The sequence below is a fragment of the Crenobacter oryzisoli genome (assembly GCF_030385785.1).
GTDB classification, from domain to species: Bacteria; Pseudomonadota; Gammaproteobacteria; order Burkholderiales; family Chromobacteriaceae; genus Crenobacter_A; species Crenobacter_A oryzisoli.
Genome location: NZ_JAUEDK010000032.1, coordinates 1 through 52,284 on the forward strand (window position 1 = coordinate 1; position 52,284 = coordinate 52,284).

The following is a 52,284-nucleotide window of genomic DNA, read 5'->3' on the forward strand; positions in this document are numbered from 1 at the left end:
CCGAGCGCGCGCAACAGCCCGCGCACCTTGTGGCGGGTCTCCTGCAGTTCCCGTTCCGGATCGGAGTCGGCGACGATGCCGCCGCCGGTGCGGAAGCGCAGCCGGCTGCCCTCCTGCATGAAGGTGCGGATCAGGATATTGCTGTCCATTGTGCCGTCACGGTTGAGGTAGCCAAGCGTGCCGGTGTAGGCGCGCCGCGCGCTGTTCTCCAGCTCGCGGATGATCTGCATGGTGCGCACCTTCGGGCAGCCGGTGATGGTGCCGCCGGGGAACAGCGCGCGGAACACCTGGACGGTGTCGACGTCGTCTCGCAGGCGCCCTCGCACATTCGACTCGATGTGGTGCACGTAGGCATAGCTCGCCACTGCCATCAGCTCGTTCACCTCCACCGTGCCCGGCTGCGAGATGCGGCCCAGGTCGTTGCGCTCCAGGTCGATCAGCATCACGTGCTCGGCACGCTCCTTGATGCTGCTGATCAGCCGCTGTTTCAGCGCGGCGTCCTCGTCCGGATCGGTCGAGCGCGGATGGGTGCCGGCGATCGGCCGGGTATCGGCCCAGCCGTCGCGCACTCGCACCAGTCGCTCCGGCGAGGAGCTGACGATCTGCGCGTCGCCCAGGTCTGCCAAGGCCGAGAACGGTGCCGGGTTGGCGCGGCGCAGCGCGGCGAACAGGTCCGGCGCGGCGATGCCGTCGGCCAAGGTCGCACGCCAGCCGCGCGATATATTCACCTGGAACACATCGCCCTCGTAGATGTAGCGCTTGAGCCGCACCACCGCGTCGGTGTACCACTCCGGCGGATCCTCCTCGAGCGCGGCCAGTGCCACCGGCTGCGGCTGGAACGGCGGGACATGCTCGACGCTGCGCGCCAGTTCGACCCGTTCCGCCTCGCTCTCGGCCATCAGCCAGGCCTGCTGCTTCTCGCGGTCGACCAGCACGGCGGCCGGCACCCTGGAGAGGGCGGCGATCGGGAAGCTGTCCGGCAGCGCCGCCGGCACGGTTGGCTCGAAGGCCGACAGCAGGTCGTAGCCGAGGTAGACGAACCAGCCGCCGGTGAACGGCAAACCGTGCGGATTGGCGACGTCCTCGCGCGGCAGCGCGGCCAGATCGGCGAGAAACGCCGCTTCGTCACCGGCCTGGTAGACGCGGCGCTCGCGCGGCAGGGCCAGCAGCAGGTCCCAGCCGGTATCGCCGGACGACTGCAGCAGGTAGGGGAAACGGACGCGGTCGGCGGCATGGAGCGCCAACAGGTCGGGAATCGAGGCGAGAGGCTGACAGTGCATGATGGAATTGAGCGGAAAATTATTCGGCTAAAAGATATAAATCGCGGCGCAGAAATTTTATTTGGATCCGGTGTCGGAGAAAGCCGGTCATGCGATAAGCCATCTTATCCGGAATAAACGACTTTAGGTCTAATTCTGATAAGAACCGCAATACAGGAAATTGCCAGATTCCCGGTGGTAAGTCGTGCAAAACGGCATTGCCGGCTTCCAATGTCGGCACTCTGTATGTCGGTCTAACAACGACGTCGTTGCATGTGGTCGCGCTGCCTTACTGTCGAACAATAACGGCAGTGAAATTGATGCTACTTATGATGACTTACGGTACCGATCATGTCGCAAGACCAACCGTCTCGACAGCGGTCGGCCCGATCCCAGTTTGCCGCCCCCCACTGGAAGCAGTTCAGCCTGTTGATTTAATTGATATTTACGGTTTTCCATTCGTGTCGTCGACCTGCTCTGTTCCCGGAAGTCCTGACCGACGCGTGGCCGGACGGACCATCTCGACCGCTGGGATGCCGGGCATCGGGACGCATCACGTCATCAGATCTGCCCCATTGGCATGGTGCAGCGCAATAAATGTACGCTGTTCGACAATGTCGGATTTGGAAAGTGGTTTGTCGAATTAAGAAATTTCGTAATTTCCAGTCCACCTAGTATTTACCTCACCAGCCGCGACAACGGCATTACAAAGGAGAGCGTAAATGGCACTGGAAAGTCTGATTCGCATCGAAAACGGCGAGAAGGTAAAACACACCTTTTCGGATGCCGAATATGAGAACCGTCAGCGCAAGCTGCGTGAATTGATGGCCAGTCAGAATATCGACGCCGTGTTATTCACCTCTTATCACAACATCAATTACTACTCCGATTTCCTTTACTGCTCATTCGGCCGCAAGTATGGCCTCGTCGTTACGCCGCAGAAAGTGGTATCGATCTCGGCCAACATCGATGGTGGTCAGCCGTGGCGCCGTACCGTCGGCGACTACAACGTGGTCTACACCGACTGGCAGCGCGACAACTTCTTCCGCGCCGTGCAGCAGGAAATCGAGAACAAGGGCCGCATCGGCATCGAATACGACCACGTGCCGGTCGAGGTACTGAACAAGCTGCGCGCGGCGCTGCCGTCGGTTGACTTCGTCGACATCGGCGCAGCGACGATGCGGATGCGCATGATCAAGTCGGATGAGGAGATCGCGCTGATCAAGCATGGCGCACAGGTGTGTGACGTGGGCGGCGCGGCGCTGGCCGCGGCGGTGCACGAGGGCGTGCCGGAGCACGAAGTGGCGCTGGCGTCGACGCAGGCGATGATCCGCGAGATCGCCAAGCGCTTCCCGGATTCCGAACTGATGGACACCTGGACCTGGTTCCAGTCCGGCATCAACACCGACGGCGCGCACAACCCGGTCACCACCCGCAAGGTGCAGAAGGGCGACATCCTCAGCCTGAACTGCTTCTCGATGATCTCGGGCTACTACACCGCGCTCGAACGCACCATGTTCTTCGACCACTGCTCGCCCGAGCATCTGCGCCTGTGGCAGGTCAACGTCGAGGTGCACGAGGCCGGCCTCGAGCTGATCAAGCCGGGCGCGGTCTGCGGCGACATCGCGAAGGAGCTGAACAAGATCTACGAGAAGTACGACCTGCTCAAGTACCGCACCTTCGGCTACGGCCACTCGTTCGGCGTGCTGTCGCACTACTACGGTCGTGAGGCGGGCCTGGAACTGCGCGAAGACATCGATACCGTGCTCGAGCCGAACATGGTGGTGTCGATGGAGCCGATGATCATGCTGCCGGAAGGTCTGCCGGGCGCCGGCGGCTACCGCGAGCACGACATCCTCGTCGTGCACGAGAACGGTGCCGAGAACATCACCGGCTTCAAGTACGGCCCTGAGCACAACATCATCCGCGCCTGATCGCCGTCAGCGTGATGACGCCCGGCGGCGCGAGCCGCCGGGCCCGATAACCCGAATCCAAGGAGACAGCATCATGTTCACGGCAGACCAGACGATCGCCTCGTTCGATCCCGAGCTGTGGGGGGCGATGGGCGACGAGCGCCAGCGGCAGGAAGACCATATCGAGCTGATCGCCTCGGAGAACTACACGAGCCCGCGCGTACTTGAGGCGCAGGGCAGCGTTCTGACCAACAAGTACGCCGAGGGCTACCCCGGCAAGCGCTACTACGGCGGCTGTGAGCATGTCGATGTGGTCGAGCAGCTGGCGATCGACCGCGCCAAGGCGCTGTTCGGCGCCGACTACGCGAACGTACAGCCGCACTCGGGCTCGCAGGCCAACGCGGCGGTCTACATGGCGCTCTTGCAGCCGGGCGACACGGTGCTTGGCATGAGTCTTGCGCACGGCGGTCACCTCACGCACGGTGCCAAGGTGTCGTTCTCGGGCAAGCTCTACAACGCGGTCCAGTACGGCCTGAACGATGAGGGCCTGATCGACTACGACGAGGTCGCCCGCCTCGCGTTCGAACACAAGCCAAAGATGATCATCGCCGGCTTCTCTGCCTACTCGCGCCAACTCGACTTCGCGCGTTTCCGCGCGATCGCCGACGCGGTCGGGGCTTATCTCTTCGTCGACATGGCGCACGTGGCGGGCCTTGTGGCCGCCGACCTGTACCCGAACCCGGTGCCGTTCGCCGATGTGGTGACGACAACGACGCACAAGACGCTGCGCGGTCCGCGCGGCGGCCTGATCCTCGCGAAGGCCAACCCGGACATCGAGAAGAAGCTCAACGCGATGGTGTTCCCGGGCAGCCAGGGCGGACCGCTGATGCATGTGATCGCGGCGAAGGCGGTCGCATTCAAGGAGGCGCTGCAGCCTAGCTTCAAGGCGTATCAGCAGCAGGTGATCGACAATGCGCGCGCGATGGTCGCGGTATTCCTCGAGCGCGGCTACGACATCGTTTCGGGTGGCACCGATGACCACCTGTTCCTCGTCAGCCTGATCAAGAAGGGCATCACCGGCAAGGACGCCGATGCGGCACTGGGCCGGGCGCACATCACCGTCAACAAGAACGCGGTGCCGAACGATCCGCAGTCGCCATTCGTGACCAGCGGCATCCGCATCGGCTCGCCGGCGATCACCAGCCGCGGCTTTACCGAGCGCGAAGCGGCGCTGACTGCGACGCTGATCTGCGACGTGCTCGACGACCTCGGCAACGAGACGACGATCGTCGCGGTGCGCGACAAGGTCGCCGCGCTGTGTCGCGATTTCCCGGTCTACCAGGGACTATGATGCCATGAACGTCAGCACTTTCGACCTCTTCAAGATCGGTATCGGGCCGTCGAGTTCGCACACGGTCGGCCCGATGATCGCCGCGCAGCGCTTCGCCCGGCACCTGGCCGACACGGGGCGGCTCGCTCAGGTCCAGTTGGTGCAGGTGCGCCTCTACGGCTCGCTCGCCGCGACCGGCCGCGGCCACGGCACCGACAAGGCGGTGCTGCTCGGCCTCGAGGACCATCTGCCCGATGTCATCGACCCGGATTATGCCGAGACGCGGCTGGCCGAGATCCGCGCGTCGCGCACGCTCATGCTGCTCGGCGAACGTCCCCTCCCCTTCGTCGAGAAACAGCACCTGCAGTTCGCCGCGCGCGAAACGCTGCCTCGCCACACCAACGGCATGCGTTTCGTCGCCAGCGACGAGACCGGGCAGGCGGTGCTCGACGAGACCTACTACTCGGTCGGCGGCGGCTTCGTCGTCGACGCCGACGGTGCACGCATCAACGGCCTGCTGCCGGCGCGCGATGTACCGCATCCGTTCAAGTCTGGGCTCGATCTGCTGCGCTTCGCCGGCGAGAGCGGTCTGTCGATCGCAGAACTGATGTTCGAGAACGAGCAGGCGTGGCGCACGCCGGATGAGATCCGCAGTCAGCTGTTGGCGATCGCCAACGTGATGGCCGCCGCGGTGAAGCACGGCTGCCAGGCCGAAGGCCTGCTGCCGGGGCCGTTGAAGGTGAAGCGTCGCGCGCCGGAGCTCTACCAGACACTCAAGTCGCAGTCGGAGGCCGCCTTGCGCGACCCCTTGTCGATGATCGACTGGGTCAACCTGTACGCGATGGCGGTGAACGAGGAGAACGCCGCCGGCGGACGCATCGTCACCGCGCCGACCAATGGCGCGGCCGGCATCATCCCCGCGGTGCTGCACTACTACACCAAGTTCGTGCCCGGCGCGAACGAGCAGGGAGTGATCGACTTTCTGCTGACCGCGGCGGCGATCGGGGTGCTCTACAAGGAGAACGCGTCGATCTCCGGCGCCGAGGTTGGCTGCCAGGGTGAGGTCGGCGTCGCGTGCTCGATGGCCGCCGGCGCGCTCGCCGCAGTGCTCGGCGGCAGTCCCGAGCAGGTGGAGAACGCCGCCGAGATCGGCATGGAACACAACCTCGGCATGACCTGCGACCCGGTCGGTGGCCAAGTGCAGATCCCGTGCATCGAGCGCAATGCGATGGGCGCGATCAAGGCGGTCAACGCGGCGCGGATGGCGCTCAAGGGCAACGGCAAGCACTACGTGTCGCTCGACAAGGTGATCAAGACGATGCGCGAAACTGGGGCCGACATGAAGGCCAAGTACAAGGAAACCTCCCGCGGGGGGTTGGCCGTCAACGTCATCGAATGTTGAGGTGGAATCATGAAACGCTATTCGATTTTTAGCTTGGTGCGTAACGGGCTCTCCTATCACGAGAACTGGCAGCAGGCCTGGCGCAGCCCTGAACCGAAGCGCGAGTACGACGTGGTGATCGTCGGCGGCGGCGGCCACGGTCTTGCGACCGCGTACTACCTCGCGAAGGAGCACGGCATTACCAACGTCGCGGTGCTCGAGAAGGGCTATCTGGGCGGCGGCAACACCGCGCGCAATACCACCATCGTGCGCTCGAACTATCTGTGGGACGAGGCGGCCCAGCTGTACGAGCATGCGCTGAAGCTGTGGGAGGGCCTGTCGCAGGACCTCAACTACAACGTGATGTTCAGCCAGCGCGGCGTGATGAACCTCGGCCACACGCTGCAGGACATGCGCGACATCGAGCGCCGCGTCGGCGCCAACCGCCTGAACGGTGTCGACGCCGAGGTGCTGACGCCAGCACAGATCAAGGAGATCGTGCCGTGCATCAACCTCAACAGCCGCTACCCGGTGCTTGGCGCGTCGTTCCAGCGCCGCGCCGGCGTGGCGCGCCACGACGCGGTCGCCTGGGGCTTCGCCCGCGGCGCCGACAGCCGCGGCGTGGACATCATCCAGAACTGTGAGGTAACCGCGATTCGCCGCGACAACGGCGCGGTGACCGGGGTCGAGACCACGCGCGGCTTCATCAAGGCGAAGAAGGTGGCGGTGGTTGCCGCCGGCAATTCGAGCGTGCTGGCCGAGATGGCCGGCATCCGCCTGCCGCTGGAGAGTCACCCACTGCAGGCCCTGGTGTCCGAGCCGATCAAGCCCATCATCAACACGGTCATCATGTCGAACGCGGTGCACGCATACATCAGCCAGTCCGACAAGGGCGACCTGGTGATCGGCGCCGGCATCGACCAGTACACCGGTTATGGCCAGCGCGGCAGCTTCCACACCATTGAGGGCACGCTGCAGGCCATCGTCGAGATGTTCCCGGTGTTCAGCCGCGTGCGGATGAACCGCCAGTGGGGCGGCATCGTCGACGTGTCGCCGGACGCCTGCCCGATCATCAGCAAGACGCCGGTGAAGGGCCTCTATTTCAACTGCGGCTGGGGCACCGGCGGCTTCAAGGCCACGCCGGGCTCGGGCCACGTGTTTGCCCACACCATCGCCCACGACAACCCGCATCCGCTGAACGCGGCGTTCGCGCTCGACCGCTTCTACTCCGGTCATCTGATTGACGAGCACGGCGCCGCCGCGGTCGCCCACTAGGAGAACGAGATGCTACAGATCACTTGTCCGTGGTGCGGCCTACGCGCCGAGAGCGAGTTCAGCTACGGCGGCGAGGCCGACATTGCCCGCCCGTCGGACAGCGAGGCGCTGTCCGACGAGGCGTGGGGCGACTACCTGTTCATGCGCAAGAACACCAAAGGCGTGCACAAGGAACAGTGGTTGCACGCGTCCGGCTGCCGCCGCTGGTTCAACGCCGAGCGCGACACCGTCACCTACCAATTCATCCGTACCTACCCTGTCGGGGCCAGCGGCTCGGGAGACACTCATGGCGCAGACTAACCGCATTGCCAAGGGCGGCCGCATCAACCGTGGTGCACCGCTGACCTTCCAGTTCAACGGCAAGAACTACCAGGGCTACGAAGGTGACACGCTCGCGTCGGCCTTGCTGGCGAACGACGTTCATTTCGTCGCGCGCAGCTGGAAGTACCACCGCCCGCGCGGCATCATCACCGCCGGCGTCGAGGAACCGAACGCGTTGGTGCAGCTCGAATCCGGCGAATACGAGGTGCCTAACGCGCGCTCGACCGAGATCGAACTCTATGCCGGGCTCAAGGCGAAGAGCGTCAACGCGGAGCCGAGCATCGAGAACGACCGCCTGGCGGTCAACCAGAAGATCTCCCGCTTCATCCCGGCCGGCTTCTACTACAAGACCTTCATGTGGCCGCAGAAGATGTGGCCGAAGTACGAGGAGTTCATCCGCGACGCCGCCGGCCTCGGCGTGGCGCCGACCGAGCTCGACGCCGATCGCTACGACAAGGCCTTCGCACACTGCGACGTGCTCGTCGTCGGCGGCGGCCCGGCCGGCCTCGCCGCGGCATGGGTCGCCGGCCGCGCCGGCGCCCGCGTCATCCTCGCCGACAACCAGCCGGAGCTCGGTGGCAGCCTGCTGACGTCCACCGAGGCCATCGATAGCAAGCCGGCGCTCGAGTGGGTCGCGAAGCTGGAGGCGGAGCTCGCCACGATGCCCGAGGTGCGCATCCTGCGCCGCAGCACCGTGTTCGGCTACCAGGACCACAACCTGTTGACGATCTGCGAGCGTAAGACCGACCACCTGCCGCCGCGGCAGCGTTCCGGCATCCGCGAGCGTGTCTGGAAGGTGCGTGCCCGCAAGGTGATCCTCGCCACCGGGGCGCACGAGCGGCCGCTCGTGTTTGCCAACAACGACTTGCCGGGCGTGATGACCGCATCGGCGGTGACGACCTATGTGCGCCGCTATGGCGTGCGGCCGGGCAAGAAGGTGGTGCTGTTCACCAATAACGACGCCGCCTACCAGACCGCGGTCGACCTCTCCGAGGCCGGTGCCAGGGTCGTCGTGGTCGACCCGCGTCCATCCGGCCGCGGCACCTTGCCCGAGCTGGCGCGCCGGCTCGGCATCGAGGTGCGCAACCAGACCGTCGTCGTGCGCTGCGGCGGCAAGCTGCGGGTCGACAAGGTCGAACTCGCGCGCTATCAGAACGGTAAGCTGGCCGGCTCGGCGGGTACGCTCGACTGCGACCTCGTGGCGATGTCCGGCGGCTACAACCCGGTGGTGCACCTGTTCGCGCAGTCCGGCGGCAAGGCGCGCTGGGACGACGAGAAGGTCTGCTTCGTGCCCGGCAAGTCGGTGCAGGCCGAGGCCAGTGTCGGCGCCTGCAACGGCACCTTCGCGCTCGACGCGACGCTGGCTGAGGCGGTCGGGGTAGCGAACGCGACGCTGGAGCAACTGGGCTTCACCCGAGGCGCCGCGCCGGTATGGAAGACCGCCCACGTCGACGAGAGCGCGATCCTGCCGTTGTGGCTGGTCGGCGAGCGCGACCAGGTCGGCCGCGGTGACAAGCAGTTCGTCGACTTCCAGAACGACGTGTCGGCCGCCGACATTTATCTTGCGGCGCGTGAGGGTTACCACTCGGTCGAGCATGTGAAGCGCTACACCGCAATGGGCTTCGGCACCGACCAGGGCAAGCTCGGCAACATCAACGGCATGGGGATTCTCGCCGAGGCGCTGAATCAGAGCATCCCGAAGACCGGTACCACCACGTTCCGGCCGAACTTCACGCCGGTCACCTTCGGCGCCATCGCCGGGCGCGAATTGGGCGACTTTCTCGACCCGATCCGCAAGACCTGCATCCACGAATGGCACCGCGAACAGGGTGCACTGTTCGAGGACGTCGGCCAGTGGAAGCGGCCGTGGTACTACCCGAAGCCCGGCGAGTATCTGCATGCGGCGGTGGCGCGCGAGTGCCTCGCGGTGCGCAACAGCGTCGGCATGCTCGACGCGTCGACGCTCGGCAAGATCGACATCCAGGGACCGGACGCCGCCATCCTGCTCAACTGGCTGTACACCAACCCGTGGAGCAAGCTCGAGGTCGGCAAGTGCCGCTACGGCCTGATGCTCGACGAGAACGGCATGGTGTTCGACGACGGCGTGACCACCCGGTTGGCCGACCAGCACTACCTGATGACGACCACGTCGGGCGGCGCCGCGCGCGTCATGAACTGGATGGAGCGCTGGCTGCAGACTGAGTGGCCGCACCTGAAGGTGCATCTGACCTCGGTCACCGACCACTGGGCGACCTTTGCCGTCGCCGGCCCGAACAGCCGCCGCGTGCTGCAGAAGGTCTGCGCCGATATCGACTTCGCTGCGGAAGCGTTCCCGTTCATGACCTTCCGCGCGGGCACCGTCGCCGGCGTCGCCGCCCGCGTGATGCGCATCAGCTTCTCGGGCGAGCTCGCCTACGAGGTGAACGTGCCGGCCAACTTCGGCCGCAAGGTGTGGGAAGCGCTGATGGCTGCCGGCGCCGAGTTCGACATCACCCCGTACGGCACCGAGACCATGCACGTGCTGCGTGCCGAGAAGGGCTACATCATCGTCGGCCAGGACACCGACGGCTCGGTCAGCCCGATCGACCTGGGCATGGAGGGCATGGTGTCCAAGACCAAGGACTTCCTCGGCAAGCGCTCGCTGTTCCGCTCCGACACGCGGCGCAACGACCGCAAGCAGCTGGTCGGTCTCAAGCCGGTCGACCCGACGGTCGTGCTGCCCGAGGGCGGCCAGATCGTCGCCGCGCCAACCAGTGGCGGTATCACGCCAATGCTCGGCCACGTCACGTCGAGCTATTACAGCCCGATCCTGGCGCGCTCGATCGCGATGGCGGTGATGAAGGGAGGGCAGTCGCGCCTCGGTGAGCGCGCCTATGTCGCGCTGCGCGACGGGCAGTGCGTGCCAGTCGAGGTCTGCAGCCCGGTGTTCTACGACGTGGAAGGGAAACGCCAGCATGTCTAATCAACTGATCCAGGAAGCCCCATTGGTGGGGATCGAGTCGAAATTGGCGCGGGTTTTTGTCAAGGCGCCGACCAGCTTCGGCCTCGTCGAGCGTTCCTTCATGACGCACGTGACGCTGCGCGGTGACCCGCGTTCGAAGACTTTCGTCGACGTGGTCGAGCGCACCTTGCAGTTGACACTGCCGGCTGGCCAGGCGATGACGCATTCGCCCCACGGCTGCAGCGCGGTGTGGATGGGGCCGGACGAGTGGCTGATCGAGTCGACTGAGGAGACCGGCCCGGAGCTCGAGACGGCGCTTCGCAACGCGCTCGCCGGCGAGCACCACGCGGTAGTCGACGTCAGTAGCGGCTTCACCGTGTTCGAGCTGACCGGCCCCAAGGTGCGTGACGTGCTCGCCAAGGGCTGCCCGCTCGACCTGCACCCGCGGGTGTTTCCGGTCGGACACAGCGTGCAGAGCCACTACTTCAAGGCGGGCATCACGCTGTTGCGCATCGACGAGGAGTGTTACCGGCTGGTGGTTCGGCGCAGTTTCGCCGAGTACTGCTGCCTGATGTTGCTCGACGCCGCCGACGAATTCCTCCGCTAACGACGACGGTGGGGTTCGGTCAACGTTGGCCGAATCCCTGCTCGCAGTCCAGAACCGAGAATGCTGCCATGACGACTGTTCACCATGCCGATGCGACTCGCTGGGAGATCGTGATCGACCAACTTGCCTGTCGCACCGCACTCGGCATCTATCCGCACGAACGCGAGCCGCAGCCGGTATTGATCGATGCTGTGCTGCACTACCGCCAGGGCGGTCTGCTTGACGGCGACACACCGTACCTCGACTACGACCGTTATTGCGCGACGTTGTGCGACTACCTCAAGCAGCAACCGCATACCGACCTAATCGAAGAGCTGTTGATCGATCTCTTGGCACTGTCGTTCCGGCTCTTCCCGCAGCTGGATAGCGCCGAGCTGACGCTGTTCAAGCCCGAGGCGGTTAAGGCCGCGCGTAAGGTTGGTGTACGGGTGCGCTGGCTGCGCGCCGATTTCGAGCACTGGTACGCCAGCCAGGCGCGGCGCACCGTCACATCGCCGGTCACCGAGCGGCTTGTCACCACCGCAGCCTAGGAGACAGAGATGACCCTGCCAAACCACTCTTCCACCGGCAAGTTCAGTATGACGTTCGACTGCCCGAGCGAAGCCGGCGAGGTCGCCGCGATGGTCGAGTTCCTCGACGCGCTCGGCTGCTACATCGATGAGCTCGCGGTGTTCGACGACGAAGCGAGCCGGCGCTTCTTCGTGCGTTGCATCTTCCACCACCGTGCTGGCCTGTCGCTGTCACTCGACACACTGCGCGCCGACTTCGCGCCGATTGCCGAGCGCTTCGCGATGCACTGGGCGATCCACGACCAGTCGGTGCGCCCCAAGGTGCTGATCATGGTCTCCCACTTCGACCACTGCCTCGCCGACCTCTTGTTCCGCTGGCGCATGGACGAACTGAAGATGGACATCGTCGCGATCGTCTCGAATCACCCGACGCTCGAGCCCCTGGCGCTCGCCGATGGTATCGCCTACCACCACCTGCCGGTCACGCCGGACACCAAGGAACAGCAGGAGGCGCAGCTGCGCGAGCTCGTCGAGGCGACCGGCGCCGAGCTGATCGTGCTGGCGCGCTATATGCAGGTGCTGTCACCCGGCTTCAGCGCCGACTTCGCCGGCCGGGTAATCAACATCCACCACTCCTTCTTGCCGGGCTTCAAGGGCGCCAAGCCGTACCACCAGGCGCACGCGCGCGGCGTGAAGCTGATCGGCGCCACCGCCCACTTCGTCACCGACGACCTGGATGAAGGGCCGATTATCGAACAAGTGGTCGAAAGAGTGGACCACAGTTATGATCCTGAGCGACTGCGTGTCACCGGCCGCGACGTCGAGTGCCTGGCGCTCGCTCGCGCGGTGAAGGCGTTCGTTGAGCGACGTGTGTTCATCAACGGCAACCGGACAGTCTTGTTGTAACCGGACTGCTCGGTGCGCGCCCCGCCCGGCCGAACCGACATCATGCAAAAGGAGAAACGAACACCGAACTGGCAAGAGATGGCGTAGCACCTCGTTCCCGTGTCGATGCGCCGCCGCCCACTCAATGGGCAGGATGCGTCGGATGCGTTCCCGCCTTTGGGAGAAGGGCGGGACCGTGTCCGGTGGCGGCGCAGGACAGGGGAATTCCGTCGAGAAGTAAGTAGTGATGCGGGCCGCAGAGCCCGTACAGAGTCATGAACAAACATGCCGTACTACGACTTAAGAGGAGAAACCCAATGCGTGACAAGAACATGAACGCCAGGCAGTCGGCGATGCCGAACCGTGCCTATGGCGCCGTTGCGAGTGCCGGCGACTACAGCGCCGGCGCCGACAACGCTCCGGCTCTGAGGCGGGCCGCCGCCGCCAGCTTTATCGGCAATTTCGTCGAATGGTTCGACTACGCCGCCTATGGCTACCTCGCCACCATCATCGCCGTTGTCTTTTTTCCGCAGAGCAATCCCGCTAGCGGCCTGATGGCCGCCTACGCCGTCTTCGCCATCTCATTCATCATCCGCCCGATCGGTGGCATCGTCTGGGGCCACTTCGGCGACAAGATAGGTCGGCGCAGTGCGCTGTCGCTGTCGATTCTGATCATGTCGGCGTCGACGTTCGTGATCGCGCTCTTGCCGACCTACCAGCAGGTGGGGTTGTGGGCGCCGGCGCTGCTGTTGGTGATCCGCATGGTGCAGGGCTTCTCGGCGGCCGGCGAATACGCCGGCGCGTCGGCCTTCCTCGCCGAGTACGCGCCAGAGGGCAAGCGCGGCTTCTACACCAGTATCGTGCCGGCCAGTACCGCGGCGGGGCTCTTGTTCGGCTCGCTGTTCGTCGCCGGCCTGCACGCCCTCTTGTCGGCCGACGATCTACACAGCTGGGGCTGGCGCCTGCCGTTCCTGCTCGCTGCGCCATTCGGCCTGATCGGTCGCTACATCCGCGTTCGCCTCGAGGACACGCCGAAGTTCAAGGAGCTCGAAGGCAAGCATCACGTCGCCAAGACGCCGGTCGGCGAACTGCTCGGGGTGCACCGTGGCAAGCTGGTGATCGCGTTCGCAGTGACCTGCCTGAACGCAGTCGCGTTCTACCTGGTACTCAGCTATATGCCGACCTACCTGTCGACCGAGATGGGCATGGGTGAGACCGAGTCGTTCATCGCCGCGTCGATCTCACTGGCAGCATACATCGGCCTGATTTTCCTGATGGGCTCGCTGTCCGACCGCTTCGGTCGCAAGACCATGCTGATCCTCGCGTCACTGCTGTTCGTGGTGCTGACGCTGCCGCTGTTCACGCAGCTCTCGACGCTCGGTTTCGTCGGCATCGTGCTGGTCCAGGTCGCGTTCGGCGCGATGCTGACGATGAACGACGGCACGCTGCCATGCTTCCTGTCGGAGATCTTCCCGACCAAGGTGCGCTACAGCGGCTTCGCATTCAGCTTCAACACCGCCAATGCGCTGTTCGGTGGCACCGCGCCGCTGGTTGCGACCTGGCTGATCCAGCAAAGCGGCAACAAGCTGGCACCAGCCTGGTACCTGATTGGTGCGGCCGTCGTGGCGCTCGTCGCCATTCTTGCCAGTCGCGAGACCTCGCGCCAACCGCTGGCGGACGAGTGAGCCGTGGCGAGGGAGGCGGAACGTTTCCCCTGCGGGTTTTTAGAAAGGAGAGTCCAGCCATTTCATCATGTCCCGGCCTGCATCGGGGGTCGGTCAGTCGTCGAGTTGCTCCGTAGTCAATAAGAAAAAGACGTTTACCCAAGTAGAAAGACGTTATCCATACAAAGGACGAGCAAAGGAGATCGCCATGAGTCATGGCAAACAGAATCACGATGCGGTGGTCGCTGATAAGGCGTGGAGCATCGAGCAGCACGGTCTAGACCCGATACCGCTGAAGGACCGGCATGGGACGCCCAAGGATCTTTTCAAGATGTGGATGGGGGCGAACATCAACTATGTCGTGGTGGTCACCGGCGCGATGGCGTACGCGCAGGGGCTGTCGTTCTGGCAGGCCATCGCCGCGATCCTCGCCGGCAACCTGCTCGGCTGCTTGGTGGTGGGATTCTCGACGATCATGGGGCCGAAAACCGGCTCGGCCGGGATCGTGGTGTCCCGAAGTTCTTTTGGGCAGCTGGGATCGTTTCTGCCTAAGGCGGTGAGCCTGCTTTCCGCGCTGAGCTGGTTTTCGATTAACTCGGTGGTGGCGACCGAGGCATTGGAAGCCATTATAAAAATGACCGGCGCTGATAGTCCTCTTGTTGTTTGGCTATCATTAGCCATCATTCTGGCCGCCGAAATCGGTCTGGCCATTTTTGGTCATGCCACGATTATCGCGGCCGAAAAGTGGATTGCGGTGATTTTGGCGACGTTGTTTGCGGGGCTGGTCTATTTTGTTTATCCGCATGCCCATCTCGGTCAGGCGTTGCTGAACGAAACCCACCACGCCACCATCGGGACTTGGCTGGTGGCGATGGGGGTTGTTTGCTCCTTTCCCATCGGTTGGGCCAATTTTGCCTCGGACTATAGTCGGTATTTCCCGGTTGAAACCAGCTGGAAGAAAATTGCCTTATTTGCCGGTGGCGGGCAGTTTGTTGCCTTGACTGTGTGTGAAATTATCGGGGTCGTCTTTGCCATGGCGGTCGGTGGTAATCTTGGCTATGACCCGGTCAGCCAGCTGGCAAAATTTTTGCCGATCTGGTTTATGGTGCCGTTGCTGTTGGCCATTATCGTCGGCGGGATTGCTGCAAACGTCCCCAATGGCTATACGGCCGGCTTGGGTCTGCTGGCGTTGCGAGTCCCCATCAGCCGCGTGGCTTCCCTCGGGATCATCGCACTGTTCACGCTGGGCTTCCGTATCATAACGGTGTATTACGGTTCGTTTTATAGCGTGTATGAAACCTTCCTGGGCTATATGGTGTACTGGACCGCGCCGTGGGCTGCCATTATTGCGGTGGACTACTTTATGCGTAAGGGGAACTACAACCCTGCGGATCTGATGAAGTGGGGCAGTGGTGATTATTGGTACAGCAAAGGGGTTTTCTGGCCTGGCGTGGTGGCCTGGCTGGTGGGGATTGTTGTCTCGATCGCCTTCTCTAATTCCCCCGTTTATGCAAGCCCTTTGATGACCCACTATCTTGGCTGGGGGGATGTGGGTTTTGAACTTGGTTTGTTGGTTCCGGGGCTGCTGTACTATGTCTTGGCCAAAAAACATCTGGCATTTGTCGGTGGCGCTAAGATGGCTGCTGCGGGTAGATCAATCTAATTAACAACGTACTCAGGGAATCGTGGTGCCTTCCGGACCATCCATTTTTGGTGGTCCGGAAGGACGCTACGTCTCATTTCAGGCTTGTTGCTGTCTTTAAATTTGGAGTCATACCATGAGCAGCCCGCATATTTCTGAGCTTACTTGGCCGGTTTACGATGCCAAGGTCAAGGATGGCAAGACCATCGTCATGATCCCGGTTGGGGCGCTCGAGCAGCATGGACACCATATGTCGCTGAATACCGACGTGCTGCTGCCGACGGCGATCGCCGAGCGGGTCGCCAAACGCATCGACGCGCTCGTCGCACCGCCGATCGCCTACGGCTACAAATCGCAGCAGAAGTGCGGAGGCGGCAACCACATGCCCGGGACGACCAGCCTGGATGGCCACACGCTCACTTGTACGATCCGCGACATCCTGAAGGAGCTGGCACGCCACGGCGTTCGCCGCACGGTCCTGGTCAATGGGCATTACGAAAACTCGATGTTCATCGTCGAGGGCGTGGACCTCGCGCAGCGTGAGCTGCGCTGGGAAGGCATCCATGACTTTGCCACGGTGGTGCTGTCGTACTGGGACTTCGTCACCCCAGAGGCGATCGAGAAGATCTATCAGGACGAATTCCCGGGCTGGGCGGTAGAGCACGGCGGCGTGCTCGAAACGTCGCTGATGCTCCACCTCCACCCGAATCTGGTGGACATCGACCAGGTGGTCGACCATCCGCCGGCCACCTTCCCTCCTTACGATTTTTTCCCGGTTAAGCCGGAATGGACCCCCGCCTCCGGTTGTCTTTCCTCGGCGAAGAAGGCCAGCGCGGCACACGGCGAATTGCTGCTCAAGGTGTGTGTCGACGGGATCAGCGACGCGCTGGCAAAAGCCTTTGAGAGCTGACTCGAGTCTGTTGTCCACTTGGCGCAGCCCCCACCCGCAGGGTGGGGCATGCCAAACTGGCTGTTTAAGCCACCATGGACTTTAGGGAAGGAGCGGCCTTGGCGCAGCAGCGAGCTGGTCGAGGTCGCTGATGGGTTCGGTCAACATTTGGCCGTTTCACAATGCTAAGGAGAAGGGGACGGGAAGAATATCAGCCTGTCAGAGGGCGGTGCTGTGCAGTAACATGGCCGTCAGCCGCGCAAGCTTGGTCGGGCTAGCGGTATGGAGAAGGCGGCTGGGAGTGTTCCCAGCCATTAAACTGGGGATTTCAGTGAGGGAGGCCATGAGTACCACGGCAGTCAAGCGCATTCCCGCAGGGATGCACGACCTTCGCATCACGACCTTCGGTTTCTTGCTTGTTAAGGACTTTTCGCTGATCGCGCTGAGCGCAGCGGTCGACCCTCTGCGCATCGCCAACATGGTCGTCGGGCGCAAGGTCTACGAGTTCAAATTGCTGTCGGTCGACGGAGAGTGTGTCGCGTCTAGTGACGGCATCCGCGTGTATACCGATGCGTCGATTGCGGATAAGGAAGTATTTGATATTGCGTTCATCGTCGGCCCCAACCCGGTGCCGAAAGCGGGCAACGGAACGATCACCGACTGGCTACGCTTTCAGGAGCGCAAGGGAGCGGCACTCGGCGGTATCGACACTGGCAGCTACTATCTGGCGCGCGCTGGCCTGCTCAACGGCTATCGCTGCACCATTCACTGGGAAGACCAGGACATACTGCTCGAACGCTTTTCCAAACCCATCGTCTCGAACCGCCTTTATGAAATTGATCGCAACCGCTACACCTCAAGTGGTGGGATTGCACCTCTCGACTTGATGGTGCACCTGATCAGTCAGGCACCGGGTAGCCGTAGCTTAGGCGGACGTGTGCTCGAATTGCTGCTCGCCGAGCGACGCGGCCATGAGCATCGCCAGCGCGCGTCGCTGAGGCAATATCAGGGTGCCGATCATGCCAAGCTTGAGGAGGCACTGCAGATCATGGAGAGTAACGTCGAGGAGACGCTGTCGATCGCTGAGATCGCGTCCTACCTCGGCGTGTCGTCACGCCAGCTCGAACGCTGGTTTCAGGACCGGCTGCACAAGACGCCTGCGCAGGCTTACCTCGAAATCCGGCTGCTCCGTGCACGTCAGTTGTTGTACCGCACATCAAAGCCGCTCGAAGAAGTGTGTGCCAGCACCGGCTTTGTCTCGACCACCCACTTCGCTACCAAGTACAAGGCGCAGTTCCGCCTCTCCCCGATGACTGACCGCAAACGCTACCAGGACGCGATCTAATATAGATATGTGTTCCGACTGCTGTCTGCTGGAATCAGGCTAGCCCAAGTCAGGGCAGCCTGTCGCCGACTGACGGTGCTGAAGCAGGCACCGACCAATCCAGCCCCAACAGCTTCACCAAGCTACTGACCAAGCCACGTGCTTGCCGTAGCGCCAGCTTGAACAAGACTTTCATTATCAGGACCGCCTGGATGGCCGCATCGGTGTAGACCTGCGGGCGACCATTGGCACCAATATGACCATTGCCCAACCAAGGGATGTCTGGCGACATCCACACCGTCAGACTCGCTCGGTTCTGCAGGCTGCAGTTGTATTCAGGCCAGTTGGTGGTGCGGTAATGGGGCTTGTACGGGTTCCTGCGGCGAGTCTACCTATGCACCTCCTGCGTTGGCTTGGCAGAACTTATGCAACAGCTCCCTTCTCGTAGGCCGAATATGCTATGTTCAATTTTTTCATTTCTGTTACAAAATGAATCATTTCACGCGTTATGAGTAAGACATGGAGATGCGCTTGTTTTGCGATGTTGCCGCTCGATAGCTTACTCCTGGTCGAACCGTTGGGGTTCCGGGGCAATGAGAAGTATGGATGGGAAGTTGGCGCCCGGTACGAGCAAGGCACGATAACTTCTATTTATTCAGCGTATTAAGAAATGACTGCCGGCGAACGGGCAAAAAAAATGCGCAGAACCAAGAGGTCTGCGCCAGTCTACAAAGGAGAAATAGAGGAGAAGCGATCAAGGGGCAATTGCTGCATCTCCACAAGAACGGATTATCCACGCCGGCCTTTCCTTTGTCAACAAAGAATGTTCGAAAATTGTGAAAATGCACATCGATACCGCACATCACCGTTTTATGATGTTTTGAAGCGAACACCGAGTCGATCGACAGTCCGGCTTGGGTCGAAGGCCCTCGACCAGCTTAAACTGGCAGACTCACATCCAGGTATCGATCATGCTCAGCGGCTCACGCGCTAGGGTGAGCGCCGAGGCCGGATGCCTGCATACCCCGTTTAGCTTCGTGAATCAGTTGCCCGAGTCCGGCCGCAGAGTTCCCATTAGGGTGGCTCTGGGGGATGGAATACTGCAGTTCTTACAATTTAACAAAAATGGAACCGGCGGCACTGGCGCGCGGGCCTCGGTTCTCTAAACGTTAGGCATGCACTGGAGGCCAGAGGAGTCGGGATGAATAGGATGGAAACACGCTTTTTGGCGCTGTGATCACGCTGCGGCGGCGTCCAGGGCGAAGCGGTCTACGCCGAGCTGGTGCGATATTACGCCGAGCCAACGCGTCGCTATCACAACCTGGACCACATCCACCGCTGCATGCACGATCTGGATATCGCGCGTGCGGTGATCCACGATCCTGATGCAGTGGAACTTGCATTGTGGTGTCATGATGTGATCTACATTCCCGGCGCGCAAGACAATGAACGGCGCAGTTGCGCGCATCGCTGGAATGATCTTGGCGACGACACATGACGTTGTACCGGTCGATGTCGACGGCCGCTTTACCGTCGACATTGATCTGGCGAGTCGATGCGCCGGGCGATACCCAGTCCGAACGTTATTGACCAGCGCCGTATCGTCTCGTCGCTCAGATCGATGGAGCGTGCAGTCATCCCCTCCTCGACCATGCGCAGGCTCAACGGAAAACGGTAGTACCGCTACACCGCCTAGCTGATCACCGCCAGCGGGAATCGGTAACCGGCATACGAGAAGGCGTTGGTGGCGGATGCGTTGTGAGGCAACGTGGCTCGTTTCATGCCCGAGAAGGTCCCCTTGTTTCCGACAACCGGCCAACAACGTGACAGTACCGGCATCATCACTTGGCGGACTACCGGTCTATTGGGATAGGTTCTAAGTCACAACCGGTAATGATGAAGGGCCTCCATCTGCTGGCGTGCCAGCCCGTCCAGCAGCTTGGCATGGCTGGCGGTATGCTCCGCTGCTTGGCTGGCCTCTTCAGCCATCTGGGCAATCCGCTCGACCTGTCCCGCAATATGCTGGCTGGCACTGCCTTGTTCGGCGATTGAACCGGACATCTCACGCACCATCGTCGCCGTGTCGTTGGCTGAGGTCCCGATCTGGCGAATCGCCTGACCCGCATCGTCAGCCTGCTGTTCGCCGTTGGCAACCAGCCGTTCGGCGGTTTGCATCGCCATGGTGGCTTGGGAGGCCTCCTGGTGCATGGTCGCAATGGTGGCGGCGATTTCCTGCGTGGAGACGCTGGTGCGTTCTGCCAGTTTGCGCACTTCGTCGGCCACGACGGCGAAGCCCCGGCCTTGCTCACCGGCCCGCGCCGCCTCGATGGAGGCATTCAACGCTAGCAGGTTGGTCTGCTCGGCCACCTCCTCGATCACCTGTACCACGTTACCGACCCGGGTGCTCTGCTGCTCCAGCAGGCGGATACGCTCGGCGGCGGCGCGCACCGCACCGGCAATCTCGTGCATCGCTTCGATGGTCTGAACAATCGTGGTGGACCCCGACAAGGCAAGCCGCCCGGACTCATTGGCCAAGACATAGGCCTGCCCGCTCTGTTCGGCCACCTGGCCGACTCCGACTGTCATCTGTTCAATGGTGGCCGCCACGGTGGCCGAAGCCTGACTCTGCGTGGCCGCCGCAGTCGAGACATGGCGAGCCGTTTGCGTCATCTGCTCCGCCGCCCCTGCGACTTTCTGCGCACTGTGTGTCAACGCCTGAAGGTTACCCTGCAGGTGAGCAAGCAGGCCGTTGAAGGCGATCGCCATATGGCCGATCTCGTCCATCCGGCGTACCGGCGCACGGAGGGTGAAGTCCAGTGATTGTTCTACGTGATGCAGCGTCCCACGTATCCCCGTGAGGCCATGGACGATCGCCCGGTACAAGTTCACCGCTAGCACGAGGCAGACGAGGACGGTCACCGCGGTGATCGCCACGAAGATCAAAATGGCCTGCTGGTGGGCCGCTTTATTGTTCCGACTGAACGCCTCGGCCAGCCGGTAGTTGTAGCTCAAATGGCTCTCAAGCGTGGTGAACAACTGGTTTGCCTTGCTTACCCCAATGGGAACCAAGGCGCGCACGCCGTCGCTGTCGTTGGCACGCGATCGATCCAGCAGCCGAGTTCGGGCTTCTTGATAGTCGGCAACGGCGGCTTTGTCCGCTTCAAGCATGACCCGATCTGTCGCATTGATGGCGAACGCCTGCCGGTATTGATCGAGTGTGTTTCGTAGCTCGGCATCTTCGCTGGCGATCACGCGTTCGATCTCGGCTTTCTTAGCCGGATCTGCCGCCAGCATGTGCTGATAGACCGAGGTTCTCATGAGCCAGAACAACTGCTTGGCCTGGTTCAGGCTCCGAATACTGGGCAGGATGTTGGTCTCCACTTGGTCAAAGCGTGTCTGAGACTGCGCCAGATACTGCAAGCCAACGGAACTGATCATGACCATCGCCAGCAGTGCTATCGCCAGCGTAAGAAGGAGGCGCTTGGTGATATTCATCGTCTTGGTAGGAATTCCCGAATACGGTTCTGGAGGGGGCGAAGGAAGGATGACGGCGAGTGGTGGGGCCAGCCGGCCAGCATACTGGCCAGCTTGTCCTGCCGATCAGAGCGTGTGGCGCAACCCGAGGGCGATGCCGCGCGGCTTGGCACCATCGGCTACCCCGCCAATGCTGCCGATCCCGAAGTCATAGTTCGCCGAGGCGCCATTGCGCACCTCGACATAGATGGCCTTCAGAATGGTACGTTTGGACAAGGAATACTCGTAGCCGAGTTCGTAATACTGGGCATTGCCATGGCCAGCGGTCGCGGGCGATCCACCGGTGAGTTCGCCAGCGTGGGCATACTGGGCAATCAGCTTGCCGTTGGTGGTGATGCCGAGCGAACCGTTGGCCATCCACACATTCTGGCGAAGCGTCGAGCCGCCGAGGCTTGCCGCACCGGCCGTGGTCAATTGGCCCTCCATACGATCAAACAGCAAGCCCACCCGCGTCTGGGGCGTAAAGCGATAAAACGCCGCCGCCCGCGCGGTGCTCAACGAACGAAACGCGCTCTGGCTCAACGCCGCATTGTCATCCACCCCGGTGTCCAACCGACCATAGGCGGCTGAAGCATAGGTCGCACCATCATCGTATTTGATGCTGGCCTCGGCCTTGTACGCATGCGAGCTGGTACTCGTTTCCCCTGGGGCATACAACGCCGAAGCCGACGTGGAGTGCCAGGTCGGCGAGGTATACATCACCGCGTTGCGGGTACGGGTCTCAAACGGACCCAGCTGCATCTGGGTATTACCCGTCCCATTGGCGGGCGCAAAGGTCGATTGGGCTCTGAGAGCTGGATCGACAAATACCAGGTTGCCCAGCTTGCCCGCGATGGCGCCCCCCATGCCGATCCCGGTGGTGCCCTGATTGAGATCCCAGAGAGCCGGAATCATCCGGGCAGGCCCCGTCAGCAGCCCCATCTGCACGGTGCCGGCCGTCGCACTGGAGAGGCCAACGAACGTATCCCGTGTGGCGAAGTAACCTCCCCCCGTATCCATTGCGATGCCGCTTTCGACTTGCCAGATCGTCTTCAATCCGTCGCCAAGATCCTCGTATCCCTTGAAGCCGATCAGCGAACTGTTGGAGTTCACCCGGCTCGTGCTGGCCACGTTTTTGCCGGGCGAAGTGGCGCCCTTGGCGCTGACGCTCTCCATGGTGGTGTCAAATACCCCGTAGATGGTCACGTCGGCGTGCGCCATCACCGACATGAGCGCAAGCGAAGGGGCCAGCATTATCGTTTTTTTCATGATATTTCTCCTCTAAATGGCTGTAGACGTGCCTGATGAAGCTATTTTTAGTTTTAAAAATTAAGTTGGTTTAATGGCTAACTTGGCCAAGCATTCATTTTTTCTCGCAAAAACTCCCTGGGTATGGCTGCAACAGCCATACCCGTCTTTAAAACCACTAACAACGATTGAACTTAACTTGGCGAGGTAAGGGAGCGTGACTTGATCGGCAGAGAGTTCAAGATAACCACACCGACCAATAGAACAATGGCGGCAAATAACAACCCGGCCGAGAAGCTATGGGTCAAGTCTTTCAAAACGCCGACCACCAGGGAATTGACCGCCGCACCAAAATTGCCGAACGCATTGATCGCGGCAAGGCCGACAGCCTTGGCTTTATTGCTTAATACGCTATCGGGAGTGGTCCAGAAGATACTGGTTGCGGCAAAGGAACCGGTCGATGCCATGGCCAAGCCTAGCAGCCGAATCATGGAATCGCCCGCATACGCCGCGATGAGCCAGCCCGCAGCGGAAAACAGCATAGGCAGTATCATGTGCCACTTGCGTTCCTGCTTGCGATCGGAGCGGCGCCCCAACCAAATCATGCCGAGCACGGTGCACACCTGCGGAAACGCCGCCATCAGGCCGATGGCTACATTACTGCTGTCAGCATTGAAGCTCTTGACGACTTGTGGCACCCAAATGCCAACCATCACGTCCGCATTGACCAGGCAAAAGTAGCCTAGGGCGAACTTGATCACCGTCGGGCTAAAGATTTCATGCACAGTGCTGCGTTGCTGCTTTGGCGCCGCTTGCGGCTTGTGGAGCTCCGCCTCCAGCATTTCCTGCAGACAGGATTTTTCTTCCGCACTCAGCCACTTGGCCTTGGCCGGACCATCGTCCAGGTAAAACCACACCACAATACCGAGTAAGACGGCAGGCAGCCCCTCAAGGCAGAACAGCCATTGCCAGCCAGCGAGACCGAGCTTGCCGTCCATGCCTAACAGGTAGCCTGACACCACGGAGCCGAGGGCAGTGGTCACCGGCATAGCGATCATGAATAGCGCATTGGCACGGGCCCGGTACACACTAGGAAACCAATAGGTCAGATACAACAGCATGCCTGGCAAAAAACCGGCTTCGGTAATGCCAACAAGCGCGCGCAGGATATACAGGGTAGTTGCGTCGCGAGCGAACATCGTGCAGGTGGAGGCGATGCCCCAGGCGACCATGATGGTGGCCATCCAGCGCCGGGCTCCGATGCGGCTGAAGATCAAGTTGCTTGGCACGCCGAAGATTACGTAGACCACGTAGAAAATCGTAGTGGCGAGCCCGAACATGGTGGCAGTCAACCCCAGGCTCTTGGACATGGTCAGTCCGGCAAAGCCGATGTTGATGCGGTCGAGAAAGGAAAATACAAATAAGACGAACAAGAACCAGATCAACCGTCTGGCAATTTTTGAGATGACCTGCTGTTCGAACTGATTTGGTACAGCCGTACGAATATAAATCGACGAAGCGTCACTTGCGGACACCACTACCGAGTCACTTTTCTCAATGCTCATTATTTCTCCTCTATGCAGAACGGCCTTCCCTTGTGGGATTATTTATTCTGTTCTTTATATGACGCGCTTGGACTGGTCTATTTTTAGTGCAGCTTGTATTTATGTGGCGGCGGCAGCAATCCTTTCTTTGAAAACCATTCAAAATTTCAGACTTTTATTAAGAGCCAGCATTGTGCATTTACCTGAGTCGATAGAATTATCCAATGGCAGATAGGCAATCAAAATTTTTTGGGATATGTGCACTTGGTGCACAAGAGGAATACTTCATACAGATAGCGCGCAAGCCGGCTCTGTTGAATGGCGCTGTCGAAGGGCTTCAATGAGGGACGACCTCCCCTCTTTCCTCAGAAGGATGTAGAGCCGCTAACAAAACCCAGCGAAGCTGGCCTTGGCTAGATATGCGGCCGCAGACAATACAAGTGGCCTGGGAAGGCCGCATAACAACGCCAAGGGGGTTTTATTAGCGGCTCTTATTCAGGCCGCAAGCCTACTGGACTTCAACATCCAGCGACTGAGGGCGAAGTCCTCAACAACGCCCTCATAAGCGGCCAAAATTTTAAGAACCCGAGGTTCAATCAGTGGGTCAGGAAATCCAGCACCATCCGGTTGAACTTGTCGGCGTGCTCCCACTGCGCCCAGTGACCACAACGGTTGAACACATGCAGCTCGGCGTTGGGCAGACCGGCCAGCAGGCGCAGGCCGGTGTCCATCGGTACGAAACGGTCGTTGCTGCCCCAGATGATCAGGGTCTGTGCGGTAATCTCGCTCAGGCGCGGACTGAAATCGGGGAACTGCTTCGGATTGGCGGCCAAGCTCTTGACGAAGTTCTCCAGGTGGTCGCGCCGTGCCAACATGTTGTCGAGACGGGCCTGGAACAGCTCTTCGGTCAGGTCCTTGGTGTCATAGACGAAGACGTTCATCATCTTCTTCAGATTTTCAATGGTCGGCTCGCGGTACAGTCCCTGAAGCAGCTTGATGCCTTCGGTCGGCATCGGCGCGAATGGGCTGGCACCGCCGGTGCCGCCTCCCATCAATAACAGCTTGCCGACACGCGCCGGGTTGGTCAGGGCGAAGGCAACGGCGCTATGGCCACCCATCGAGTTGCCGATGAGGTGCGCGCGATCAATGCCGATAGCGTCGAGCAGGCCCTTAAGCGCACGGGCGTTCAGGTCGGAGCGCGAGCCGGTGCAGACGATCGGGTCGCTTTTGCTCCAGCCCGGGCAGTCCATCAGGATCACGCGAAAACCGGCCGCCACCAACGGCTCGACGTTGCGGTTGAAGTTGGCCCAGCCACTGGCGCCGGGGCCGGAGCCATGCAGCATCACCACGGTTTCGGGGCCAGTACCGGCGTCGTTGTAATGCAATTGCAGGTCAAGGTCACCTTCCTGGATGCGCACGAAGCGGCTGGTGGCCTGTTCAGTCAAAAGCGAGGTGCTGGCTGTCATATTCGTATTCCTTATAGTGGACACGGGTGGCACGACAAGCCACCCGCGTCGGTTTACTGGGGAAGGCGGCGGAAGGCGCCGTTGAGATAGATGAGCGCCTCGCCGTCCTGGCGTTCGCGGGTGGCCAGCACCTCGCACAGGAAGGCGTGGTGGGTGCTTTCGTCGAAGACCTTAATTACGCGGCAGTCGAAGTTGGCCAGCGCGCCGGACAGAGTCGGGGCCCCCGTCAACAGTTCGCTCCATGCGCCGTGTCCGAAACGTGCCTCGCCGTGCACACCCTCGATCATGCCGGCGAAGGCCTTGGCGACGTCCTCCTGCTCGCCCTCGAGCACGTTGACGCAGATCGCGCCACTGTTGCGGATGATCTCGCTGGCGACCACGTTCTTATTGACGAACACCACCAGCCGCGGCGGGTCGGCAGTGACCGAACAGACGGCGGTGGCGGTCAGCCCGGCACGGGCCTCACCGTCGCGCGCAGTGATGATCGACACACCGATGGCGAAGTGGCGCATGCCGTAGCGGTGGGCGTCGGCGCTCACCGTCGGCAATTCGGCGAGGCGGGCGTTGGGCGTCCAGTCGAGCAACTGGTTAATTTGCTGGGTCATGACGATCGCTCCTTACACTTTGACGCCGAACGGGTTGCCCTTGGGCAATGGGTTGCCCAGCAGCTGGCCGCCCAACAGGTCGCCGATATTGTCCTGGTTCTGCGTGATGTGGTTGGAGGCCACCAGGATGTCGCGCAGTTGACGCTGCATCGGGTTGTTCAGCCACACCCCGCGGGTCGAGGTCTTTTTGAAAATCATGTGAGCCGCGTCGAAGCACTCGCCGCCGGTGAACTGGTTGGTAGCAAAGTGACGCACGCGGACATCCAGAGGAACCAGCTCGCCGCGCGAGACGTAGCTCCAAGCCTCGTCGGTGTTGTGCAGCACGCGTGCGGCAGCACCCAGGATCTTGGCAGTCGCTTCGCCGAGGCGGCCCTTGATGAACGGGTCATTGACGGCAGCACCGACCGCCTGGTTGAGGTTCTGGCGCGGCACCATGTGTTCGATGTACAGGTCGGCCATGCCGCGTGCCATGCCGATGATCACCGACGACACGGCAGCGTAGAACACATAGAAGAACGGCATCTTGTACAGGTTCTCGACGTGACTGTGCGACTCCTCACCGTAGGCGGCGATCACATGACTGCGGTAAGCCGGGACGAACACGTCCTTGACCATCAAGCTCTTGCTACCGGTGCCTGCGAGGCCCACCACGTACCAGTCGTCGACGATCTCCACGTCGCTGCGCTGTACCCAGAACGAGCGGAACACCATCTCGCCGTTTTCCTCGACGCGACCACCGAGGAAGGTACCGCCCTCGGCATGGTCGCAACCGCTCGAAGTTTTCCACTCGCCGTTGAGCACGTAGCCACCCTCGACGGCCTTAACAGTGCCGAACGGAGCATAGGAAGAGGACACTAGACGGGTATTGTCCTCGTTCCACAGCTCGTCTCCACAGCGCGAATCAAGCAGACCGACCTCGAACGGGTGTACACCCAGTACCATCACGTTCCAGGCGCTGGATGGACAGCCGCGTGCCAGCTCCATCAGGACCTTGTTCAGCACGTTGGGGTTCATTTCATAGCCGCCCCAGCATTTCGGTTGCAGGATCTTGAAGAAGCCAGCGTCCTTGAAAGCTTGAATGGTGTCGTTCGGCACCGTGCGCGCCTTCTCCACCGCATCAGCTTTTTCCCGCAGCCACGGAATCATGGCTTGGGCGCGAGCGATCAGTTCGGACTCGGTCGGAATCTGCATATCGTTCGGTTTCATCCTGGTGTTCTCCTTGCGTATGTTGTGGTTATGTGTGTTACGGAAGCATCGGCTTAGCGCGGTTCAGCGCTCAGCACCCCGTAGCCGGCAATCCATTGGTTGATCGGGCGGTAGTAGTCCTTGCGTGCCTGGTAGGTGCCGCAGGCTGCCGCCAGCGCAGAGAAGGCGGCCACCCAAGTGCGGATTTCATGGGTCGAACGTCCTGCGGCCTTGGAAATGGCATCGACCTTGAAGTCGTCAATCTCGTCGAAGCGGCCGTGCACCAGGGTCTCGATGAAGGCCTGGTCCCACTCGGCGTTGAGGGGGGTCAGCGAGCAGTCAGTGGTGCCAAAGACCTTGCCGGCGGCGACGGTGCGCGCCTGGCGCGCGGCGCGCGCCTCCGTCGTCGGGTTTCGGCCGGCAATCAGGAAATTGGCGATCTCCTGCGGAGCGTCCGCGAGGACCGGCACCGGCGGCTCGTGCGAGAGACCACCCGAACCGAGGATCAGCACGCGCTTGCCGAGACCGGCGATGAAGCGGCCAACCGCGTCGCCAAGCTGGCGGATACGACGGTAGGAGCAGAACGGCGGCGCAACCGAGTTGATGATCACCGGAATAACCGGATAGCGGGTCAGGCTGCCGGTCATTTCTTCCAGCACCTGGGTGCAGCCGTGATCGACCTGCAGACGGTGCGAGATCGCAACGTCGAGATCGTTATCGAGCAGGAAGCGCACCAGGTCGTTGGCTAGTTGCGACGGGATGGACAGCGGTCCGGACAGGGTCTGGTAGTCGGCGACCGATTCGGCGGCAGTCGCAACCACGAACTGCGGCATCAGGTCGTAGAACAGCCCATTGTAGTGGTCAGGCGCGAAGACCACGATCAGTTCCGGGTCGAAGGCCTCCACCTCGGCACGTGAACGAGCGATCACCGCATCGACTTCCGCGACGATGTCGGCACCCGGGTCGTTAAGACCGCGCAACGGGGTGTGCGACAGGCATTTGAGTTTGATGTCCATGAAAACTCCTCGTTGTTGACCGATGCTGAGACAAGCGGTCTCAACAGGGCCATGCATGCGTTGGAACGGCAGGGGTGCCCCCTCGCCTATTGGTTTTGTCAGGGTCATTCTAGGGAGGCTCAACCGGCGGCAAAAATTTATTTCCCCGATGTGCACAATGTGCACTTCATTGTTTTTAAAAGAATTTATTTACTTTCGGCGCAGGCATGCGCAGCAACCGGATGAAGGCGAACCCATTGCAAGCCAAGCCATGCGCCGACACAGCACAACGCCACCACCAAGCACATGGCTCGCGGTGTACCGTCCTGCAACATGGCTACCAGCGAGCTGGCCAGCATGCCCAACCCAAACTGGGCGGAGATGGCCAGCGCCATGGCGGCACCGGCCTGCTCGGCATGCCGCTGCAACAGACGAGCCATGGCGTTGGGGCCAATCGAGCCGGTCAGGCCAATCGGTATCAACAAGGGAAGAAATACGGAAAGCAGATGGCGCGCCCCCAGCAGCCATAGTGCACTGCCGGCCATGGCCACCAGGGCTGTTTGCCCCTGCAGCAGCTGGTCCGGCGCCACTCGCCGGCTCAAGCGCTTGTTCAGCAAGGTCAATGCGATGATGCCGGCCGTATTCAACGCGAACAGGTAGCCATAGCGTTGCGGCGACAGGCCGAAATACTGGATGTAGACGAAGGGCGAACCGGTGATATAGGCAAACATCGCACCAAACGTCAGGCCGTTGGCCAACAAATAACCGATGCTTGGCGGATCGGCGAACAGCCGCCCGTAGGCACGGAAGGCGGCCATAAGGGTCAGATCACCACGGCGATCGGCCGGGTGCGACTCCGGCAAAAACAGCGCCACCACCAGCAGGCAGGCGGCGCCAAACAGCGCCAGCACCAGAAACAAGGCTCGCCATCCGGCATAAAGCAGTAGCCAGCTGCCCAGGATCGGCGCCAGCAACGGAGCGATCATAGTGACCAGGTGCAGCAGCGACAGCGTCTGGGCTGCCTCGTCGAGGGCGAAGACGTCGCGCACCACCGTGCGGCCCATCACCGATCCGGCTCCGCCGCCGATGGCCTGCAGCACCCTGAGCGCGATTAGCTGCTCCGCGTTGTGAGCCAAGGCGCAGGCCAGACTGGCGACCAGATATAACGCGATGCCCGACAGCAGCACCGGACGCCGGCCATAGCGATCCGACAAGGGGCCATACACCAACATGCCGAGGCATAGCCCCGCCAGAAACCCACCCACCGTGAGCTGGATCTGGCTGATCGGCGCGTTCAGCCCCTGCGCGATGGCAGGCAGGCCCGGCAGGTACATATCGATGGACAACGGCCCGAACGCGACCAACGCGCCGAGCAACACGATCAGGTAAGCGTGGGGAGGACAGGAGCGAGGGGAGCACATGACAAAGTTCCGGTCGGTTAAGAAGAAGAGCCCTGCGCATGGCGGGCATGGGCAGGGCTCGGCAAAGAAACGGGAAATACGCCCCCTCAGCTGATGGGGGGCGGCACAGTGCAGATGACGCTTAGGCAGCCTGCTGCTTGAGCATGTCGAGCGCGACGTCGACGATCATGTCTTCCTGACCGCCAACCATGCGGCGGCGGCCCAGTTCGACCAGAATGTCGAAGGCAGACAGGCCGTACTTGGCGGCGGCGGTTTCGGCATGCCGCAGGAAGCTTGAGTAGACGCCAGCGTAGCCGAGCGCCAGCGTTTCACGATCGACGCGCACCGGGCGCTCTTGCAGCGGGCGCACCAGATTCTCGGCAGCGTCGATCAGCTTCTTGACGTCACAGCCGTGGTTGAGCCCCATGCGGTCGACGGCGGCGATGAACACCTCGAGCGGCGCATTGCCGGCACCGGCGCCCATACCGGTCAGGCTGGCGTCGACGCGGTCGCAGCCGTGCTCGAGCGCGACGATGCTGTTGGCCACGCCCAGACTCAGGTTATGGTGGGCGTGCATGCCGGTCTGGGTGGCCGGATCGAGCACGTCCTTGACAGCCTTGAAGCGTTCGGCGATGTCGTACATGTTCAGCGCGCCACCCGAATCGACCACGTAGATGCACTGTGCGCCATAGCTCTCCATCTTCTTCGCCTGCTCGGCCAACCCCGTCGGGGTGGTCATGTGGCTCATCATCAGGAAGCCGACGGTATCCATACCCAGTTCGCGGGCGTATTCGATGTGCTGCCTGGAGATGTCCGCCTCGGTGCAGTGGGTGGCAACACGCACCACGCGCGCGCCGGCATCGTAGGCCGCCTTGAGATCGTGAATGGTACCGATTCCGGGCAGCAGCAGCGTGGCCACCTTGGCGTGAGTGACCACCTCGGCAACCGCTGCGATCCACTCGAGATCGGTATGGGCGCCGAAGCCGTAGTTGAAGCTCGACCCCTGCAGGCCATCGCCATGCGCCACTTCGATGCTATCCACGCGAGCCTCGTCGAGGGAGCGAGCGATAGCCACTGCCTGTTCGAGCGAATACTGGTGGCGCACTGCATGCATGCCATCGCGCAGGGTGACGTCGGAGACGTAGATTTTCTTGCTGGTATCAAACATTGTGAGGTTCCCCGGTCAGATCGTGGCAGCGTGGGCCAGTTTCAGGCTGGCGAAGCGGTCGGCGGCGGCTAGCGCGGCGCTGGTCATGATGTCGAGGTTGCCGGCGTAGGACGGCAGGTAGTGCGCCGCGCCTTCCACCTCGAGGAAAATCGACACCTTCAGGCCCGGCAGGCGGCCGACACCCGGTACGTTGAGCGGCTTGTCGGCCGGGAAGCGGTCGAACTGCACCTCCTGCTTGAGGCGGTAGCCCGGCACGTAGGCAGCAACGGCCTCTGCCATCTCCTTGACCGAGGCGCGAATAGCGTCCTCGTCCGCATTCAGATCGGCCAGGCAGTAAACGGTGTCACGCATCATCAGCGGCGGCTCGGCCGGATTGAGGATGATGATGGCCTTGCCCTTCTTGGCGCCACCGACTTCCTGAATCGCACGCGAGGTGGTTTCGGTGAATTCGTCGATGTTGGCGCGGGTACCTGGGCCAGCGGACTTGCTAGCAATCGAGGCGATGATCTCGGCGTAATGCACGGTTGCCACGCGCGATACGGCCTTCACCATCGGGATGGTGGCCTGGCCACCGCAGGTGACCATATTGATGTTCGGCGAATCGAGATGGCCGTCGAGGTTAACCACCGGCACCACGTACGGGCCGATGGCAGCCGGGGTCAGGTCGATCACCTGGATGCCGTGCTGCTGCAAAACGGCGTTGTGGCGGGCATGGGCGCCGGCCGACGTAGCGTCGAAGGCAATGCGGATGTCCTTGAAGTTGGGCAGGCGGGTGAGGCCATCGACACCTTCGGCGGTCACCGGCACGTCAAGGCGGGCTGCACGCGCCAGACCGTCCGAATTTGGGTCGATGCCGACCATGGCACCCATACAGAGGTGCTTGGACTTGCGCATTACCTTGATCATCAGGTCGGTGCCGATGTTGCCGGAGCCGATGATGGCCACCGGGATTTTCTGTTCACTCATGGATTTGCTCCTCCTTACTCTTTGGCGAAGGCGGCACGCACTGCGCCCAGCCCTTCTATTTCGGCGACAAAGGCATCGCCCGTTTGTACGGCCACCATCGGGCCGAGTGCGCCAGTCATCAGTACGTCGCCGGCCTTCAGCGGAGCCCCGACCTTCACCATCATGTCGGCGAGCCACACCGCCGCATTGAGCGGGTTGCCCAGACACGCAGCACCGTTACCCTGCGACACGATGTCGCCCTGGTTCTGCATACGCATGGCACAACCAGCCAGATCGAGCTGGCTCAACTTGACCGGGCGCGAGCCCAGCACGAAGAGACCGCTGGAGGCGTTGTCGGCAACGGTGTCGATAAGGCGGATGTCCCAGTTGGCAATGCGGCTGCCCACTACCTCGATCGCCGGCAGAGCGTAGGCGGTAGCGCTGATCAGGTCGGCGAAGGTGTGGCGCTCCTGTACTAGGTCGCGCTCCAGTACCAGGGCGATTTCCGCTTCGACCTTGGGCTGCAGCACACGTGACAGCGCGATTTCCTCTCCATCGCCCACAGCCATGGAGGCGAACAGCATGCCGAAATCGGGCTGGTCCACGCCGAGTTGACGCTGTACCACCTTCGAGGTCAGACCGATCTTGCGGCCGACCAGGCGCTCTCCCCGGCCAAGGCGGCGTTCGGTATTCTGCTGCTGGACCGCGTAGGCGGCGGCGATGGAGTCGCCCCCCTGAGCGGCAGCCAAAATATCGTCGCGCAGAGGTAGGCAAGGCGTCCCGCTGTGCTCAGCCTCGGCCAACCTTCGGGCGATCTCGATGATCTGTTCGTGGTTCATGCTCGGTCTCTCTTCTGTGTCGGCACCGGGTTGGCGCTCGATACGTGTCGCGATTCGAAGAAAACGCGCCAATGGCGTGAAATTTCGGTCAATTTTCAGTAAATGAGCAGCAAATTACGGGTTTTTGCAGAGATTTGTACTGAACCCGCTTGACTGCTCCCTGCCGTTTTCGCCCAGTTTATGAAGCACCACTAGCAAGCGGCAAAAATAAAACCCAACTGTGCACTTAGTGCAAAATGCTGAAAATAAAGGGAGTTTCAGATTTTCGTATGGACATGAAACAGTGTGAGGCCTAGTGCATGCAGCCCGCATTTTTTGCAGGCACTCAACGCCAACGAGGACTTCATGCGGCGCAGTGAATCGGAGGGACGTACCGCCTGACTTACTAACCTTTCAGCTTGTAGCGTCATTTTGACCAGCTTTACAACGTGTACAAAATCAGCATGTTACAAAACACTAGAAGTGACATTACTAGTGAAAACCTTAGTAAGATGCGCTCACTCAGCGAGGGCTTTACTGGCGACGAATGGGCGGCGACCGCCGCCGCACCAGCGATGGGCGAACTGTTGTAGAAGGAGGTCTAGCCATAAAAAGCGCCCTCCAGGTAACGGAGGGCAAAAGGAGGAGAACTCACTTGGATAATTGAGAGGGCGTGCGGGTCAGCACACCAGTCTGCGTAGATCCTTTGTGCTGTCTAACAAGAGCGCTCGGTCAGGCGAGGCCTGACTGGCTATCAAGGTCTTGACGCTACGCATGTCCCGCCCATTGTTGACAGTGACGGCGCCCACCACCCGGCCATCGGTCATGCCAATCAATGTAAAGCGCGAGTCGCTGAGTTGGCCGCGCACCAGCCACTCCTGGGCGACACTGGATCCGGCCAACTGGATGTTCATCCCGCACTGATCGCTCCAGAACCAGGGCACCTCGAAACTGCGCGCCACACCGGAGACCATGGACTGAGCAGCTGCGATGGCCTGGTTCTTGGCGTTTTCCCAGGTTTCCAGCCTGACATACTGTTCAAGCGCTGGATTCCACTGGCTCGCCACGTCACCCGCGGCATAGATGGAAGGGTGGGAAGTTCGGCAGTGCTCGTTAATCAGAACGCCCTTATCCACCGCGAGCCCGGCCGCACTAGCCAATTCGGTATTCAACTCGACCCCAATGCCGTAGATCACTGCGTCGCCGCTCAGGCACATACCGTTATCCAGCGTCAGCACGATCTCACCGTCGCCGCGCTCGGCAGAGATCAGCCCCGCACCAAGATGAAAGTGCACGCCGCGTTGCCGATGAGACTCCTGCAGATAATCGGCAACCACCAGCGGCGCGCCTCGCCCCATCAGGCGTGGCGCCTGTTCGATCACTTGCACCTGGGCGCCAAGATCAACGGCACTGGAGGCAAGCTCTAATCCAATCACACCGCCGCCAACGATCAGGATGCGTTTGCCTGGCTGCAACACCGGTTTCAGTGCTTCGGCATCATCAAGCGTGCGCAGGGTGTAAACATCCCGCTCCAGCCGGTCCAGCAACGGATAACGACGCACACGCGAACCGGTAGCTAACAGTAGTTTGTCGAAGGGAGTAACTTCACCGTTGGCCAGCACCACTTGCCGCAGCGTCAGATTCAGGTCGGTGACGCGATGCCCCAGACGTAACTCAATCGCGTTGTCGCTATAAAAGGTATCTGGATAAATCTGGCAACGTGTGTTTGCAGGCTGCAGCAAGACGTCCTTGGAGAGTGGCGGACGCTCGTACGGCAGGTGCGGCTCCTCGCCAATGAGAATGATGCGGCCGCTGAAACCCTGTTGACGCATCTCGGCGGCGGCAGTGGCGCCGGTTTGACCGGCACCGATAATCACAAAAACTTCGGACGCATCTGCGCTGTACGGACGAGTCATAATGGGTGCTCCTTACTACGCCAGCAAAGGCTGGTGCCCCACCCCCTGCTCAGGGAAGGCAGGGCGGTACGCTTACAAAGACATTCCACCGGCCGCGTGACGAATGCCACGGATGCCCAGGCCGGCGTCAGCATTAATCATCACGCCGCTCAATGTGCGGTTGTTGGCGCGCGAGGCGAGCAGCACAAAGGGACCGGTGAAGTCGGCGGGCGATGGGAAGAACTGCAGCGGCAGGATGCTCGCAATCGCCTCTGGTGTGCGCGAATCCATGATGCGCAGATCCTGCTGCCCCAGAGAGGCTGGCCCGCGCAAGTCGCTCGCCATACCGCAGGGGCCGACACCGTTGACACGCACCTTGGGCGCCAGCTCGTATGCCAGCTCGCGGATCAGCCCAACTGCCGCATGCTTGCTGGCGGTGTAGAGCGGCCCTCCGCCCCCCGGGTACCAGGACGCATTCGACAGGCTGAAGATCATGCTGCCTTGCGTGGCGATCAGCTCCTTGGCTGCGGCCTTAGCGCCAAGCAGATAGCCTTTTACGTTAATGGCAAACAGCTCGTCGAAGCCCTGCTCGAGCTGCTCCCCGCTCAGGTCCATCAAGCTGGCAGCGTGGTCCCACACCGCAGCATTGCCGATGAAGCAATCGAGCTTGCCGAAGCGGGCGACAGTTTCTTCCACTGCACACTGGTTGTCTTCGTAGTTCGAGACATCGCCCTGTACCACGACAATGTCCTTGCCAAAGCGGGCGCGCAGCATGTCCACCTTGGCCGGCGAGCGCTGTAGTACGCCAACGTGGGCGCCTTCTTCCAGAAAGCGCTCGACCAGTGCCAGACCCAGGCCCGAACCGCCACCAGTAATTAGGGCCACTTCACCTTGTAACCAACTCATGCTGCTACCTCTTCGGAAATTTCGACATACAGTTCATCGCCGGCCACGGCGACCGGGAAAGTGCGCAGTGGCTCGGTGGCCGGCAGGCACTGGGCGGCGCCGGTCTTGAGGCAGAAGCGCGCAGCGTGAAGTGGGCACTCCACCGTGGCGTCATCCTCGACATAGCCTTCCGACATCGAGGCGTTGCCATGCGAGCAACGGTCAGCCACGGCGTAGAAGACACCGTCGACGTTGAACACGGCCACCGCTGGGTTAACCTCGACCTTGCGCGCCTCGCCGGAGGCCAATTCGCCGGTCTTGCAGACAAAAATGCGTTTCATATCCCACTCCACGACTTCAGAAGAACACGCTCAAGTTGTGCGAGTTGACCACCACCTGGTCGAGTGTGGTCTCGCGGCGGCACAGCACCCAGCCGAGCGGGCTGTCGGCCTTGCGTACACGGTCGAGGCGCATGCCGGCGTAGAACGTTTCGTCGCGCTCCTTCTGTGCGCGGTACAGCAGGTAGTTGAGGCGCACTTCGTATTCGCCTTCGGTGTCGGTCGGGCGTACGCGCAGGTTGGTGATCAGGTGACGGGTGCGCGACGGCGGCTCCTCGGCCCAGGCCATGCCGGTCTCCAGGCGGGCGACGCGGCGTTCGAGGTGGAACTTGCCATCGTTGAAGATCCAGGTAGTTGGCGGCGCCACGCTCTTGCGGCGGTCACGCGTCTGTGCGTTGGTGGTGGTGCGCATCAGGTATTCGACGTCATCGCTCAGTAGGCCGAGCCAGTCACGGAATTTCCAGTCGTCCAGCAGTTCGGCTTCGATGAGCAGGAAGTGTTCGATCTCATCGCGCAACTCGCGCGCTACCATCTGGGTGTGCCGGGTGCTCGTCGGTGCATTCATTTCAAGATCTCCTGTTGATAGGCTTGGGTCCGTTCATCGACTTCCTGCCATGTCTCAGAGATCAGGAGGTCGGCCCAGCGCCGGTACAAGCCGCGTGCCGCGGTTTCGGAGAAGATGTAGTTGGTAATGCCCGGGATGCCGTCTTCACGGATTTCTTCGTTGCCTAGACCCATTTCCATACACAACGGGTTGGCGCGTGCCTTGCTGCCGCGCAGGATCTTCTGGATCTCTACCCAGTTTTCCGAATCGTCCTGTTCGAGGAAACCGGCCAGACCGAAAGCGCGACTGGCGCTACGCTCGAACGCATCCTTCACTTCCTGCGGAGCGTCCTTGTCACAGATGCAGAAGGCCCATACCTCGACCTGATCCGGGCCACGCGGGTGCCACACACGCAATGTGGCGGTGCCGTTGAGCCAGGACAGTGTCGGGAAAATGGTGTTATGGCCGGCCAGGCGCAGGGCACGAACCTCCCCCAGGCGTTCCAGCGCTTCCGGATAGGTGTCGCGGAAATACTTGGCAACCACGCCGTCGACCCATACGTTGACGTCCGGTTTCTCAGTGAAGAAGAAGCCGCTGCCGTGGCCGTTCTGACCGAACTGAATCGCGCCCTTGGCAGTTTCCCACACCGGCTTGGCGGTCTGGTCGGCGCCCAGTGGCTTGTCGCCGGCGGATTGCTGGTTAGCCTGAAGCACTTGTACGGCGGAGGCATGCGAGAACAGCGCGTGGTACTGGTCGCTGGCGAATTGCTCGGCCGGGAACTTCCAGTTGCAGTTGATCACCCACTTTTGTACGCCGCCGACCAACTCGGTGCCGGCTTCGCGGCGGTCGAGTACACCGTCCAGATACCAGGCGATGTCGCCCAGGTACTCCTCGAGCGAGGGGGCGCTTTCATCCCAGTTGCCGAAGATCAGGCCCTTGTAGTGGGCGACGCGAGTGACCTCGGTGAGCCCCCATTTCGATTTGCACAGACCTTGCGGATAAGCCTTTTCTTCCAGCGGCACCTCGATCAGCTCGCCTGCGGTGTTGTACGACCAGCCGTGATAAGGACAGGTGAAGGCACGGGTGTTGCCGGAATCGGCATGGCAGACCTTCATGCCGCGGTGACGACACTGATTGAGAAAGGCCTTGACCGAGCCGTCTTTCTGACGGACCACCACGACCGGGTCTTCGCCCATATAGGTATTGAAGAAATCGCCGGCCTTGGGAATCTGGCTCTCATGCGCGAGAAACAACCAGCAGCGGCCGAAGATACGCTCTAGTTCGAGCTGGTAGATCTCCGGGTCGGAATAGATCTCGGGGGTGACCCGCCCGTTACGGGCATCGATCAGCGCGTCTATCTCAATCTTGCCATTCATCGGGTTTCTCCTCATAAGTGGTGCATCTTCCATGCACACTTGGAATGAACAGGATGCTTTCTTGGCATGTATGATCGATGTGCTTGAAACTGTTGTGAAATAGTTTGTTCGTTGCTATTAATACATTTTTTCTATTACTTGGCCGATCATGGAGCTGAGACATCTGCGCTATTTCGTCATGGTGGCGGAAGAACTGAACTTCACGAGAGCAGCGGAAAGGTTGCATACAGCCCAGCCGTCCCTGAGTCAGCAAATACGTGACCTGGAGAGCTACATCGGCACGCCTTTGTTAGAAAGGACCAAGCGCAAGGTAGAGTTGACGGCGGCAGGTAAGGTGTTTCTGACAGAGGCCCGACTGACCCTGGCACAGGCTGAACGGGCCGTTGCTCAGGCCCGCCGAGTAGCGCAGCAACGGCGCGATACGATAACGATTGGCTTCATACCCGCCGCCGAAGTGAAAATCTTTCCGGCCATCCTGCCATCGCTGCGCCTACGTTTTCCCAACCTGACCGTCAACCTCAAGAGCCTGCCGACACTTCAGCAGCAGGAAGCCCTGCTCGAAGGGGAGATAGACCTGGCCTTCATGCGTCCGCCACTGGAACATCCAGGTCTGGCGTCTCAGGTAGTGATGACCGAACCGATCGTCGTCGTGTTGCCCGCCTCCCACCCTCTGGCAGCCAAGACTCGCATTACGATCGAAGAACTGGTACACGAACCCTATATCCGCACCGACCCGCGTTTTGCCGGTAGTGCGTTCGACGTGGTTGACCGCTACTGCCACGATCATGGCGTGTCGCTGCATCCCGTCCAGGATGCCAGCAACGTATTACTGAACCTGAACCTGGTCAGCGGTGGTTTGGGCTTTGGCTTGCTTCCGGCCTATGTGCAGCAGTTGATGAACCGTTCGGTATGTAGCCGTCCTCTTGCCGATGGCGGCCCGACACTCGATTTGCTGATGGCGTGGCGTAAAGGCGAACAGTCAGAGGCAGTTGACGTTTTCATAAGCCTATTGAAAGAGGCACTGCCAGAAAAAGTGACTGACTAATAGAAATTTACGATAAATAAATCTTCGCCTTACCAAGACTCTAGGCCAGTCCAATCGAGTCTATGAGCCAACTTTATGGACGCCCTACCTAATAGAGCCACAAAAATAAAAACCAACATCTCGCCATGTGCAATTGGTTGGTAAATACAGTTTATGGAGATTGAAATGGAGCAGGAACGGGGAGCGGAGTACAAAACGGTCCGAGGATTGGTGCGCGGGCTTCATCTGCTACAGGCCCTGAATGCAAGCGAGAGCGGCCGAGCCAGCGACCTGGCATTAAGCCGCAGTACCGGGCTGCACCGTACCACGGTGCGCCGCTTAATGGAGACACTGATCGATGAGGGTTTTGTTCGCCGCAGTGAATCCGACGGCAGCTATCGGCTCACACTGCAAGTACGCTCGCTGAGCGAAGGATTCACCGATGACGAGTGGGTAGCCACTGCCGCCGCACCGGCGATGGGTGAACTGCTGCAAAAAGTGGTGTGGCCATCCGACCTCACCATGCCGGATGGTGATGCGATGATCATCCGAGAGACCACACACCGTTTCAGCCCATTGTCCTTTCACCGTTCCATGGTCGGCCGTCGCTTGCCGATCCTGCTAACAGCCGCCGGGCGGGCGTATTTTGCCTACTGCGGTGAAGAGGAGCGTGAAGACATCTTAAGCTTGCTTCGCTCCCAAGATGATGCCCAATCCCTCCTAGCTAAGGACGAAGGCTTCATCAGGAACCTGATCGAACAGGTCCGCAGCACTGGTTACAGCACTAACCAAGGCGACTGGCAAGAACAGAAGAAAATCGGTGCGGTGGCAGTGCCGGTGCTACACGGCGGCAAAGTGCTGGGTAGCCTCAACGTCATCTATTTGAACCGAGCGGTTAGCCAGAGCGACGCCATCCAGCGCTATGTGCCGGCGCTACAGCAAGCCGTCGCCCGGATCTCGGCCGCCCTGGACAACCCCGAATCGGATAACAAGGATTAACAGGGCGTTGAAATAGTCACGGTACTGTCACGTTGTTGGCCGGTTGCCGGAAACACGGGGACAATCTCGGGCATGAAGCGAGCCGCCCTCCTTCACAACGCACCTGCCACCGATGCCTTCCCGTATGCCGGTTACCGAGTCCCGCCGGAGGTGATCAGCTAGGCGGTGTGACGGTGCTACCGTTTTCCCTTTTCTCAGGGGATCACCAGCATGAACGCACCGACCTCTCTTCCGCCGTTTGCCGGCAAGACGTTCGAAGTCAGCTACGACGGCCTCACCGCGATCAACGCCTATGCCGACGACGGCCTTCACATACGCTACGAGACCACCGAAGGGGCGTTCGCCGGCGCGACGGGCGAAGTCGCCTACACGTGCCAGCACGTTGCCGGCGAGATCTACGCGATTTCGTGGCAGGAGGCTGACCGTGCGACGGTGGTGCATATCGACGACTTCGCGACTGGCACTTCGCGTTCGTTCTTCACCGCGCCGTCGCACGACTTCTATCGACTCGAAGGCAGCCTGCGCGCGCTCTGAATTGGATCGGTCCGACCAAGTTCACGTTCAACGACGAACTGGTCAACGCATGGACCGGCATCGACACGCAGCTTAATAGCATCGGCCACATCGGCATCGACAACGTCTACTACAACGGGAACAAGGCTGCCGATTTCATCACCGTCGACGGCGTGAAAAAGCTCGGCGTCCAGAAGGTGCCGCTGATCGGCAAGGGCAACAAGCAGTTCCTGGGAGTGGAGTTCGGCATTGGGATGGAAGCCGCGAAGTGGCTGGCCGACCAGGGCATCGTTGCGTTCGGCAGCTCCACGCAGGTCAACATCAACCCCGTCGCCATCCACTGATGGTCCCTACGCCGCGAAGGGATGGGCGTTTTGCGTCTAACTGCGACAAGGAGATATTGTAATGCCTCACCCCGCTCTGTTTGAGCCCATCCGTATCGGAAATCTCAATCTGGTCAATCGCATCGTGATTGCACCGATGTGCCAGTATTCTGCCGAAGACGGCTGCATGAATGACTGGCATCTGATCCATCTCGGCCAACTTGCGCTATCCGGCGCCGCTTTGTTGACCATCGAAGCGACTGCGGTGCTTCCGGAAGGCCGCATCAGTTATGCCGATGTCGGGTTGTGGAGTGACCAGACCGAGGCTGCGATGGGCTTGACGTTGGAGCGCATTCGGCGCTGGTCGGATATGCCGATCGCCGTTCAGCTCAGCCACGCTGGCCGGAAGGCTTCGGTGGAGGTGCCATGGAAGGGCGGCGCGCAGCTCCCTCCAGAGGACGCGCTGGGCTGGCAGACGGTCGCGCCATCGGCGATTCCGTTTCGCGAGGGACAGGTTGCTCCCCATGCCCTGGATCGTCAGGACCTGAAGCGCATCAGGGATGCCTTCGCGGCGTCCGCAGTGCGCGCTGCCAGTGTTGGCATCGACGCGATCCAGATTCATGCAGCCCATGGATACCTGCTGCACCAATTCCTGTCTCCTCTCTCCAATAGACGCAGCGATGAGTATGGCGGTTCGTTGGAGAACCGTATGCGCTTTCCGTTGGAGGTGTTCGACGCCGTTCGGGACGCTTTTCCTGAAAATCGGCCGGTATCCGTCCGGGTATCGGGCACCGATTGGGTTGCCGGTGGTTGGGACGAGGAGCAGACCTTGGCCTTCGCCCAAGCCCTGGAAGTCCGAGGGTGCGATGTCATTCACGTTTCCAGTGGCGGGCTGCACCCTGACCAAGCGATCCCTGTCGGGCCGAGCTATCAGGTACCGCTGGCACGCGCAGTGAAGAATGCAGTGGGAGTGCCTGTCGTCGCAGTGGGATTGATCACGGGATACGAACAAGCCGAGGCGATTGTCGCGACCGGCGACGCCGATATGGTCGCCCTGGCGCGCACGATGCTCTACGACCCTCGCTGGCCTTGGCACGCTGCGGCCGAGCTGGGAGGCCAGGTCCGTGCACCTAGCCAGTATCTGCGTTCCCAACCCTGGCAGTACAAGGATTTGTTCGAAAGTGAATAGACCGCGGGCTGTTGGGGCGGCGAATGGCAAGGACTGATTCTGTCGCAACTGCGATCGGACTAATCATGCACTTGCCCGATGTCGCTTAGGCGTTGGCGGGGTATTCTCAAATCAAGGATGAGAGGCCGAACAAAAATGCGGCGCTTGAGGAAAGCAGGCTCATGTGGCGAGGCGTCCCAGCATCGGGGCGCCACTTACCCTTTCCCAAGCCTCGAAGGCTCGGGGGCACCCCTCGCGCTGGGGCTGCGCATTCATGTTATAGCGTAGCGGCCATGCATGAACAGGTTGCTGACTTGATCATGGACCAACGTGCATCGTCGTCGATGGCGTGCTGATTTGACACGGCGCATCACTTTCTTGCGCACTCGCGTTGGCGGGTGCGCGTTCTCCGTCCGGCGGTTCAATCCTTTGTGCTGACGGTGCTCAACATTCAGCCCCAGATCCCTGTTTACTGCGGCGTAGTTGCTGAGCTTGTCGATAACCCAGTCACGCGGCACACGCCCGTGCTTCCTGAGCCGCTGGCGGCATGCGAGGCGCGTGACCCGAAAGGCTTGTACCGCAAGGCACGAGATGGACGTCTTACCAACTTGACCGGGATCGACGACCCTTACGAAGCACCACCTGAAGCTCCTGAGGTTGTGGCAGCTTGGCCTGCGCCAAAGTAATGCAGCAACGCCATAATGTCGGCAAGATTGACATTGCATTTTGATAAGTTCATTATTTCTGTTTTAATTAAAATATATAAGAAAACGCGCAAAATGGCCCTCCCAATCCTCGTCGTTGACGACTCAGCTCTTGCTCGAAAAGTATTAATCCGAGCTCTACCAGAAGATTGGGATGTAGAGGTTTCTCAAGCCTCGAGTGGCGAAGAGGCTCTGGCCGCATATCGTGCAGGTCATGCGTCTGTGATGTTCCTTGATCTCACTATGCCAGGCCTCACTGGCTTCGATGTGCTTGAAACGTTGCGTCGTGAAGAGTTGAATACCTTCGTCATCGTTGTCTCGGCAGACGTCCAGCAAGAAGCTAAAGCGCGTGTTAAGGCGAATGGTGCCATCGCCTTTGTAGAAAAACCCGTGTCTCGCGAGAAGCTCGTGCCTATTCTGCGGGAGTACGGCCTCTATGCATGATTTCCCGTTCAGCGATGATCAGCGTGATGCGCTGCAGGAAATTACGAACATTGGTATGGGGCAGGCTGGGGCTAGGCTTGCTGAATTGCTTGATACGTTCGTTTCCCTCTCAGTGCCGCGCGTTCGATTAGTAGACGTCAATTGCTTGTCTGAAGCTGTGCGGAGCATGCTCGGCTTTTCCGAATCGATCACAGCATTCCGGCAAGGATTCCGTTGCAATATTTCCGGCGAAGCCATCACCCTCTTGAATGACAATGGTGCCGACTACCTGTACGAGGCATTGTACGGTGAGACGCTGAATGGCAGCAGCGACGGACAAGGTGTTCCTGTCAACAAAACTGGTGAGCTGCTTGCCGAAGTTTCAAATCTCCTTACCGGTGCATGCTTGACTAGCTTGTTTGAGCAGATCGGCCTCATCCCGTCGTTCTCAGCGCCGCGTCTAATCGGTATGCAACTGAAGCTAGATGACCTGCTCATGGTGCCAGCGAAACTGACTTGGGAGCGCGCATTGTTAATAGAAGTGCATCTGCACATCGCAGAGCGCGACTTCAAGGCGCACTTACTCACATTGATGACTGCCGATTCTGTTCAAAAGCTGTGCAATGCACTTGATGCATTTCTAGCGAATTTGTAAACGAGGTAGCCGTGAGCGAATCGATCACTTCGCGCTTGTGCGAGCTTGCGATGGAGCGCGTGAGTATTGGACTATTTGCCGTTGACCGTGACTATCGATTGCTGCTTTGGAATGACTTTATGCAGCAGCGAAGTGGTCTGGCTAGCTCAAAGGTCATTGGTCAGAATCTCTTCGACTGCTTCCCAAGCCTTCCTCAAGTATGGCTAAAGAAGAAATTCAATTCAGTATTCCTGCTGAAAAACAGCACGTTCACTTCTTGGGAGCATCGCCCTTATCTATTTCGCTTCGAGCATGACCGTCCCATCACGGGTGGTGTGGAGTGGATGCAGCAGGATTGCGCATTTGTACCGCTTATTGAAGACGGTCATGTTGTTGCTGTATGTGTCACTATCACAGATGTGACTGATATTGCGATCGCATGGCGAGAAAAAGAAGCTGCTGTCGAAGCATTGCGAGAGGCATCGGTACGTGACCCCCTGACAGGGCTGTTCAACAGACGTTATGTAAATGAGCGACTCACTGAAGAATATCGGCGTTGGCAGCGAAATGGTGCCGATTTCTCAGTCATCATGTTCGACATTGATCATTTCAAGCGTACCAATGACACTTATGGACACGCAGTGGGTGATTTGGCCATTCAAAGTGTTGCAAATGCGGCCAGCTCTCAACTGCGGGAAGTTGATGTGCTAGGTCGCTTCGGCGGTGAAGAGTTCATCGTTTTGCTTCCTCAATGCTCGCTCGAAAATGCATATCATGTTGGCGAAAGAATTCGCGAGAAAGTTGCACAACAAGTCGTCCCATTATCGAGTGGGCATCTGGTAATAACCATTAGTGTTGGCGTTGCCAGCGCCGAAGCATCGCAAGATGTTGCAGACATGCTGGTAAAGAACGCCGATGCTGCTTTGTACAAAGCAAAGGCAGGTGGGCGTAACCAGGTGGCCTTGCATAAAACGGGCCAGGGTGAGGCGTTGTTGCAAAACTCCACAACTCATCCGCTGGGCGCTGTAGTCCGGTAGGCTTGTGGCATGAGTAAGCCACCACCCGCCAAGTACCGCACAACGAACTGGAAGATCTACAACGCTGCCTTGAAGTGACGAGGTTCCCTGATGATTTGGCTAGACAAGGATCTGGCGTGGCACGGACCGGCGACGGGTACACCGGGACGGCCCAAGGCTTTCAGCGACGCAGCGATCCCCTTCTGGCTCACGATCAAGTGCCTCTTTGGGCTGGCCCTACGGCAGGCAATGGGCTTTGTCGAAAGTCTGTTCAAGTTGGCTGGGCTCAATTGGTCGGTACCGGACTACAGCACGCTATGCCGACGTCAGAAGAGGCTGCCGGTGACGATCTGTGCCCGCCCGCCGGATATAAAACTGCAGCTTATCTGTCTACCAACACACCCAAATCGTTCTTGGCAAACGGGAGGCGCCCATATAAACCAAGATGGGTTGCTTCAAACGGCTCGGGGAGCGTGTGATGGCTAAGGACTTCGATCGTCAGGTTGCCGAACAGCAGGTGCGGGCGGCCATCTTGAACCGATTTACCGCGCTCGGCACGCCAAAGACGGTGCGCGTGGCATAAATCCGTCTGGGGAAAGGGGACGTTCGTCCCTCATTGAAGTTGTGCAACAGCGCCGGTAACCGGCATACGAGCAGGCATCCAGCGCCTGACCGTCTCTCCATGCAACGTGTGCCGAGCGCAGCGCCGATCTGCCGATCGAACAGCGCCAAGAACTAACCTGCCGGCAGATCGTTCAATTCAGGATCAGGTAGCTTTGCGCTTTTTCGGTCCAAGGTTGTCAGACGTGGACACATACAGATAGGACAACACGCTTTCAGTCAGCTCGGCCGATAGTCGCACCGCTTCCTTGTTACGCGCCATCACCGCAGCGACCAGGCCTTCGATGATCGCCAGCGCGGCGCTGTTGGAACTGGTCAGAACAGGGTGTTCGACCGGCGCATACAGTACGAAGTTGGCCATCTCACACAACGGCGAAACCGGTGAATCGGTAATGGCCACCACCTTGGCGCCGCGCTGCATGGCGAAGCGTGCCAGTCGCACGGTATCCAGCGAATAGCGCGGCAGTGAGATGGCCAGCAGTACATCGGCTTCGCCGATGGCGGCCAGGCGGTAGGCCGCGTTCTCGTTGCCGCCTTCCATGCTGATTGCAATCGCATCGGCGCAGAACGGCACCAGGTTGGCCGCCGCTAGGCCGGCAAGATAGGCGCTGTTGCCAAACCCGAGCACATAAATGCGCCTGGCAGCAGCCAGGGTAGCTACCGTGCCCTCAAATACCGCTTCTTGATTGACATCGCCGGCGGCTGACAGGTTAGCGGCGCTTGTCTTGAGCTGTTCCTGCAAACCGAAAACGCCCGATGGCCGCTGTTCCAGCTCGACTCGCAGCTTGTCGACCGGCGACACCAACTCGTGCAGCGTTTCCAGCAGGGCGGCTTTGAGCCCCGAATAGCCGCCGTAGTTTAGTGCCCGCGCCAGACGGTTGACCGCAGCTGGCGAGGTCTTGGTCTCGGCCGCCAGTTCCTCGATGGTAAGCGTGGCCGATTTGAGTGGGTGGCGCAGCAGGTAATCCGCCACCTTGCTCAGCGCGGGGGCCAGGTTGGGGCGGGTCAGGGCGATGTGGCGCATCACGGTCGACTCGTACAGCGCCGGCGAACTCTTCGACATTTTGTCGTTTCAGATGGGCGAAAACTGAAAATTTATATATCAGCGATCGGCTGTCGGCAAGCGGTCGATCGACCACTGGTCTGAAATATATCAAAAACAACAATTGTGAAAATTTTTGTGTCAGACTTCTTGCATCGGACCGCGCCGCGCTTGTACAACCCTGTTTAGCCGCACTGCACGCCGGCGCGCCCGAAGCGCTACCCAGGCCAACCTGGGCCCGCGACGGGTTCGACTGTCTACTAGGAGAAACGAGATGAAGAAAACGCTAACTGTCCTGTCGATCGCCCTGTTGGCCACCTCGATGGGGGCCGCCGCCAAGGACTGGAAACAAGTGCGCTTCGGCGTCGATCCCACCTATCAGCCGTTCGAATATAAGGCGGCGGATGGCAAGGTGGTGGGCTTTGACATCGATCTGGGCAATGAGATCTGCCGGCGCATGAATGCCAAGTGTGTCTGGGTGGAGAGTTCCTTTGACGGCATGATCCCAGCGTTGAAGGCCAGGAAGTTCGATGGTGTGCTGTCGTCCATGTCCAAGACCGAGAAGCGCATGAAGGAAATCGACTTCTCGGCCAAGCTGTTCCACGGGCCGACCAACCTGGTGGCCAAAGTCGGCAGCGGCCTGCAGCCGACCGCCGCCTCGCTGAAGGGCAAGCGGGTGGGCGTCGAGCAAGGCTCCACGCAGGAAGCGTTCGCCAAGACCTACTGGGAGCCCAAAGGGGTGAACGTGGTGGCCTACCAGAACCAGGACCAGGTTTACCAGGATCTGGTGAGCGGGCGCTTGGACGCCACGCTGCAGGACACGGTGACCGCCAAGAACGGTTTCCTGAAGACCCCGGCAGGACGCGGCTACAACCTGGCCGGGGCCGGGCTCGACGACGAGAAAACGCTGGGCTACGGCACGGCGGTGGGGCTGCGCAAGGAAGATACCGACTTGAAAGCCGCCATCAATGGGGCGATTGCGGCGATGTTGAAGGACGGCACCTACCAGAAGATTGCGGCGAAATACTTCGACTTCGATGTCTACGGCCATTGATGCCCCGAGCGGGAGACGAGCGCCGACGGGCGCGCGCTCCCGTCCGACTCTTTTACCTAACTAGCGCTTGCCCCGGGGTGGACCTTTGGGGCGCCCCAAGCGGATTGCCAACATGAAACGAATCGAACACGCCTTGCTATCGCCCAGCCTCGGGGCGGGACGCCAACTGACCAGCCTACATTTCGGCCAAGCCGGTAGCGGGCCGAAGGCCTATATCCAAGCCGCGCTGCACGCCGACGAACTGCCCGGCATGCTGGTCGCCTGGCACCTGAAGGCCGCCTTCACGCAGCTGGAGGCCGCCGGCCACCTGCACGGCGAAATTGTCCTAGTGCCGCAGGCCAACCCGATCGGGAACGACCAGACCCTGCTCGGCCAACAATTGGGGCGCTTTGACTTGGCCTCCGGCGAGAACTTCAACCGTCACTACCCTCAACTAGCACAAACCATCTACCCGCGGGTCAAGGCACGGCTCGGCCGCGACGGCGCGCACAATACCCGCATCATTCGCGACGCCTTGCGCGCGGCCATCGAACAGACCCCGGTGCGCACCGAGCTGCACAGTCTGCGCCAGCATCTGATGCGATTGGCCGTCGATGCCGACATCGTGCTTGATCTGCATTGCGACTACGATGCAGCCCTGCACGTGTATACCGGCACGCCGCTGTGGGGACAGTGCGAACCTCTGGCTCGCTACCTCGGCTCATCCGCCCAGTTCCTGTCTACCGAGGCGGGTGGCGACCCGTTCGACGAGGCTTGCTGCCGGGTGTGGTGGGAGCTACAAGCATTGGCTGCCAACGATAGATTGGAGGCGCCGATCGAATTGGCTTGCCTAGCCGTCACCGTCGAGCTGCGCGGGCAGGGGGATGTGAAGCACTCGCAGGCAAAACAGGACGCGGCCGCGATCATCGACTTTCTCCGCCATCGCGGCTTGGTGACCGACCGGCCGGCGCCGGAGATGCCGGCGCTCAAGCAACCCGCCACACCGCTGGCTGGTTCGGAAAACCTCTACGCACCACACCCCGGCGTCGTGGCCTTCTTGGTTGCCCCCGGCAGCCGGGTCGAGGCCGGCCAGCCTGTGGCCGAGGTGATTGACCCCTTGAACGACCGGGTCGCTGTATTGGCTTCGCAATATGGCGGGGTGGTGTATGCGTTGGAGAATCGTCATTACGCCAGCGCCGGCATGTGGGTGGCTAAGGTCGCGACCGCCACCGCGTTCAAGACGGGCTCATTGTTGTCGGCCTGAGAACTACATGTCGAGAGGCCATCTCAGCCATCGCCAGTCGGAATCTGTCACCGGGGTACTGTCACGTTGGCAGCAGGGTTGCGGGGCAAGATGAGGGATGAAGAAGTAAACTTCCCGTTGCTGCTGGCCTGAAACCGCCAGCCCGATCTCATACAAGGGCTACAGTTTTCCAGCGGAGGTGATCCGCTACGCAGTGTGGCTGTATTACTGCTTTCCCTGAGCCTGTGCATGGTCGAGTAAAGGCTGGCCGCACGCGGCATCGAGGCGATGTATGAAACCGAGCGGCGCTGGTCGGTAACCTTTGGCCTGGCGATCGCCAAACACATTTGCAACACGACGCTGAGCCGGGGCGACAAGTGGCACCTCGATGAAGTCGTGTGACGATCAACGGCAAGAAGGCCCAGTGGGAGCGAAGCTGCAACTTGGGGCCATATGACGTGTTGGCGCTCATTGAAAACTGACCAGGGTGACTAACCATCCCAGCGTCTTCAACGAGCAGGGAAACCTAAGGTGATCACCATGACCACGTTTGCCAAAGTCAGGCGGTTGCTGGGCAGTTCAGACTTCGGTGGGCTTGGGGTTATCCCTGCCGGCTGGGACATGCTGGCAGTCGCAGTCTCAGCGCTCGGTTTCTATCACTGGGGGCGTAGCGGTCCTCGATGCCGACCATTGCCATAATCGCCTCACTTGTGAAGTTCTACGACGTAGAAAACTGGAGTCCGCGAAGACGGTCAAGTAAGTGTGAAATCTAGTCCCAAGGTAGATCGATTTCAGGCGTGCTCCGATCATTTTTCAATGGCGGGTAGTCCAGCTTCACTCTAGGTGGTCGTGGCTGTCGTGGCTTCCGTTCTGGTTTTTCGGTCTTTGGCATTTCCTTGCCAGCCGTAGCCTCGTAAGCAGCCCGCAAATCGTCTGGCCACCATTTTATGAACAGGTTAAGGTCCAGCTCATGTGGGACGTACCACTTTTTCATCGCGGGGAACCATCTAGCACCAAGCGCCTTCGCACTATCTTTTTCAGCAAAGGGAACGTTCAGGTAGAGCTTGGAATCTTTGTTAGCCATTTCTTTTTTTCTAATAAGATCACTGTTAAAACGTGGTAAATGACACTACCCGAGTGTGTCGGGTTGGTCACTGGGGGCGTCCTTTTTCTTGTGGTAACGGTTTGAAGGCCCCTTTCACCGCATCGGCAATAATTTTTGGGTCACTTGATATACTCGTACAGCGAGGCGCGGGAGATCTTGAGCCCCTTGGCGATCTCGGATTTGTTCCCGCCAGCCTGCACCCTCTCCTTGAGTTCCTCGATCCGAGAGGCACTCAGCTTGGGCCTACGACCAGCGTATTTCATCGCTCGTTGATCTGAGTCAGCCAGAATCTTGGCGATCCCTTCTTTCTGGCGCTCCAACATCAATTGCCGCTCGAACTCAGCAACAGCCCCCATGATGTTGAGCATGAGGTTAGCCATCGGTGAATCTTCTCCAGTGAACGTCAGGCTCTCTTTGACGAAAGTAACCTTCACGCCATTGTTGGTGAGTTGCTTAACGATGTTTCGGAGATCAGCGAGGTTTCGAGCCAGTCGATCCATGGAATGAACAAGGGCTTCATCACCATTGCAGGCGAAGTCGAGCATGTCCTTCAGGGCAGGACGGTTCGCTCCCTTACCGCTTACCCCATCCTCAAATACTCGATCCAGTGCTAGCCCATCAAGTTGACGCTTGGTGTTCTGGTCTACCGTGCTGACCCGGGTGTAGCCGATACGCTGCCCACCCATGTCCCCCCGAGTTCGACAGTTAAACGCGCAAACCATTGATTCTTATAGGGTGAGTTTTGAAACGCTACCCTACAGAAGGGGCAACTGCTTGCTGGCGGTCGGTTTCTTGACCTGCAAAGCAGACAGGATGCTGGTTTGTTCCTGGCTAATCGATGAGATCCCCGAGATTGGCTGAGTGTTGTTCAAGGTCACGCGGTGGTGTTGAATCCGACGCAGCAGTGATAGCGCCCGTTCGGGCGACAGGCTACTTTCACTGGCAGCAAGGCGCTGGCGCATTACTCGATACAGAACCAAAGCCATGAAGCAGATCATGGCGTGGGCACGGATACGGTCCGGCAGCCGGTGGTAGACCGGTCCGATTTCGATTTCCGACTTCAGCACGCGGAAGCCGCGTTCGATATCCGCGAGTGACTTATAGCGCTCGATGACTTCGTCGGGCTTCAGATCAGCGGTATTGGTCACCAGCAGGAGTTTGCCGTCCATCAGCCGTGCATGCGCCAGCGCCTGTGCGTCGATGTCGTAGCTGAACAGCTCACTCTTGAGATTGACGCGGACGATGCGCGCCAAGTGTGCTTCGCATACCTCATGGTAGAAACGCGCCCGCGCGCCACCATCCGATAGCTTACGGCCTCGGCTACGTTTGCCGGCATCTTGCGCATCGAGTTTGCCGGTCCATTCGGCTGCCTTCCGCTCCAGCTCGGCGATCAGACGGTCGCGCTGTGCGCCTTGCTCAGCGGCGGTTTCCGGGTTATGCGCGATGATCAGGCGCAAGCCTTCCCATTCAAGCTCACCGGTGACTTCCTGGGTTGCATTCAGGCAATCCGCCTGCTGAAACGGTGTCAGTAACTCGACGAAGTCGGAGTAGCGGCGCCCCGGCACCGCCAGGATGAATTCGAGCGGCTGACCGCTCGGCAGGCTGATCGCCTGCAATTCGGCCAGGTTGTCGGTGGACAGCAGCCCACGGTCGGCGACGGCGATCACACGCCGGATCGGGAAACGCTGGATCACCTTCTCGATGGTCGGCTTGAGCGTCGTGACTTCGGCGGTATTACCATCGAACACTTCGTGGTAGAGCGGAATGCCGTCGGCAGTCTGCACCACGCCGAGCATGAACTGGCGGGCGATCACGCCTTCCTTGGCCATGCCGAATTTGCGCACATCGCCATCCTGCTGCGACAGGCCTTCGGCACGGATGGTGGTCATGTCATAGAACACCACTGCCAGTTCCTGATCGAGCAGCGGACGTAGCAACGCAGACACGACCTGGTCGACGGCGTCTTGATGCACGATCAAGGCATCCATCGCACGCAGCAGGTGCTGGTGCTCGATGGCTTCGGCAACGATGCCAGGCAGGCTGACGGTTTCCAGCCAGCGCAGCACACCGAGCTTGGAGTCGGGGTCGCACAGTCGATTAAGCACCATCACCCGAACCAAGGCTTCTATGTCGATGCTGTGGCGGGTACGGCGGAAGGCTTTGCGCAGCTGACCAAAGCCCAGTTCTTCCCAAAGCTCGGTCAACGCCCAAACGTCACCCAGTGCACGGGCCGATTCGAAGGTCGGTGCGACATGGTCAGGCATGGAACGACCGGTCAGGCGCAGTAAGCCGGAAATGACGGACTCGAGCTCCGAGCCAATCTGGTCAAGCCGTCCGAGGGTGGCGACGGTGCGTTTTTTGACGCGCCCATCCTCCCCCCGGTAAGACTCGACCAGTTGAACGTAACGGCGGCTGCCGGACTTGGTGACTTTGACAAACATGCCGTCACTTTATCAGGCATATAGTGCATGTCAAATAACGGTTTTATGGTCAAAAACGTGCCACCACAAGAGTTTTGGCGAAATCGACACTGAAACCCGCATGGTTATTAGAGGTCAGCAGCGAAAACAG

At 60.4% G+C, this 52,284-nt stretch carries 48 protein-coding genes and 2 pseudogenes; 27 read left to right on the top strand and 23 right to left on the bottom strand.

Annotated elements, in window-relative coordinates; genetic code table 11:
- Positions 1–1,280: aminodeoxychorismate synthase component I (locus tag QU481_RS16005; protein ID WP_289831035.1), on the bottom strand; the 1,280-nt coding region annotated here is incomplete at its 3' end.
- A 701-nt stretch (positions 1,281–1,981) separates the two neighbouring features.
- Between QU481_RS16005 and QU481_RS16010 the strand changes: the two genes are divergently transcribed.
- From QU481_RS16010 to QU481_RS16070, 13 genes are all read left to right on the top strand, one after another.
- Positions 1,982–3,193, top strand: a complete 1,212-nt coding sequence (locus tag QU481_RS16010) for a M24 family metallopeptidase (protein ID WP_289831036.1) — start codon at positions 1,982–1,984, stop codon at positions 3,191–3,193.
- A gap of 73 nt (positions 3,194–3,266) precedes the next feature.
- Positions 3,267–4,523, top strand: a complete 1,257-nt coding sequence (gene glyA / locus QU481_RS16015) for a serine hydroxymethyltransferase (RefSeq protein WP_289831037.1) — start codon at positions 3,267–3,269, stop codon at positions 4,521–4,523.
- 4 nt (positions 4,524–4,527) lie between these two features.
- Positions 4,528–5,904, top strand: coding sequence for an L-serine ammonia-lyase (locus QU481_RS16020; protein ID WP_289831038.1), 1,377 nt, complete (start codon positions 4,528–4,530; stop codon positions 5,902–5,904).
- A gap of 9 nt (positions 5,905–5,913) precedes the next feature.
- Entirely contained in the window at positions 5,914–7,158 is a 1,245-nt protein-coding gene (locus QU481_RS16025; protein WP_289831039.1) for a sarcosine oxidase subunit beta family protein, read from the top strand.
- A gap of 9 nt (positions 7,159–7,167) precedes the next feature.
- A complete protein-coding gene (locus QU481_RS16030) occupies positions 7,168–7,458 on the top strand; it encodes a sarcosine oxidase subunit delta (protein WP_289831040.1) in 291 nt (96 codons plus the stop codon).
- The gene (locus QU481_RS16035) at positions 7,445–10,441 is read left to right on the top strand and encodes a sarcosine oxidase subunit alpha family protein (protein ID WP_289831041.1); all 2,997 of its coding nucleotides are present in this window, start codon (positions 7,445–7,447) and stop codon (positions 10,439–10,441) included. The genes QU481_RS16030 and QU481_RS16035 overlap by 14 nt, the downstream gene beginning before the upstream one ends.
- Complete coding sequence (locus tag QU481_RS16040; protein ID WP_289831042.1) at positions 10,434–11,027, top strand: sarcosine oxidase subunit gamma; 594 nt, start codon at positions 10,434–10,436, stop codon at positions 11,025–11,027. Before QU481_RS16035 ends, QU481_RS16040 begins: the two co-directional genes overlap by 8 nt.
- Positions 11,028–11,095: 68 nt before the next feature.
- Positions 11,096–11,557, top strand: a complete 462-nt coding sequence (locus QU481_RS16045) for a dihydroneopterin aldolase (protein WP_289831043.1) — start codon at positions 11,096–11,098, stop codon at positions 11,555–11,557.
- A gap of 9 nt (positions 11,558–11,566) precedes the next feature.
- A complete protein-coding gene (purU, locus tag QU481_RS16050) occupies positions 11,567–12,442 on the top strand; it encodes a formyltetrahydrofolate deformylase (protein WP_289831044.1) in 876 nt (291 codons plus the stop codon).
- 296 nt (positions 12,443–12,738) lie between these two features.
- Positions 12,739–14,106 carry an MFS transporter gene (locus tag QU481_RS16055; protein WP_289831045.1) on the top strand — a complete coding sequence of 456 codons (1,368 nt, stop codon included), beginning with the start codon at positions 12,739–12,741 and terminating at the stop codon, positions 14,104–14,106.
- Between the two features lie 187 nt (positions 14,107–14,293).
- Positions 14,294–15,748 (top strand): purine-cytosine permease family protein, encoded by a 1,455-nt coding sequence (locus QU481_RS16060; protein WP_289831046.1) that lies wholly within the window; start codon positions 14,294–14,296, stop codon positions 15,746–15,748.
- A 115-nt stretch (positions 15,749–15,863) separates the two neighbouring features.
- The gene (locus tag QU481_RS16065; protein ID WP_289831047.1) at positions 15,864–16,637 is read left to right on the top strand and encodes a creatininase; all 774 of its coding nucleotides are present in this window, start codon (positions 15,864–15,866) and stop codon (positions 16,635–16,637) included.
- Positions 16,638–16,959: 322 nt separating this feature from the next.
- The gene (locus tag QU481_RS16070) at positions 16,960–17,961 is read left to right on the top strand and encodes a GlxA family transcriptional regulator (protein ID WP_289831048.1); all 1,002 of its coding nucleotides are present in this window, start codon (positions 16,960–16,962) and stop codon (positions 17,959–17,961) included.
- A gap of 49 nt (positions 17,962–18,010) precedes the next feature.
- On the opposite strand, the gene QU481_RS23895 is transcribed toward QU481_RS16070, so the two are convergent.
- Positions 18,011–18,262, bottom strand: a complete 252-nt coding sequence (locus QU481_RS23895; RefSeq protein ID WP_353962191.1) for a transposase — start codon at positions 18,260–18,262, stop codon at positions 18,011–18,013.
- A gap of 1,020 nt (positions 18,263–19,282) precedes the next feature.
- On the opposite strand from QU481_RS23895, the gene QU481_RS16075 reads away from it, so the two are divergent.
- Positions 19,283–19,438 (top strand): hypothetical protein, encoded by a 156-nt coding sequence (locus QU481_RS16075; RefSeq protein ID WP_289831049.1) that lies wholly within the window; start codon positions 19,283–19,285, stop codon positions 19,436–19,438.
- Positions 19,439–19,821: 383 nt separating this feature from the next.
- Here the strand turns inward: QU481_RS16075 and QU481_RS16085 are convergent, their stop codons facing one another.
- From QU481_RS16085 to hcaE, 16 genes are all read right to left on the bottom strand, one after another.
- Positions 19,822–21,435: a methyl-accepting chemotaxis protein gene (locus tag QU481_RS16085; RefSeq protein WP_289831050.1), complete on the bottom strand. Its 1,614-nt coding sequence runs from the start codon at positions 21,433–21,435 to the stop codon at positions 19,822–19,824.
- Positions 21,436–21,540: 105 nt separating this feature from the next.
- A complete protein-coding gene (locus QU481_RS16090) occupies positions 21,541–22,722 on the bottom strand; it encodes a porin (protein ID WP_289831051.1) in 1,182 nt (393 codons plus the stop codon).
- A 173-nt stretch (positions 22,723–22,895) separates the two neighbouring features.
- Entirely contained in the window at positions 22,896–24,266 is a 1,371-nt protein-coding gene (gene hpaX / locus QU481_RS16095; RefSeq protein ID WP_289831052.1) for a 4-hydroxyphenylacetate permease, read from the bottom strand.
- A gap of 575 nt (positions 24,267–24,841) precedes the next feature.
- Complete coding sequence (locus tag QU481_RS16100; protein WP_289831053.1) at positions 24,842–25,711, bottom strand: alpha/beta fold hydrolase; 870 nt, start codon at positions 25,709–25,711, stop codon at positions 24,842–24,844.
- Positions 25,712–25,764: 53 nt separating this feature from the next.
- On the bottom strand, positions 25,765–26,316 hold the full coding sequence (locus QU481_RS16105; protein WP_289831054.1) for a flavin reductase family protein: 552 nt from the start codon (positions 26,314–26,316) through the stop codon (positions 25,765–25,767).
- A 12-nt stretch (positions 26,317–26,328) separates the two neighbouring features.
- Positions 26,329–27,522, bottom strand: coding sequence for an acyl-CoA dehydrogenase family protein (locus tag QU481_RS16110; RefSeq protein WP_289831055.1), 1,194 nt, complete (start codon positions 27,520–27,522; stop codon positions 26,329–26,331).
- 53 nt (positions 27,523–27,575) lie between these two features.
- Positions 27,576–28,517 (bottom strand): 3-carboxyethylcatechol 2,3-dioxygenase, encoded by a 942-nt coding sequence (locus tag QU481_RS16115; RefSeq protein ID WP_289831056.1) that lies wholly within the window; start codon positions 28,515–28,517, stop codon positions 27,576–27,578.
- Positions 28,518–28,702: 185 nt separating this feature from the next.
- On the bottom strand, positions 28,703–29,917 hold the full coding sequence (locus QU481_RS16120) for a Bcr/CflA family multidrug efflux MFS transporter (protein ID WP_289831057.1): 1,215 nt from the start codon (positions 29,915–29,917) through the stop codon (positions 28,703–28,705).
- 121 nt (positions 29,918–30,038) lie between these two features.
- A complete protein-coding gene (gene dmpG, locus QU481_RS16125) occupies positions 30,039–31,064 on the bottom strand; it encodes a 4-hydroxy-2-oxovalerate aldolase (RefSeq protein WP_289831058.1) in 1,026 nt (341 codons plus the stop codon).
- Between the two features lie 15 nt (positions 31,065–31,079).
- Positions 31,080–32,030 (bottom strand): acetaldehyde dehydrogenase (acetylating), encoded by a 951-nt coding sequence (locus QU481_RS16130; RefSeq protein WP_289831059.1) that lies wholly within the window; start codon positions 32,028–32,030, stop codon positions 31,080–31,082.
- Positions 32,031–32,044: 14 nt separating this feature from the next.
- A complete protein-coding gene (locus tag QU481_RS16135; protein ID WP_289831060.1) occupies positions 32,045–32,848 on the bottom strand; it encodes a fumarylacetoacetate hydrolase family protein in 804 nt (267 codons plus the stop codon).
- Positions 32,849–33,507: 659 nt separating this feature from the next.
- Positions 33,508–34,743, bottom strand: a complete 1,236-nt coding sequence (gene hcaD / locus QU481_RS16140; protein WP_289831061.1) for a 3-phenylpropionate/cinnamic acid dioxygenase ferredoxin--NAD(+) reductase subunit — start codon at positions 34,741–34,743, stop codon at positions 33,508–33,510.
- Between the two features lie 72 nt (positions 34,744–34,815).
- A complete protein-coding gene (gene hcaB, locus QU481_RS16145; RefSeq protein ID WP_289831062.1) occupies positions 34,816–35,628 on the bottom strand; it encodes a 3-phenylpropionate-dihydrodiol/cinnamic acid-dihydrodiol dehydrogenase in 813 nt (270 codons plus the stop codon).
- On the bottom strand, positions 35,625–35,948 hold the full coding sequence (gene hcaC / locus QU481_RS16150) for a 3-phenylpropionate/cinnamic acid dioxygenase ferredoxin subunit (RefSeq protein ID WP_289831063.1): 324 nt from the start codon (positions 35,946–35,948) through the stop codon (positions 35,625–35,627). Before hcaC ends, hcaB begins: the two co-directional genes overlap by 4 nt.
- Positions 35,949–35,964: 16 nt before the next feature.
- Positions 35,965–36,510: a 3-phenylpropionate/cinnamic acid dioxygenase subunit beta gene (hcaF, locus tag QU481_RS16155; protein ID WP_289831064.1), complete on the bottom strand. Its 546-nt coding sequence runs from the start codon at positions 36,508–36,510 to the stop codon at positions 35,965–35,967.
- Positions 36,507–37,865 carry a 3-phenylpropionate/cinnamic acid dioxygenase subunit alpha gene (gene hcaE / locus QU481_RS16160; protein ID WP_289831065.1) on the bottom strand — a complete coding sequence of 453 codons (1,359 nt, stop codon included), beginning with the start codon at positions 37,863–37,865 and terminating at the stop codon, positions 36,507–36,509. Before hcaE ends, hcaF begins: the two co-directional genes overlap by 4 nt.
- A gap of 148 nt (positions 37,866–38,013) precedes the next feature.
- Between hcaE and hcaR the strand changes: the two genes are divergently transcribed.
- The 5 genes from hcaR to QU481_RS16185 all read left to right on the top strand — a co-directional run bounded on the left by hcaR (position 38,014) and on the right by QU481_RS16185 (position 41,913).
- Complete coding sequence (hcaR, locus tag QU481_RS16165; RefSeq protein WP_289831066.1) at positions 38,014–38,910, top strand: DNA-binding transcriptional regulator HcaR; 897 nt, start codon at positions 38,014–38,016, stop codon at positions 38,908–38,910.
- Positions 38,911–39,075: 165 nt separating this feature from the next.
- The gene (locus tag QU481_RS16170) at positions 39,076–39,888 is read left to right on the top strand and encodes a DNA-binding transcriptional regulator (protein ID WP_289831067.1); all 813 of its coding nucleotides are present in this window, start codon (positions 39,076–39,078) and stop codon (positions 39,886–39,888) included.
- Between the two features lie 210 nt (positions 39,889–40,098).
- Positions 40,099–40,422 carry a MoaF-related domain-containing protein gene (locus QU481_RS16175; RefSeq protein ID WP_289831068.1) on the top strand — a complete coding sequence of 108 codons (324 nt, stop codon included), beginning with the start codon at positions 40,099–40,101 and terminating at the stop codon, positions 40,420–40,422.
- A gap of 152 nt (positions 40,423–40,574) precedes the next feature.
- Positions 40,575–40,745 carry a hypothetical protein gene (locus tag QU481_RS16180; RefSeq protein WP_289831069.1) on the top strand — a complete coding sequence of 57 codons (171 nt, stop codon included), beginning with the start codon at positions 40,575–40,577 and terminating at the stop codon, positions 40,743–40,745.
- A 61-nt stretch (positions 40,746–40,806) separates the two neighbouring features.
- Positions 40,807–41,913, top strand: a complete 1,107-nt coding sequence (locus QU481_RS16185) for an NADH:flavin oxidoreductase/NADH oxidase (RefSeq protein ID WP_289831070.1) — start codon at positions 40,807–40,809, stop codon at positions 41,911–41,913.
- A gap of 251 nt (positions 41,914–42,164) precedes the next feature.
- Here QU481_RS16185 and QU481_RS23900 read toward each other — a convergent pair whose 3' ends face one another.
- Entirely contained in the window at positions 42,165–42,410 is a 246-nt protein-coding gene (locus QU481_RS23900) for a DDE-type integrase/transposase/recombinase (RefSeq protein WP_353962190.1), read from the bottom strand.
- 6 nt (positions 42,411–42,416) lie between these two features.
- On the opposite strand from QU481_RS23900, the gene QU481_RS16190 reads away from it, so the two are divergent.
- The 6 genes and pseudogenes from QU481_RS16190 to QU481_RS24000 all read left to right on the top strand — a co-directional run.
- Positions 42,417–42,578, top strand: coding sequence for an adenylyl-sulfate kinase (locus QU481_RS16190; RefSeq protein ID WP_289831080.1), 162 nt, complete (start codon positions 42,417–42,419; stop codon positions 42,576–42,578).
- 15 nt (positions 42,579–42,593) lie between these two features.
- Positions 42,594–43,040 carry a response regulator gene (locus QU481_RS16195; RefSeq protein ID WP_289831071.1) on the top strand — a complete coding sequence of 149 codons (447 nt, stop codon included), beginning with the start codon at positions 42,594–42,596 and terminating at the stop codon, positions 43,038–43,040.
- A complete protein-coding gene (locus tag QU481_RS16200) occupies positions 43,033–43,674 on the top strand; it encodes a chemotaxis protein CheC (protein WP_289831072.1) in 642 nt (213 codons plus the stop codon). The genes QU481_RS16195 and QU481_RS16200 overlap by 8 nt, the downstream gene beginning before the upstream one ends.
- Positions 43,675–43,685: 11 nt before the next feature.
- Positions 43,686–44,690 (top strand): diguanylate cyclase, encoded by a 1,005-nt coding sequence (locus QU481_RS16205; RefSeq protein WP_289831073.1) that lies wholly within the window; start codon positions 43,686–43,688, stop codon positions 44,688–44,690.
- A gap of 9 nt (positions 44,691–44,699) precedes the next feature.
- A pseudogene (locus tag QU481_RS23995) lies at positions 44,700–45,056 on the top strand (transposase); the annotation flags it as partial.
- Between the two features lie 52 nt (positions 45,057–45,108).
- Positions 45,109–45,252, top strand: a pseudogene (locus QU481_RS24000) (IS5/IS1182 family transposase); the annotation flags it as partial.
- Positions 45,253–45,435: 183 nt separating this feature from the next.
- On the opposite strand, the gene QU481_RS16215 reads toward QU481_RS24000, so the two are convergent.
- On the bottom strand, positions 45,436–46,353 hold the full coding sequence (locus QU481_RS16215; protein ID WP_289831074.1) for a MurR/RpiR family transcriptional regulator: 918 nt from the start codon (positions 46,351–46,353) through the stop codon (positions 45,436–45,438).
- Between the two features lie 253 nt (positions 46,354–46,606).
- Here QU481_RS16215 and QU481_RS16220 point away from each other — a divergent pair, with 253 nt between their 5' ends.
- Positions 46,607–47,386, top strand: coding sequence for an ABC transporter substrate-binding protein (locus QU481_RS16220; protein WP_289831075.1), 780 nt, complete (start codon positions 46,607–46,609; stop codon positions 47,384–47,386).
- A gap of 112 nt (positions 47,387–47,498) precedes the next feature.
- On the top strand, positions 47,499–48,629 hold the full coding sequence (locus QU481_RS16225; RefSeq protein WP_289831076.1) for a succinylglutamate desuccinylase/aspartoacylase domain-containing protein: 1,131 nt from the start codon (positions 47,499–47,501) through the stop codon (positions 48,627–48,629).
- Positions 48,630–49,377: 748 nt separating this feature from the next.
- On the opposite strand, the gene QU481_RS16230 is transcribed toward QU481_RS16225, so the two are convergent.
- The 3 genes from QU481_RS16230 to QU481_RS16240 form a co-directional block, all read right to left on the bottom strand.
- Complete coding sequence (locus QU481_RS16230) at positions 49,378–49,692, bottom strand: DUF5710 domain-containing protein (protein WP_289831077.1); 315 nt, start codon at positions 49,690–49,692, stop codon at positions 49,378–49,380.
- 140 nt (positions 49,693–49,832) lie between these two features.
- Positions 49,833–50,399 (bottom strand): recombinase family protein, encoded by a 567-nt coding sequence (locus QU481_RS16235; protein WP_289831078.1) that lies wholly within the window; start codon positions 50,397–50,399, stop codon positions 49,833–49,835.
- Positions 50,400–50,468: 69 nt separating this feature from the next.
- The gene (locus QU481_RS16240; RefSeq protein ID WP_289831079.1) at positions 50,469–52,154 is read right to left on the bottom strand and encodes an IS1634 family transposase; all 1,686 of its coding nucleotides are present in this window, start codon (positions 52,152–52,154) and stop codon (positions 50,469–50,471) included.
- Positions 52,155–52,284: the final 130 nt, after the last annotated feature.

Excerpts from the sequence above, each read along its gene's own strand:
- hcaE (WP_289831065.1), bottom strand. The coding sequence starts at position 37,865 with ATGAATGGCAAGATTGAGATAGACGCGCTGATCGATGCCCGTAACGGG.
- QU481_RS16070 (WP_289831048.1), top strand. The coding sequence starts at position 16,960 with ATGAGTACCACGGCAGTCAAGCGCATTCCCGCAGGGATGCACGACCTT.
- QU481_RS16220 (WP_289831075.1), top strand. The coding sequence starts at position 46,607 with ATGAAGAAAACGCTAACTGTCCTGTCGATCGCCCTGTTGGCCACCTCG.
- QU481_RS16085 (WP_289831050.1), bottom strand. The coding sequence starts at position 21,435 with ATGAATATCACCAAGCGCCTCCTTCTTACGCTGGCGATAGCACTGCTG.
- QU481_RS16230 (WP_289831077.1), bottom strand. The coding sequence starts at position 49,692 with ATGGCTAACAAAGATTCCAAGCTCTACCTGAACGTTCCCTTTGCTGAA.
- QU481_RS16175 (WP_289831068.1), top strand. The coding sequence starts at position 40,099 with ATGAACGCACCGACCTCTCTTCCGCCGTTTGCCGGCAAGACGTTCGAA.
- QU481_RS16055 (WP_289831045.1), top strand. The coding sequence starts at position 12,739 with ATGCGTGACAAGAACATGAACGCCAGGCAGTCGGCGATGCCGAACCGT.
- QU481_RS16045 (WP_289831043.1), top strand. The coding sequence starts at position 11,096 with ATGACGACTGTTCACCATGCCGATGCGACTCGCTGGGAGATCGTGATC.
- hcaR (WP_289831066.1), top strand. The coding sequence starts at position 38,014 with ATGGAGCTGAGACATCTGCGCTATTTCGTCATGGTGGCGGAAGAACTG.
- QU481_RS16105 (WP_289831054.1), bottom strand. The coding sequence starts at position 26,316 with ATGACCCAGCAAATTAACCAGTTGCTCGACTGGACGCCCAACGCCCGC.
- QU481_RS16110 (WP_289831055.1), bottom strand. The coding sequence starts at position 27,522 with ATGAAACCGAACGATATGCAGATTCCGACCGAGTCCGAACTGATCGCT.
- QU481_RS16215 (WP_289831074.1), bottom strand. The coding sequence starts at position 46,353 with ATGTCGAAGAGTTCGCCGGCGCTGTACGAGTCGACCGTGATGCGCCAC.
- hcaD (WP_289831061.1), bottom strand. The coding sequence starts at position 34,743 with ATGACTCGTCCGTACAGCGCAGATGCGTCCGAAGTTTTTGTGATTATC.
- QU481_RS16090 (WP_289831051.1), bottom strand. The coding sequence starts at position 22,722 with ATGAAAAAAACGATAATGCTGGCCCCTTCGCTTGCGCTCATGTCGGTG.
- hcaB (WP_289831062.1), bottom strand. The coding sequence starts at position 35,628 with ATGAGTTGGTTACAAGGTGAAGTGGCCCTAATTACTGGTGGCGGTTCG.
- QU481_RS16040 (WP_289831042.1), top strand. The coding sequence starts at position 10,434 with ATGTCTAATCAACTGATCCAGGAAGCCCCATTGGTGGGGATCGAGTCG.
- glyA (WP_289831037.1), top strand. The coding sequence starts at position 3,267 with ATGTTCACGGCAGACCAGACGATCGCCTCGTTCGATCCCGAGCTGTGG.
- QU481_RS16170 (WP_289831067.1), top strand. The coding sequence starts at position 39,076 with ATGGAGCAGGAACGGGGAGCGGAGTACAAAACGGTCCGAGGATTGGTG.
- hcaC (WP_289831063.1), bottom strand. The coding sequence starts at position 35,948 with ATGAAACGCATTTTTGTCTGCAAGACCGGCGAATTGGCCTCCGGCGAG.
- purU (WP_289831044.1), top strand. The coding sequence starts at position 11,567 with ATGACCCTGCCAAACCACTCTTCCACCGGCAAGTTCAGTATGACGTTC.
- QU481_RS16225 (WP_289831076.1), top strand. The coding sequence starts at position 47,499 with ATGAAACGAATCGAACACGCCTTGCTATCGCCCAGCCTCGGGGCGGGA.
- QU481_RS16200 (WP_289831072.1), top strand. The coding sequence starts at position 43,033 with ATGCATGATTTCCCGTTCAGCGATGATCAGCGTGATGCGCTGCAGGAA.
- QU481_RS16115 (WP_289831056.1), bottom strand. The coding sequence starts at position 28,517 with ATGGACATCAAACTCAAATGCCTGTCGCACACCCCGTTGCGCGGTCTT.
- hpaX (WP_289831052.1), bottom strand. The coding sequence starts at position 24,266 with ATGAGCATTGAGAAAAGTGACTCGGTAGTGGTGTCCGCAAGTGACGCT.
- QU481_RS16075 (WP_289831049.1), top strand. The coding sequence starts at position 19,283 with ATGCACGATCTGGATATCGCGCGTGCGGTGATCCACGATCCTGATGCA.
- QU481_RS16065 (WP_289831047.1), top strand. The coding sequence starts at position 15,864 with ATGAGCAGCCCGCATATTTCTGAGCTTACTTGGCCGGTTTACGATGCC.
- hcaF (WP_289831064.1), bottom strand. The coding sequence starts at position 36,510 with ATGAATGCACCGACGAGCACCCGGCACACCCAGATGGTAGCGCGCGAG.
- QU481_RS16120 (WP_289831057.1), bottom strand. The coding sequence starts at position 29,917 with ATGTGCTCCCCTCGCTCCTGTCCTCCCCACGCTTACCTGATCGTGTTG.
- QU481_RS16240 (WP_289831079.1), bottom strand. The coding sequence starts at position 52,154 with ATGTTTGTCAAAGTCACCAAGTCCGGCAGCCGCCGTTACGTTCAACTG.
- QU481_RS16185 (WP_289831070.1), top strand. The coding sequence starts at position 40,807 with ATGCCTCACCCCGCTCTGTTTGAGCCCATCCGTATCGGAAATCTCAAT.
- QU481_RS16030 (WP_289831040.1), top strand. The coding sequence starts at position 7,168 with ATGCTACAGATCACTTGTCCGTGGTGCGGCCTACGCGCCGAGAGCGAG.
- dmpG (WP_289831058.1), bottom strand. The coding sequence starts at position 31,064 with ATGTTTGATACCAGCAAGAAAATCTACGTCTCCGACGTCACCCTGCGC.
- QU481_RS16130 (WP_289831059.1), bottom strand. The coding sequence starts at position 32,030 with ATGAGTGAACAGAAAATCCCGGTGGCCATCATCGGCTCCGGCAACATC.
- QU481_RS16010 (WP_289831036.1), top strand. The coding sequence starts at position 1,982 with ATGGCACTGGAAAGTCTGATTCGCATCGAAAACGGCGAGAAGGTAAAA.
- QU481_RS16100 (WP_289831053.1), bottom strand. The coding sequence starts at position 25,711 with ATGACAGCCAGCACCTCGCTTTTGACTGAACAGGCCACCAGCCGCTTC.
- QU481_RS16195 (WP_289831071.1), top strand. The coding sequence starts at position 42,594 with ATGTCGGCAAGATTGACATTGCATTTTGATAAGTTCATTATTTCTGTT.
- QU481_RS16020 (WP_289831038.1), top strand. The coding sequence starts at position 4,528 with ATGAACGTCAGCACTTTCGACCTCTTCAAGATCGGTATCGGGCCGTCG.
- QU481_RS16135 (WP_289831060.1), bottom strand. The coding sequence starts at position 32,848 with ATGAACCACGAACAGATCATCGAGATCGCCCGAAGGTTGGCCGAGGCT.
- QU481_RS16060 (WP_289831046.1), top strand. The coding sequence starts at position 14,294 with ATGAGTCATGGCAAACAGAATCACGATGCGGTGGTCGCTGATAAGGCG.
- QU481_RS16035 (WP_289831041.1), top strand. The coding sequence starts at position 7,445 with ATGGCGCAGACTAACCGCATTGCCAAGGGCGGCCGCATCAACCGTGGT.
- QU481_RS16025 (WP_289831039.1), top strand. The coding sequence starts at position 5,914 with ATGAAACGCTATTCGATTTTTAGCTTGGTGCGTAACGGGCTCTCCTAT.
- QU481_RS16235 (WP_289831078.1), bottom strand. The coding sequence starts at position 50,399 with ATGGGTGGGCAGCGTATCGGCTACACCCGGGTCAGCACGGTAGACCAG.